Source organism: Flagellimonas lutimaris (assembly GCF_051494225.1).
Lineage (GTDB): Bacteria > Bacteroidota > Bacteroidia > Flavobacteriales > Flavobacteriaceae > Flagellimonas > Flagellimonas lutimaris_A.
In genome coordinates this window covers 57,672-115,342 of record NZ_JBNPYE010000006.1, presented here as the reverse complement: position 1 = coordinate 115,342, position 57,671 = coordinate 57,672, and the positions used below count along the sequence as shown (strand labels likewise).

The 57,671-nt window shown below is 41.2% G+C and carries 51 protein-coding genes (2 of these 51 cut by a window edge); 31 read left to right on the top strand and 20 right to left on the bottom strand.

All coding sequences use genetic code 11. The features are described from left to right. Nucleotides 1-786, bottom strand: the 5' portion of a protein-coding gene (locus ACQQ5U_RS12625) for a helicase HerA-like domain-containing protein (protein WP_437398031.1). It extends 723 nt beyond the left edge of the window; only the first 786 of its 1,509 coding nucleotides appear in the window; its start codon is at nt 784-786; its stop codon lies off the left edge, out of view. Between the two features lie 56 nt (nt 787-842). Here ACQQ5U_RS12625 and ACQQ5U_RS12620 point away from each other — a divergent pair, with 56 nt between their 5' ends. Both ACQQ5U_RS12620 and ACQQ5U_RS12615 read left to right on the top strand, forming a co-directional pair. Beyond that, nucleotides 843-1,295 (top strand): RidA family protein, encoded by a 453-nt coding sequence (locus tag ACQQ5U_RS12620; RefSeq protein ID WP_437398029.1) that lies wholly within the window; start codon nt 843-845, stop codon nt 1,293-1,295. Between the two features lie 32 nt (nt 1,296-1,327). Further along, nucleotides 1,328-1,960 (top strand): 7-carboxy-7-deazaguanine synthase QueE, encoded by a 633-nt coding sequence (locus tag ACQQ5U_RS12615; RefSeq protein ID WP_437398027.1) that lies wholly within the window; start codon nt 1,328-1,330, stop codon nt 1,958-1,960. A 9-nt stretch (nt 1,961-1,969) separates the two neighbouring features. On the opposite strand, the gene ACQQ5U_RS12610 is transcribed toward ACQQ5U_RS12615, so the two are convergent. After that, nucleotides 1,970-2,764, bottom strand: a complete 795-nt coding sequence (locus tag ACQQ5U_RS12610) for a hypothetical protein (RefSeq protein ID WP_437398025.1) — start codon at nt 2,762-2,764, stop codon at nt 1,970-1,972. Nucleotides 2,765-2,805: 41 nt separating this feature from the next. Further along, entirely contained in the window at nt 2,806-3,516 is a 711-nt protein-coding gene (locus tag ACQQ5U_RS12605; protein ID WP_437398023.1) for a class I SAM-dependent methyltransferase, read from the bottom strand. Nucleotides 3,517-3,589: 73 nt separating this feature from the next. Here ACQQ5U_RS12605 and ACQQ5U_RS12600 point away from each other — a divergent pair, with 73 nt between their 5' ends. After that, nucleotides 3,590-4,084 carry a YkgJ family cysteine cluster protein gene (locus ACQQ5U_RS12600; RefSeq protein WP_437398021.1) on the top strand — a complete coding sequence of 165 codons (495 nt, stop codon included), beginning with the start codon at nt 3,590-3,592 and terminating at the stop codon, nt 4,082-4,084. Between the two features lie 21 nt (nt 4,085-4,105). Further along, a complete protein-coding gene (locus tag ACQQ5U_RS12595) occupies nt 4,106-4,936 on the top strand; it encodes a sterol desaturase family protein (RefSeq protein ID WP_437398020.1) in 831 nt (276 codons plus the stop codon). A 146-nt stretch (nt 4,937-5,082) separates the two neighbouring features. On the opposite strand, the gene ACQQ5U_RS12590 is transcribed toward ACQQ5U_RS12595, so the two are convergent. Continuing rightward, nucleotides 5,083-6,306: an exo-beta-N-acetylmuramidase NamZ family protein gene (locus tag ACQQ5U_RS12590; RefSeq protein ID WP_437398019.1), complete on the bottom strand. Its 1,224-nt coding sequence runs from the start codon at nt 6,304-6,306 to the stop codon at nt 5,083-5,085. Between the two features lie 3 nt (nt 6,307-6,309). Here ACQQ5U_RS12590 and ACQQ5U_RS12585 point away from each other — a divergent pair, with 3 nt between their 5' ends. The 3 genes from ACQQ5U_RS12585 to ACQQ5U_RS12575 all read left to right on the top strand — a co-directional run bounded on the left by ACQQ5U_RS12585 (nt 6,310) and on the right by ACQQ5U_RS12575 (nt 9,692). Beyond that, nucleotides 6,310-7,551, top strand: a complete 1,242-nt coding sequence (locus tag ACQQ5U_RS12585) for an ABC transporter permease (protein WP_437398017.1) — start codon at nt 6,310-6,312, stop codon at nt 7,549-7,551. A gap of 66 nt (nt 7,552-7,617) precedes the next feature. Then, nucleotides 7,618-8,916 carry a M20/M25/M40 family metallo-hydrolase gene (locus tag ACQQ5U_RS12580; protein WP_437398015.1) on the top strand — a complete coding sequence of 433 codons (1,299 nt, stop codon included), beginning with the start codon at nt 7,618-7,620 and terminating at the stop codon, nt 8,914-8,916. After that, the gene (locus tag ACQQ5U_RS12575) at nt 8,916-9,692 is read left to right on the top strand and encodes an aldose 1-epimerase (RefSeq protein ID WP_437398013.1); all 777 of its coding nucleotides are present in this window, start codon (nt 8,916-8,918) and stop codon (nt 9,690-9,692) included. The genes ACQQ5U_RS12580 and ACQQ5U_RS12575 overlap by 1 nt, the downstream gene beginning before the upstream one ends. A 1-nt stretch (nt 9,693) precedes the next feature. On the opposite strand, the gene ACQQ5U_RS12570 is transcribed toward ACQQ5U_RS12575, so the two are convergent. After that, nucleotides 9,694-11,169 (bottom strand): helix-turn-helix domain-containing protein, encoded by a 1,476-nt coding sequence (locus tag ACQQ5U_RS12570; protein WP_437398011.1) that lies wholly within the window; start codon nt 11,167-11,169, stop codon nt 9,694-9,696. 127 nt (nt 11,170-11,296) lie between these two features. On the opposite strand from ACQQ5U_RS12570, the gene aceB reads away from it, so the two are divergent. Then, nucleotides 11,297-12,895, top strand: a complete 1,599-nt coding sequence (gene aceB / locus ACQQ5U_RS12565) for a malate synthase A (RefSeq protein ID WP_437398009.1) — start codon at nt 11,297-11,299, stop codon at nt 12,893-12,895. An 82-nt stretch (nt 12,896-12,977) separates the two neighbouring features. Continuing rightward, complete coding sequence (gene aceA, locus ACQQ5U_RS12560; protein WP_437398007.1) at nt 12,978-14,258, top strand: isocitrate lyase; 1,281 nt, start codon at nt 12,978-12,980, stop codon at nt 14,256-14,258. A gap of 60 nt (nt 14,259-14,318) precedes the next feature. On the opposite strand, the gene ACQQ5U_RS12555 is transcribed toward aceA, so the two are convergent. Continuing rightward, nucleotides 14,319-15,695, bottom strand: coding sequence for an exonuclease domain-containing protein (locus ACQQ5U_RS12555; RefSeq protein WP_437398006.1), 1,377 nt, complete (start codon nt 15,693-15,695; stop codon nt 14,319-14,321). 71 nt (nt 15,696-15,766) lie between these two features. Then, the gene (locus ACQQ5U_RS12550; protein ID WP_437398005.1) at nt 15,767-16,609 is read right to left on the bottom strand and encodes an AraC family transcriptional regulator; all 843 of its coding nucleotides are present in this window, start codon (nt 16,607-16,609) and stop codon (nt 15,767-15,769) included. A 135-nt stretch (nt 16,610-16,744) separates the two neighbouring features. Here ACQQ5U_RS12550 and ACQQ5U_RS12545 point away from each other — a divergent pair, with 135 nt between their 5' ends. From ACQQ5U_RS12545 to ACQQ5U_RS12525, 5 genes are all read left to right on the top strand, one after another. Next, entirely contained in the window at nt 16,745-17,668 is a 924-nt protein-coding gene (locus ACQQ5U_RS12545) for a dihydrodipicolinate synthase family protein (RefSeq protein WP_437398003.1), read from the top strand. Continuing rightward, on the top strand, nt 17,665-19,188 hold the full coding sequence (locus ACQQ5U_RS12540; RefSeq protein WP_437398001.1) for an aldehyde dehydrogenase (NADP(+)): 1,524 nt from the start codon (nt 17,665-17,667) through the stop codon (nt 19,186-19,188). The genes ACQQ5U_RS12545 and ACQQ5U_RS12540 overlap by 4 nt, the downstream gene beginning before the upstream one ends. A gap of 3 nt (nt 19,189-19,191) precedes the next feature. Continuing rightward, the gene (locus ACQQ5U_RS12535; RefSeq protein ID WP_437397999.1) at nt 19,192-20,199 is read left to right on the top strand and encodes a 4-hydroxyproline epimerase; all 1,008 of its coding nucleotides are present in this window, start codon (nt 19,192-19,194) and stop codon (nt 20,197-20,199) included. Between the two features lie 69 nt (nt 20,200-20,268). Next, complete coding sequence (locus ACQQ5U_RS12530) at nt 20,269-22,629, top strand: beta-L-arabinofuranosidase domain-containing protein (RefSeq protein ID WP_437397998.1); 2,361 nt, start codon at nt 20,269-20,271, stop codon at nt 22,627-22,629. A gap of 70 nt (nt 22,630-22,699) precedes the next feature. Further along, complete coding sequence (locus tag ACQQ5U_RS12525; protein ID WP_437397996.1) at nt 22,700-24,406, top strand: DUF885 family protein; 1,707 nt, start codon at nt 22,700-22,702, stop codon at nt 24,404-24,406. Between the two features lie 51 nt (nt 24,407-24,457). Here ACQQ5U_RS12525 and ACQQ5U_RS12520 read toward each other — a convergent pair whose 3' ends face one another. Further along, the gene (locus tag ACQQ5U_RS12520) at nt 24,458-25,189 is read right to left on the bottom strand and encodes an NUDIX hydrolase (protein ID WP_437397994.1); all 732 of its coding nucleotides are present in this window, start codon (nt 25,187-25,189) and stop codon (nt 24,458-24,460) included. A gap of 246 nt (nt 25,190-25,435) precedes the next feature. Here ACQQ5U_RS12520 and ACQQ5U_RS12515 point away from each other — a divergent pair, with 246 nt between their 5' ends. The 10 genes from ACQQ5U_RS12515 to ACQQ5U_RS12470 all read left to right on the top strand — a co-directional run bounded on the left by ACQQ5U_RS12515 (nt 25,436) and on the right by ACQQ5U_RS12470 (nt 39,663). After that, nucleotides 25,436-26,977, top strand: a complete 1,542-nt coding sequence (locus ACQQ5U_RS12515) for an alpha-N-arabinofuranosidase (protein WP_437397992.1) — start codon at nt 25,436-25,438, stop codon at nt 26,975-26,977. A gap of 6 nt (nt 26,978-26,983) precedes the next feature. Next, nucleotides 26,984-28,960, top strand: coding sequence for a glycoside hydrolase family 127 protein (locus ACQQ5U_RS12510; RefSeq protein ID WP_437397990.1), 1,977 nt, complete (start codon nt 26,984-26,986; stop codon nt 28,958-28,960). A gap of 150 nt (nt 28,961-29,110) precedes the next feature. Continuing rightward, a complete protein-coding gene (locus tag ACQQ5U_RS12505) occupies nt 29,111-31,003 on the top strand; it encodes an alpha-L-arabinofuranosidase C-terminal domain-containing protein (RefSeq protein ID WP_437398202.1) in 1,893 nt (630 codons plus the stop codon). A gap of 58 nt (nt 31,004-31,061) precedes the next feature. Then, nucleotides 31,062-32,738: a ribulokinase gene (locus ACQQ5U_RS12500; RefSeq protein ID WP_437397988.1), complete on the top strand. Its 1,677-nt coding sequence runs from the start codon at nt 31,062-31,064 to the stop codon at nt 32,736-32,738. 3 nt (nt 32,739-32,741) lie between these two features. Continuing rightward, nucleotides 32,742-33,443, top strand: a complete 702-nt coding sequence (locus ACQQ5U_RS12495; RefSeq protein ID WP_437397986.1) for an L-ribulose-5-phosphate 4-epimerase — start codon at nt 32,742-32,744, stop codon at nt 33,441-33,443. A 14-nt stretch (nt 33,444-33,457) separates the two neighbouring features. After that, a complete protein-coding gene (araA, locus tag ACQQ5U_RS12490; protein WP_437397984.1) occupies nt 33,458-34,963 on the top strand; it encodes an L-arabinose isomerase in 1,506 nt (501 codons plus the stop codon). 18 nt (nt 34,964-34,981) lie between these two features. Next, nucleotides 34,982-36,166, top strand: a complete 1,185-nt coding sequence (locus ACQQ5U_RS12485) for an aldose epimerase family protein (RefSeq protein WP_437397983.1) — start codon at nt 34,982-34,984, stop codon at nt 36,164-36,166. 11 nt (nt 36,167-36,177) lie between these two features. Then, entirely contained in the window at nt 36,178-37,797 is a 1,620-nt protein-coding gene (locus ACQQ5U_RS12480; RefSeq protein WP_437397981.1) for a sodium:solute symporter, read from the top strand. A gap of 156 nt (nt 37,798-37,953) precedes the next feature. Next, entirely contained in the window at nt 37,954-38,799 is an 846-nt protein-coding gene (locus ACQQ5U_RS12475; RefSeq protein ID WP_437397979.1) for a universal stress protein, read from the top strand. A 3-nt stretch (nt 38,800-38,802) separates the two neighbouring features. Next, on the top strand, nt 38,803-39,663 hold the full coding sequence (locus ACQQ5U_RS12470) for a universal stress protein (RefSeq protein WP_437397977.1): 861 nt from the start codon (nt 38,803-38,805) through the stop codon (nt 39,661-39,663). 14 nt (nt 39,664-39,677) lie between these two features. Here ACQQ5U_RS12470 and trxA read toward each other — a convergent pair whose 3' ends face one another. Next, nucleotides 39,678-39,977, bottom strand: coding sequence for a thioredoxin (gene trxA, locus ACQQ5U_RS12465; protein ID WP_100816133.1), 300 nt, complete (start codon nt 39,975-39,977; stop codon nt 39,678-39,680). A gap of 148 nt (nt 39,978-40,125) precedes the next feature. Between trxA and ACQQ5U_RS12460 the strand changes: the two genes are divergently transcribed. Then, on the top strand, nt 40,126-40,890 hold the full coding sequence (locus tag ACQQ5U_RS12460; protein WP_437397974.1) for a 3-keto-disaccharide hydrolase: 765 nt from the start codon (nt 40,126-40,128) through the stop codon (nt 40,888-40,890). Between the two features lie 16 nt (nt 40,891-40,906). On the opposite strand, the gene ACQQ5U_RS12455 is transcribed toward ACQQ5U_RS12460, so the two are convergent. Beyond that, nucleotides 40,907-41,911 carry a DUF6340 family protein gene (locus ACQQ5U_RS12455; protein WP_437397972.1) on the bottom strand — a complete coding sequence of 335 codons (1,005 nt, stop codon included), beginning with the start codon at nt 41,909-41,911 and terminating at the stop codon, nt 40,907-40,909. A 353-nt stretch (nt 41,912-42,264) separates the two neighbouring features. Here ACQQ5U_RS12455 and ACQQ5U_RS12450 point away from each other — a divergent pair, with 353 nt between their 5' ends. Continuing rightward, a complete protein-coding gene (locus ACQQ5U_RS12450) occupies nt 42,265-42,969 on the top strand; it encodes a hypothetical protein (protein ID WP_437397970.1) in 705 nt (234 codons plus the stop codon). Here ACQQ5U_RS12450 and hypE read toward each other — a convergent pair. From hypE to ACQQ5U_RS12415, 7 genes are read right to left on the bottom strand one after another with little or no spacing between them, the layout of a single operon-like run. Further along, entirely contained in the window at nt 42,966-43,991 is a 1,026-nt protein-coding gene (gene hypE, locus ACQQ5U_RS12445) for a hydrogenase expression/formation protein HypE (protein ID WP_437397968.1), read from the bottom strand. The genes ACQQ5U_RS12450 and hypE overlap by 4 nt on opposite strands. A 2-nt stretch (nt 43,992-43,993) precedes the next feature. Continuing rightward, nucleotides 43,994-45,088 (bottom strand): hydrogenase formation protein HypD, encoded by a 1,095-nt coding sequence (gene hypD / locus ACQQ5U_RS12440; protein WP_437397967.1) that lies wholly within the window; start codon nt 45,086-45,088, stop codon nt 43,994-43,996. Further along, a complete protein-coding gene (gene hypF, locus ACQQ5U_RS12435; RefSeq protein WP_437397965.1) occupies nt 45,085-47,346 on the bottom strand; it encodes a carbamoyltransferase HypF in 2,262 nt (753 codons plus the stop codon). The genes hypD and hypF overlap by 4 nt, the downstream gene beginning before the upstream one ends. Before the next feature lies 1 nt (nt 47,347). Continuing rightward, nucleotides 47,348-47,902 carry a hydrogenase maturation protease gene (locus tag ACQQ5U_RS12430; RefSeq protein ID WP_437397963.1) on the bottom strand — a complete coding sequence of 185 codons (555 nt, stop codon included), beginning with the start codon at nt 47,900-47,902 and terminating at the stop codon, nt 47,348-47,350. A 10-nt stretch (nt 47,903-47,912) separates the two neighbouring features. Next, nucleotides 47,913-48,665, bottom strand: a complete 753-nt coding sequence (gene cybH, locus ACQQ5U_RS12425; protein ID WP_437397961.1) for a Ni/Fe-hydrogenase, b-type cytochrome subunit — start codon at nt 48,663-48,665, stop codon at nt 47,913-47,915. Nucleotides 48,666-48,678: 13 nt separating this feature from the next. Continuing rightward, complete coding sequence (locus ACQQ5U_RS12420) at nt 48,679-50,412, bottom strand: nickel-dependent hydrogenase large subunit (RefSeq protein WP_437397959.1); 1,734 nt, start codon at nt 50,410-50,412, stop codon at nt 48,679-48,681. A 10-nt stretch (nt 50,413-50,422) separates the two neighbouring features. Next, nucleotides 50,423-51,547, bottom strand: a complete 1,125-nt coding sequence (locus ACQQ5U_RS12415; RefSeq protein WP_119606859.1) for a hydrogenase small subunit — start codon at nt 51,545-51,547, stop codon at nt 50,423-50,425. A 161-nt stretch (nt 51,548-51,708) separates the two neighbouring features. Here ACQQ5U_RS12415 and hypA point away from each other — a divergent pair, with 161 nt between their 5' ends. Genes hypA through ACQQ5U_RS12390 form a run of 5 tightly spaced genes read left to right on the top strand, consistent with a single transcriptional unit; the run spans nt 51,709 to nt 55,650 of the window. Next, a complete protein-coding gene (gene hypA, locus ACQQ5U_RS12410; protein ID WP_437397956.1) occupies nt 51,709-52,050 on the top strand; it encodes a hydrogenase maturation nickel metallochaperone HypA in 342 nt (113 codons plus the stop codon). 16 nt (nt 52,051-52,066) lie between these two features. After that, nucleotides 52,067-52,918, top strand: a complete 852-nt coding sequence (hypB, locus tag ACQQ5U_RS12405) for a hydrogenase nickel incorporation protein HypB (protein ID WP_437397954.1) — start codon at nt 52,067-52,069, stop codon at nt 52,916-52,918. 11 nt (nt 52,919-52,929) lie between these two features. Further along, the gene (locus tag ACQQ5U_RS12400; RefSeq protein WP_437397952.1) at nt 52,930-53,196 is read left to right on the top strand and encodes a HypC/HybG/HupF family hydrogenase formation chaperone; all 267 of its coding nucleotides are present in this window, start codon (nt 52,930-52,932) and stop codon (nt 53,194-53,196) included. A gap of 10 nt (nt 53,197-53,206) precedes the next feature. Next, entirely contained in the window at nt 53,207-53,890 is a 684-nt protein-coding gene (locus tag ACQQ5U_RS12395) for a leucyl/phenylalanyl-tRNA--protein transferase (RefSeq protein WP_437397950.1), read from the top strand. 17 nt (nt 53,891-53,907) lie between these two features. Then, nucleotides 53,908-55,650: a tetratricopeptide repeat protein gene (locus ACQQ5U_RS12390; protein ID WP_437397948.1), complete on the top strand. Its 1,743-nt coding sequence runs from the start codon at nt 53,908-53,910 to the stop codon at nt 55,648-55,650. Between the two features lie 115 nt (nt 55,651-55,765). Here the strand turns inward: ACQQ5U_RS12390 and ACQQ5U_RS12385 are convergent, their stop codons facing one another. The 3 genes in view from ACQQ5U_RS12385 to sqr are tightly spaced (at most 54 nt apart) and all read right to left on the bottom strand, a layout consistent with a single transcriptional unit that may run on beyond the window. Next, nucleotides 55,766-56,242 (bottom strand): DsrE/DsrF/DrsH-like family protein, encoded by a 477-nt coding sequence (locus ACQQ5U_RS12385; protein ID WP_437397946.1) that lies wholly within the window; start codon nt 56,240-56,242, stop codon nt 55,766-55,768. Nucleotides 56,243-56,296: 54 nt separating this feature from the next. Next, entirely contained in the window at nt 56,297-56,605 is a 309-nt protein-coding gene (locus tag ACQQ5U_RS12380; protein ID WP_437397944.1) for a TusE/DsrC/DsvC family sulfur relay protein, read from the bottom strand. A 25-nt stretch (nt 56,606-56,630) separates the two neighbouring features. Further along, nucleotides 56,631-57,671, bottom strand: partial view of a type III sulfide quinone reductase, selenoprotein subtype gene (sqr, locus tag ACQQ5U_RS12375; RefSeq protein WP_437397943.1) — the 3' portion only. The gene runs 207 nt beyond the window's last position; only the last 1,041 of its 1,248 coding nucleotides appear in the window; its start codon lies off the right edge, out of view; the stop codon is at nt 56,631-56,633.

The following is a 57,671-nucleotide window of genomic DNA, read 5'->3' as shown; positions in this document are numbered from 1 at the left end:
AAATGTGGAGAACAATTTTGGACGGTCTTGGATATCTGTCAAACGGATAATGTTCACGTAACCACGTCCATTTTCATCAATCCGAACCAAATCATCCACATCAAAGGATTTTTCACCAAAGAACAAATCTGCACCTTGCTGTTCCAATTCAATGATTTTCCTTAAAATGGTACCGGTAGAACTTGTGGAAATACGACCGTATTCCTTTCGGAACTCCTCTTTTCCTTCCCCCGTGGCATATTGCAATACCTTTTTAAAATCATTTAGGTCAAGAAGCGGAAGTTTGTTGTCGTCACAATATTTAAAAACCACGGCAACAATACCTTCTTGGGTAACACTAAGGTCCAAGATTCTGGAAAGTAAAACTGGCCCAAACTCGGAAACAGTAGCTCGTAAGCGAACTCCGTCTTGTTCCGAGAGGGACATAATTTCCACTGGAAAACCTTTTGCCTCAAAAGGGAGGCCTATTTTTTCTTGGCGTTCATCAATTTTTGGGTGACCAGGACTGGGTTGGGCAATACCGCTAAGGTCACCTTTTAGGTCCATGAGCAACACAGGAATTCCCTTGTCGGATAGGTTTTCGGCCAATACCTGAAGAGTTTTTGTTTTACCCGTTCCCGTAGCGCCGGCGATAAGCCCATGGCGATTCATTGTTTTTAGAGGGATTTTAATGTAGGCATTGGTCATGGTTTCACCATCCAACATTCCTGCGCCCACGGTAATGAAATCGCCCTTCATGGCGTACCCTTGTTCTATATGCTCAAAGAATTTTTCTTTGTTGCCCATCGCGTTCAATTTGCGATAAAAATAGGGTAATTTTAAGCAAAACTAAAAATGAGATTATGAAACCTTTTCACTATGCACTGTTGTCCATTTTGATGAGTGGGGTGATGGCCACTTCCTATGCACAAGAAAGTACGGATATTATTTTCCATAAATCACACGAGCCAAAAAAGCAAAATGCCCCTTTTAGTGATGTGGTACAGGCGGGCAACATGTACTTTTTGGCCGGGCAAATAGGGATGGACCATACCACTCGAACACTAGTTGAAGGAGGAATTCAAGCTGAAACGGAACAAGCCATAAAAAACATTGAGGAAGTGCTGGCTCAGCATGGAATGACCTTGGATAATGTAGTAAAATGCACAGTAATTCTTAGCGATATTCAATATTTTTCCGCTTTCAATGAAGTTTACACCCAATATTTTACTAAAAAACCGGCCAGAACCACTTTTGCGGCCAAAGGCATTGCAGCCAACGGTAATATCGAAATAGATGTTATTGCTGTAAAGTAGGTGAAACCATTGAAGTGGATTATCTTTGCATCATGGTAGAAGAAAATGTAATGGATTTGGTGGGAAAGGGCTTGATGCTGCCCCTCATGGAAGAATTTTATACCATTCAAGGGGAAGGCTACCACAAAGGTACAGCCGCTTATTTTATAAGAGTAGGTGGATGTGATGTGGGTTGCCATTGGTGCGATGTAAAAGAAAGTTGGAATGCGGAAACGCATCCTCCAACATCCATTGACAGCATTGTGGAAAATGCCGAAAAATATTCCGATACCATCGTGATTACCGGAGGTGAACCCCTTACTTGGGAAATGGGACCATTGACTCAAGGTCTCAAGGCCAAAAACATGACGATTCATATTGAAACTTCCGGGGCCTATCCTTTGACAGGAACCTGGGATTGGATTTGTCTATCGCCCAAAAAGAATAAACTTCCTGAAGGGGATATTTATAAAAAGGCCAATGAGCTGAAGGTTATCGTTTATAATAAGCACGATTTTATTTTTGCTGAAGAACAGGCCGCTCAAGTGGGTGAGGATTGTATCCTTTATCTGCAACCGGAATGGAGTGTACGAGATAAAATGGTTCCACAAATTGTAGATTACGTAATGAAACATCCGAAATGGAAGGTTTCCCTACAGACCCATAAGTACTTGAATATCCCTTAAGCAATAGGATTATCGCCCCCCATATTTCTGAAGGTCCAAAATACATTCGGCGTCAAAATCAGGAATAGAAGCTAGGCCCTTGGAGACATTTTTTTCCATCTGCTTTAAAAGAGACCCTCCAAATTGAAGTTCGGCACGCATTAAACAACCATCAACATTGCAATGGTTTTCCGCTTCTACATCTTCGTGCTCGTTCACGGATTCGGTTGCCAAGTTTACCAATCCAAACAAATGACCAAATTCATGTAATAAAGTAGCTGTTTCAATTTCTTCGGTAGTAATGGTACTCCTATTGGCCATATCTTGTATAGTAGACTCGTAAATAACCATCGAAGTATTACGATAAACAGCCCCTAAGGTAACGAGACCTTCGCTTTCATCGTCGGTATCAGCCGGTGCATCGGCAAAATAAATATGAACAGCCAAAGTGGAGCCATCGTTGTACTCGTCTCTGTTCTCGCTTTCTAAATCGACAACCTCTTCCAAGGTCAAGGTTTCCTCATTAGGGGAGGTTAGAGCTGAATATTTAAACTCAATGGTTTCTTTGAAAGTTCTTGTTAATAAAAAGTCTTCAAAATTGGCAATAGCTCCAGCAGTTGGGGCAAAACCTGTTACGTAGTCAATCTCAATCAAAATCTTGTCGTAATTGTCATTGGATAATAAGTCCCTGGCCGACGAACCAGTGGTCAATAGATTTCCAGCTTTGAGATTTGTATTGGAACCTGAAGAGGTAACATCAGAATCTTTGGAGCAACTTAACAGTAGTCCAAAACTAAACAGGGTATAAAGCGCAATTTTTTTCATAACATTATTGTCTATAATAGAACGTTCCATATTGGAATCTATTATTCTTTTAACGTAAGCTTGACTAAATAGTCGTAATGCTCACCGGATATTACACGTTCGCAATTAAGACCATTGGATTCACAGGCGTTTTGCAAAGTGTTGAAATCTACATAAATCCAATCAAAAGGTTTGCTTTTTTTGCCTTTGTACTCCATGGTAAAAGCTACTTCGCCGTAATAAGTTCCATCGTTTGGAATCCAGTATCCGCCATCTTCGTCTTGTTCAAACATATAGATGATATCGCTGGAATCCAATAAAATTTGACCATTTAACCGCAATAATGAGGCCAAATGTTGTAAAAAACGACTTAAATTGTTCAGTTTTCCTGCCAGTCCAATACCATTCATCAGTAAAAGCAAGGTGTCATATTTTTCTCCTGAATAGCCCAAAATTTCACTTAAAATGGTAGATTGGACTCCTCTTTTCTCACAAACGGCAATGCATCCTTCAGAATTATCCAAGGCTGTGACCTCAATCCCTTTATTTTGAAGGTACAACGCATGGCTTCCTGCCCCGGCACCAATGTCCAATACTTTTCCATGTGCCAATTGGAGCGCTTTTTGTTCGATTTTTGGCATTTCATCATACCTGCGAAATAAATAGGGAATAGGGATAACATCTTCTTCATCTAAAGATGAATAGGTTTTTATATCCTCTGTATAGTGCCCTTTTTCGTAGTCCAGTAGGGCCATTCCAAAAACATCTGCCATCGTTTAGAATTGTTTTTGCAAAGGTCGGACTTTAATTGCATTGAAAGGTTTAAAATGGATAAGTTTGTACCCTATGGATGAAATACTCAGGGATTTACCGCAAAAGGCCAGGGAGAAACATTCCGAGAATAAAAAATTCTTTTCCAAGTTAAAAAAGCGTCCTCCCAAAGACCTTGACTACACCATGCAAGAATTGCACGAGGCCGAGTTTGAAAGAACCGACTGCCTAACCTGTGCCAATTGTTGTAAAACTACAGGTCCGTTGTTCACCAATGCAGATATTGAAAGGATTGCCAAATTTTTTAGAATGAAACCCTCCCAATTCATTGATGAATATTTACGGGTGGATGAAGAAAAAGATTATGTGCTAAAATCAGTTCCTTGCACCTTTTTAGGGGATGATAATTATTGTTCCATTTATGATGTCCGGCCAAAAGCCTGTCGTGAGTTTCCCCATACGGACCGAAAAAAATTCCAACAGATTACCAACCTTACCTTGAAGAATGTAGCTATTTGTCCTGCGGCATTTAATATTGTGGAAGAAATGAAAAAAGCTATCAAATTTTAATGATTTGCTATATTTGAGGGAATGGAACAACTAATTTCATATTTCGAGACCATTCCTTCGTGGCACCGTAGTCTAATTTTGGTGGGAGGAATCACTTTTTTTTGGATTTTGGAAGGTATGGTGCCCTTATTCAACGTACCATACAAAAAATGGAGACATTCAGTTCCCAATTTCTTTTTAACATTGACAACGATCATTATCAATTTTCCATTAGCGTTTCTATTGCTGAAATCTTCCGATTGGGCAATCGAGAGCCGATTTGGAATTATTAACTGGCTGCCCGAGATGCCTTTATGGCTCTACGTGATTTTGGGTGTAATGTTGTTGGATTTGATTGGAGCCTATGCGGCGCATTGGGTAGAGCACAAAGTAAAACCGTTATGGATGGTTCATTTGGTTCACCATTCCGATCATAATGTGGACACGACAACGGCCAATAGACATCACCCTTTAGAAAGTTTGATTAGATATGCGTTCACTTTGGCCGGTGTTGTCATTGTTGGAGCGCCCATAGGTATTATTATGTTGTACCAAAGTTTGTCCGTGGTGTTTTCACAGTTCAATCATGCCAATATTCGATTGCCCAAGAAAGTCGACAATGCCATTAGTTGGTTCATAGTAAGTCCGGATATGCACAAAGTGCACCACCATTATCAATTACCCTATACCGATTCCAATTATGGAAATATTTTCTCAATTTGGGATAGGCTGTTCGGCACCTTTATGTCAATGGATCCCAAAGATATTGTGTATGGGGTCGATACCTTTCCCGACGAAAAGGAGAACAGTAGTATCAAAGGTTTGTTGAAACAACCTTTTCATAAATATCGTAGACCCACTACAGAGGGTTAAGTGGTCATTTCGAACGAACATGAAAAATCTGAATCTACGAATCTGCTTAGATTTTTCGCTTTTTCCTTGACTCCACTCAGGATAAACGCTCCAAATGAGATATTTATGCTCCGTAAAAATCCGATTAATTTGTGTCAGCCAATAAATCAATCATAGATTAAATACTTCGCCCTAATTTTTTTGAAGCGTTTCAAGTCATCATCCCAAGTGGCCTTGATTTCATCATTGGTCATCCCATCCTCAATCTGCTGTTGAAGCAGGGGAGTGCCTGCGTGTTTGGTGAATCCATCGGTTAAAAAGAATTTGGACTTGTCCAAGGTGTTATTGTAGGCGTCAATGATCCATTGCATGGTCACCTCGTTCATTCTTGGAGTTTTGGACAGGTCGCGGCCATAGCAGGTTTTGCCCTCTTCTTTTGGATATTTGGAGCCAAAATTGGGTTTGGACACATAGCTAAAATCATATTGGGTGCTATCCATGAACGATGCCCCGTAGCGTTGAAACTGAAACTCAGTGCCGCGTCCAGCATTTACATTAGTGCCTTCAAATAATCCTAGGCTTGGATAAAGTGTGATTGAAGTGTCGTTGGGCAGGTTTGGTGAGGGGCGTATAGGTAAATGATATTCAGAATCGTGGGTATAGTTTTCTAACTCTATTACGGTTAAATCAGCATGGTTGCCATTTTCCAACCATCCTTCGCCATTCAATAGTTGCGCATATTCACCCATGGTCATGCCATAAACAAGTGGAATTGTGTTCATACCCAAATAGCTGGTGTGTTCTTGCATCATCGTAGGGCCATCCACATAATGCCCGTTAGGATTGGGTCTGTCCAAGACAATTATCGGGGTATTGTTTTCAGCACAAGTTTCCATTACCAGTTGCAATGTGGCAATAAACGTATAGAATCGAACCCCCACATCTTGAATGTCAAAAACAACGACATCCAATCCACTCAGCTGTTCTTTGGAAGGTTTTCTATTCTTGCCATAAAGTGAAATGATTGGCAGACCTGTTTGAGTGTCCACTCCATCTTTTACATGTTCCCCAGCATCTGCGGTACCCCGAAACCCGTGTTCTGGAGCAAATACTTGCTTTACATCTATGCCTTCAGAAAGTAAGGAGTCTACCAAATGAGTAGTGCCATTTTCACTAAAAATAACACTTGTGGGGTTGGCCACTACGCCTACTTTTTTACCTTGTAAAATCGGGAGATAAACCTCGGTTCGGTTAGCCGCCACTTTTATGGGGGCAGGTGCCTCAGCTTTGGTATCAGAAGCTGAAATCGTTTCTTTTTGCTGTCCCTTGCATGAGGAAAACACCAAAAACAACAATAAAACTGTACTTTTGAATCTAGATAAAATGGGCATTCGTTGAATTTAGAATTATTTATTGCCAAACGCCTTGTTACAGGGAAGGAACATAAAATTAGTATTTCCGCCCCGATAATAAAAATTGCCATTGCCGCGATTGCAATCGGTGTGGTGATGATGCTTATTGCCATTGCCACCGGCGTGGGTCTTAAAAATAAGATACGCGAAAAAGTAGCTGCATTTAACGGCCATATCCAAATTTCCAATTTCGATAACAATAACTCCGAGGTTTCCTTGATGCCGGTTTCCATAAAGCAGGATTTTTACCCCGATTTTAAAGATGTGGAAGGGGTGAAGCATGTGCAGGCTGTGGCTACCAAAGGAGGGATTATCCGTACAGCCGATACTTTTGAGGGAATGCTGGCCAAAGGAGTGGGCACCGATTACGACTGGAGTACTTTTGAAGAATATTTGGTCGAGGGTAGGTTACCCGATTACAGCGGAAAACTCAACGAAGAGGTGCTTGTCTCCAGTTTAATGGCCAATAGGTTGCAGTTAAAGGTGGGCGATACCTTCTTTTCCTTTTTTCTTCGGGATGGGGATGCTTCCAAACCACCCAATAATCGTAGGTTCGAAATTGTAGGTGTATATGATAGCGGTTTTGAAGAGTTTGATGAAACCTACGTCTTTGTAGATATTCGCCATATCCAACGTATGAACAAATGGGAGGAAAACCAAATTGGGAACTTCGAGGTCTTTTTGGATGACTTTGACCAGATTGATGAAAAGAGCAATGAGATCTATAATAAGACGCTGTCGAATTTGGATACCCAAAACATCAAAAGTAAATACTTCCGAATTTTTGAATGGATAGGTCTTTTTGATTTTAATATTGCCTTGATCATTGGTATTATGGTCATCGTGGGAGGTATCAATATGATTACCGCGTTGTTGGTTTTGATTTTGGAACGTACCCAAATGATAGGCATCTTAAAAGCATTGGGATCTGCCAATTGGAGCATCCGAAAGGTGTTTTTGTACAATGCGGCCTATTTGATCGCTATTGGGCTTTTTTGGGGCAACTTAATAGGACTTGGTGTCATATTTCTTCAGGATAAATATCGAATGTTCAAGTTTCCGAATCCAGAGGAATATTATATAGACTATATTCCGGTACACATGGATTTGACGACAATCTTACTTTTAAATTTAGGGGTTATGTTTCTTTGTTTGCTGATGCTTTTGGTACCGTCCTATATCATAACCAAAATCACTCCGGTAAAGGCTATCCAATTCGAGTAGAAATTGTGGGTTGTTACTGGGTTTATCAATCTATAATTGATAACTTGGCGCACAAAATAACCCACCATGAATTTTAAACAATACTCAACCTTAGTTGCTTTAATCCTTACTGCATCTGTATCCGCGCAGAAACTATCGAGAACCGAAAAAAAGATTGTTTCCACCATTGAAAAAAACAATGCCGAAGCCATCGGTTTTTTAGAAAAGGTGGTGAACATTAATAGTGGGACTTTAAATGCCGAAGGCGTTGAAAAAGTGGGCATGGTTTTTAAAGATGCCTTTGATGATATCGGTTTTGAGACCACATGGATAGAAATGCCCAAGGAAATGAACCGTTCCGGTCATTTGTTTGCCGAGACTTCAGGAACAAAAGGAAAAAAGCTATTGCTCATTGGTCATTTGGATACTGTTTTTGAAGAGCACAGCCCTTTTCAAACTTTTGAAATGGTAAACGACAGCATCGCCCATGCACCGGGAGGTAACGATATGAAAGGTGGTGATGTAATTGTGCTTTATGCCCTTAAAGCTTTATCGGATAATGGTTTGTTGGATGATGCACAGATTATAGTGGCATTTACAGGTGATGAAGAGAGTACAGGTAAACCTTTGTCCATAAGTAGAAAGGATTTGATAGATGCTGCCAAACGAAGTGACATTGCCCTAGGTTTTGAAACTTCCACAGGTTTTAACTATGCGACTGTTGCCAGAAGGGGTGCTTCAGGATGGGCAGTAGAAGTTGAGGGAAAACGTGCCCATTCCTCTGGAATTTTTAGTGAAGGAACAGGTGCCGGTGCTATTTTTGAGATGTCCCGAATTCTTCATGAGTTTTATACAGATGTTAAAGGAGAAGATTTATTGACCTTCAACCCTGGTGTTTTGCTTGGAGGCACTTTTGTAAATTATGATGAACTTACCAGCAAAGGAGACGCTTTCGGAAAGACCAATGTTGTTGCCCAAAAAGCGGTGGTTAAAGGTGGGCTTCGATTTATATCCGAGGAACAAAAAGAACGTGCTAGAACCAAAATGAGGGAAATAGTTGCCAATAATCTTCCTAAAACTTCAGCTACGGTCAGTTTTACGGATAGCTACCCGGCCATGCAGCCTACAGAAGGTAACCTTAAATTGTTGAGTACTTTGAACGAAGTAAGCTTGGATTTGAAACAGGGCGAAGTTCTGGCATACGACCCGGGAAGAAGAGGGGCTGCCGATGTTTCCTTTGTTGCCCAATATGTAGATGGATTGGACGGATTGGGCACCATGGGGTCCAATGCCCATACGCCACAAGAAACTGTCAACCTGAATACCATCGAAGAATTGACCAAACGTACTGCAATTCTGATTTACCGATTGATAAACACAAAATAATGGTTGTACTTAAAAGTGATAATGTCACTGTAAAGATTGAAGAAGGTGAGTTGGTCAGCTATGTGGCCAATGCACATGAATATATACACCAAAAGGGAAGTCCTGGTTGGGGAAGTGCCGACACGGAAATGTTTCCCATTATTGGTCCGGTAAAAGAGGCAGGATTCCGGGTAAAAACACCAAAAGGAGATGCTGTTCAAGACCAGCACGGGCATTTGCGTCAAATGGAATATCGGTTGGAGTCTCAAACAGATACTTCGGCGACCTTTGCAAAGCAATACCAATCAGGAACTGAAATTAGCAATTCAAAATTCCCAGAAAAATCTACGGAAGAGGCACTGACATGGCCATATGATTTTAGGTTTGAAAAATCGTTTTTGCTTACGGATGATGCTTTGGAGATCAATTTTAGGATTACCGGTGAGCAGGGAATGCCCTTTATGTTGGGATACCACCCCGCTTTTAAGCTGTACTCAAAGTCCCCTGTAATTCTGGCCAAGGGGAAAGAGCTTTCCTTGGATGAGGTTTTGGCGGTGGGCAGTCGAGCGCTTCAAATTGCGGATTGTAGTTCAATCACATTAAAAGGTGAGAAAGAAATCACCATAGAGACCGAAGGATTTGGAAATTTTATGTGCTGGACCGAGGTGAGGAACATGGTATGCATAGAGCCAATATCGTTTTATCCTTATGCTGTTGATCAGGCCGATCTGTACAAAGGATTTCAGCAATTGGAAGGTGAGGCCAATTTTCAAGTTACCCTAAAACCCAAAGCATAGATTAACTGAATTTTTTTTGTAATTCATCTACAACAGCTTCTGTTTTCAGGTATTGTTGTTGCCTTTTCAATACGGTAGGGGCGGATTGCCTTACTTCACAATCACTAATGGCGCATCGTTCACAGGTAACGCCAACATCGTAGGTTTTGATACTGGGGTCGTCCAAAAACTTTACTTTCTTTTTTAGTTCAGTATTGATCAATAGGCCAAGGCTCACACTTCGGTATTCATCTTTTTTAAAAGGGTCCGCGGTGGCACTGGAAAAAATAAGATAAGAAAGGCCATCATTGGGGTAGTGGGAAATTTGCACATCCATCAGGTGCTCATCCGAACTCTTTGCTATGTCTTGCAGCACCCGAATGGCCACCCAGCGGCGACAATATTTTTCATTGGTTTCATTCCCATGTGGAGAATGTTGGTGGGTAAGGTGCAGTTCTTTGGTGATTTCAAAATGGTTACTACCTCCTTTATGGCTCAATCTAAGGAAGAAGAGATTCTCCAACTGATAATCATTGGGCAGAATATTGGTCAAACGTTGGTACAGCGATTCGGGTGAAGCATTGTAGTTGTTCTTGATGCCTGCCAAAAAGGTCTTGTCAAATTTAGGCTTGGACAAAAATGAATCTATGTTTTTTTTGATCGATTCTCGCGGTATTACCAAGGCACCCGCAAAATAAGAGGCGTAAAAATTGTTCAGTACTTGATCAAAGTTGTTGAATTTGATCCAAGTAAAAGTGTATAGCCGTTCTTCTATGTTCAGATAATTATAACCTATCTCTTTGGCATAGATAAATGCTCGTTGAGCTTCATCAATATGGTGGGCCACCAAGAGCGTTTTTGTTTTTGGAACAAATATGGAGCGAAGCTTATCGAGTTCCTTGTATTTGGTAAGTACATCATTGTTAATGGTATACCCGTATTCCTCTACCAAAATCTCTTCCAGTTCTATCGAGCTTACCGTTTTTTTTAATTTAATCTGATATGCCTTGGAAAAATTCAGGACCGCTTCCTCCAACTCTGGAAAGAAATTATTGCTGGCCTCCTGAAAGGAACGCAAAGAAGCCAAATAAAAATTCTCCTTGCCAAAATTGTAATGCTTGGCAATCTCGATTATGGTACCGATAAATGCATTGACTTTGGTCGGGGCATTTGCAACAATATCGATAAGGTCACTTTCCTTAATGCCGAACAAATCCAAAGGCAATTCTTTCAATACTTTAGATTTTAACAGCTCACCGACAGGAGCAAGGTTCTTGTCCAGTTTTAGGGAGACCATGCTGTCATAGGGCACTTCCAGTTTTTCTGCCAAGAGGGCAATCTTGTCCGTTTTGGGATATTTCTTTCCTTTTTCAATCTCATTTAAATATGATTTTGAAAGTCCGGATAGCTTGGATAAGCCAAAAAGGGAAAGCTTTCTTTTGGTCCGAATCTGCTTGAGCTTGAGCCCAAATATTAATTTGATGTATTCTTCTTCCATTTTTCTCGATCAAAGATAGCCTTTTTTGCGAATCTGTTAAAAATAGCGAACTAAATAAAAAAAGCGAACGTTCGCTTGATTTTCTCAAACGTTTGCGTTAAACTTGTTGAACAAATTAAAATGTACTATGGAAGAAGCATTATTGACCAATACAAAATTGCAGTTTGCAAAAGAGGTAGAGAACTATTATCCAGAACTGTTGACGGACCGTGCTTTGGAATTTTTGATTGCCCTGCATCAAAAGTTCAACAGGTCCAGATTACAGCTGCTGGAAGAAAGGACTAAGAGACAAGTTCAATTTGATCTGGGTGTTTTTCCTGACTTTCCTCAAGAAACGGAGCAGACCCGTACTGCCAATTGGAAAGTAAAGGGCATCCCTGAGGACTTGCAGGACAGAAGGGTCGAGATTACAGGCCCCGTTGATCGGAAAATGGTGATCAATGCATTGAATTCCGGGGCCAAGACTTTTATGGCAGATTTTGAGGACAGCAATGCGCCATCTTGGTACAACTGTATGCAAGGGCAACAGAATCTGATTGATGCCAACAAAAGGACGATTACCTATCACGATTCCAGAAAAGGTAAAGATTACAAACTAAATGATGAGGTGGCTGTTTTGTTGGTGAGACCCAGGGGGCTGCATTTGAATGAAAGACACCTTTTGATCAATGGCGAGGAGGCGTCGGGCAGTTTGGTGGATTTTGGTTTATATGTGTTCCACAATACCGAAACCTTGAGGAGTAGAAAATCTGCACCTTATTTTTATTTGCCCAAGTTGGAGCACTACTTGGAAGCCAGATGGTGGAACGAGGTGATGACTTTTGCGGAAGAGTATGTTGGAATTCCAGTGGGTACATACAAAGCGACCGTTTTAATTGAAACCATTACGGCCAGTTTTCAATTGGATGAGATTATCTACGAATTAAAGAACCATATTGTTGGTTTGAACTGTGGAAGATGGGATTATATATTTTCCTATATCAAAAAATTTAAGAACCATTCCGAGTACATCTTGCCGGATAGGGACCAAGTGACCATGACGGTACCCTTTATGGATGCCTATTCAAAATTGGTGATACAGCGATGTCATAAAAGAGGTATTCATGCCATGGGCGGAATGGCAGCCCAGATTCCCATAAACAACAATCCCGTCGCCAATGAAAAAGCATTGGAAAAAGTGCGGTTGGATAAAGAACGGGAAGTAAAAAATGGTCATGATGGAACATGGGTGGCACACCCTGGTCTGGTAAAAATTGCCAAGGATATTTTTGACAAGTATATGCCACAGCCGAATCAGCTGGATAAGCTAAGGGAAGATGATAGGATAACCGCTGCTGATTTGATAACCGTTCCCTCGGGGACTGTTACGGAAAATGGTATCCGTAAAAACATTTCCGTTGGAATCATGTATTTGGAGTCTTGGTTGAGGGGCAATGGTTGTGTGGCCATCAATAATTTAATGGAAGATGCGGCTACGGCCGAGATTTCGAGAACACAGATTTGGCAATGGCTCAAGTTCAATGTCAGACTGGACGATGGCAGAAAACTCTCGGACGAGCTTTATCGTTCGTTGTTGGATGAAGAAATCGCCAAAATAAGGCACTTGGTGGGCGAGGGCAATATACACAACACCAAATTTGATGAAGCCACAGCTTTGTTCGATAAGCTCGTTAGGACCAACGAATTTGAAGAGTTCCTGACCACGAAAGCGTACCGGGAAATCTAATCCAAAAGTAGAATCAATAAAAAAATCCCAAGAATGCGCGAACATTACATGGGATTCAAGTCAAATTTCGAATTATAAAATTATGGAAAAAAAGGAGAAAATTCAAGCATTGGTAACAGATTGGACCGTTAACCCACGTTGGAAAAGTGTGGAGCGTCCATATACTGCCGAAGAAGTGATCAAACTTCGTGGATCTTATGAGATAGACCATTCCATTGCAAGAATGGGAGCGGAAAAGCTTTGGAGCAAGCTTAATGCCCAGGATTTTGTGGCCGGTTTGGGAGCTTTAACGGGCAACCAGGCCATACAGGAAGTTGAGGCCGGTTTAGATGCCATTTACCTTAGTGGATGGCAAGTGGCCGCAGATGCCAATTTATCCGCTGAAATGTACCCTGATCAGTCCCTTTATCCGGCCAATAGTGTACCTATGGTGGTAAAGCGAATCAACAATGCCCTTTTGCGTGCCGATCAAATACAAACCGTGAACGGCATCAAAGAAAAAAAGGATTATTTGGTTCCCATTGTGGCCGATGCCGAAGCAGGTTTTGGAGGTAATCTAAATGCCTATGAGTTGATGAAATCCATGATTGAAAACGGCGCATCCGGAGTTCACTTTGAAGACCAGTTGAGTTCGGCCAAGAAATGTGGCCATCTTGGGGGAAAGGTATTGGTACCTACCCAAGAAGCTATCAATAAATTGATTGCTGCGCGATTGGCAGCCGATGTAATGGGTGTTCCGACGATTATTATTGCTCGTACGGATGCCGATGCGGCCAATTTATTGACCAGCGATATTGATCCCCGTGATCATAAATTTTTAACAGGGGAACGCTCTCACGAAGGATTCTTTTATGTAAAAAATGGTTTGGAACAAGGAATTGATCGCGGACTTAGCTATGCGCCATTTGCCGACCTTATATGGTTGGAAACCTCCAACCCGGATTTGGAGCAGGCAAGGAAATTCGCAGAGGGTATCCATAGTAAATATCCAAATAAAATGTTGGCCTATAACTGCTCACCATCGTTCAATTGGGCGGCCAAATTGAGTGTAAAGGAAATGGAAAGTTTTCGGGAAGAACTGGCAGCCATGGGCTATAAGTTCCAGTTTATTACTCTTGCGGGTTTCCATGCTTTGAACACAAGTATGTTCGAGCTTTCAAAATCATATAAAGAAAGAGGAATGGCCGGTTACTCCGAATTGCAAGAGCGAGAGTTTGCTTTACAAAAAGATGGTTTCAAAGCCGTAAAACACCAAGGTTTTGTGGGTACAACCTATTTTGATATGGTTCAGAATGTAGTTACCGCAGGTAAAGCAAGTACCATGGCTATGAAAGATAGTACCGAAACTGCTCAGTTCAAATAGCATATTTTTTCAACCTGTAGTTATTTGTTCATAGGAAGTGCCCCCTTATGGGGGCATTTTTTATACGGAGACGTCCAAAACCATGGTTTCAGAATGCTTCAAAAGATACTGAGTTAAAATACTTTCGGTTTCAACCGTATGTTTTTGAGGCGTGATAAAAGCTTCCACATCTTCTAGGGTGGATATTTCAATATCGGTATCAATAAAACCAAAACCTTTGTAAATACCATCGGCTATTAATACCACCGCACTTTCATTCGCATCTCTACCTTTTTCCTTGATAATGCGAATTTCTGATGCCAGTATTTTCATATGGTCAATGGCCTTGTCAACTTTTTGATTGTAATCCTCCACGGCTTCTTTTCCTCTACAAATCCCTTCACAGGTATTTATTTCATGATGGGAGCAGGCTGCATTGGTTTGTTGCAAATGACAGTATCGTGGACAGAGCGAAAAACTTTTGCAGATTTCTTCGAGATAGCTTCTACATGCTGTTTGATTATGGAAAATCTTTAAGGGGGTGGGAACACCTTTAATGGTATTGTAAGCAAGGTGCATAACTCCATTTCGGTCTTCGTAAGCAAAAATGGCATATTGCCGTCCTGTTCTTTTTTGTGCCCTGTTATAGGGAGGGAACAGTCTTTTTATTTCAGCGGATTCCATTAATAGGGCCACCAGTTCACTGCCGGCCAACTTAAAATCAATATTGGCCGTTTCGCTGCACATTTGTATTTCTTTGCGGCTTTTATCGTAAAAATGTCCAAGCACCCTTTTTTTAAGGTTGATGGCTTTCCCCACATAAATAATCTCCCCTTTTTGGTCCATAAAATAATAGATGCCCGGTTTTTGGGGAATGCTATCAAATACAGATTTTGGCAAGTGGGGCGGAAGAGTGGCTTCTTGGCTTCGGGCATTCAAAAACTTTTTGAATACGTCTTCTGATTCAGGTTTATTCAAAAGCTGTTCAAATAAAAGCACGGTGGCGTGTGCATCTCCTCTAGCACGGTGACGGTCCACCAATGGAATTTGAACTGCAGAACACAATTTTCCCAAACTGTAAGAACGTAACCCGGGTATTAGTTGACGTGATAAGCGCACCGTACAGAGTTTTTTTCGCGTAAAATCAATTCCAATTTGTCGAAATTCTTCTTTAATGACACCATAATCGAAATTGACGGAATGGGCCACAAAAATGCAGCCTTCCGTAATACTTTGTATGGTATCGGCTATCTCGTGAAATACAGGTGCATTTTGTACCATTTGGTCATCAATCCCAGTGAGTCCGGTAATAAAGTAGGGAATGGGGCTTTGTGGATTCACCAAGGAAGTGAATTCGTCCACAATTTGACCACCATCATATTTAAAAATGGAAATCTCGGTAATCTTGTTTCCTTTGATTCCGTTACCTGTGGTTTCTATGTCAATTATGGTGTACAAACTATGATTTACGAATAGAGATTGAAATTATGGATAAAGTTTTCAGCATCCAAAAGCAAACTGCCCTTACACTAAAATTGATTTCGGTATTGCGTTGGCGTGCAATGTTTGAACGCCTTAAACTTGCGGTTGAAATTGGCAATGTTGTTAAAACCACATTGCTCAGCAATAACGGCAATGGCCAATTCCGGGTTTTTAATAATAAGTTTGCAGGCGTTTTCGATGCGTATTTCGATTAAAAACTGAAAAAAGGTCTTGTTTGTTCGTTTTTTAAAGTATCTACAAAAAGCATTTTTGCTCATATTGGCCTTTTCTGCTATTTCATCCAAAGTAATGGGGTCTTGATAGCGTTCCATTACATAATCATAAACCTTGCTCATTCGTTTTCCCTCATCATCCGTAAAGTTTTTACGATAAACAAAAGAAGAGAGCGGGGTGGTTTTGGATTTGTTGATTTGATTGATGATCATCAACAGCGATGCAATTTGCTCTACTTTGTTTTGATGGGACAGTGCATGGAACAAGGGGATTATATTTCTTTTCCTAGAATGAATCAACATCCCGAATTCTGATTTATCAAAGAAATTTTGAATAGATGATAGGTCCGTGAGCTGGAAAAAACCTTTTCCAAAGGAATCTTGGTCAAAAAAAAGGGTGTGCATCAAAGATTCTTCTTTGATTCGAGTGTCGTTTCGGAACACGTGGGGAATAAAACTTCCAATCACCAGAATATCTCCTGCTTTATACTCATTAATACTGTCTCCAACAATAAGAGAGCCAGCCCCTTTTTCCACATAGCTTATTTGGATCTCTCCATGTTGGTGCAGTTGGTCATAAAATACCTGTTCCCGATCTATTTGATATACGAGAGCCTCATTTTTGGGTTTGGGTATTTTAAAGGGGAGTACCTTCATATATGAGCCTAAATTATTTAAAAAAATGAATGCATGGCTAAATTAAGGTAATATAGTATTATAATAGGCTAATAATTGTATAAAAGATAGTGTGGTGCTCTTCGTAATTTTAGGTAGAAATAATTTAACAAGATTATGATAAAATGGGAGGGCGTAATGCCTGCTGTAACAACTAAGTTTACAAGTGATGATACATTGGACCTTGCAATGTTCGAAAAGAACATCAAGGCACAAATTGATGCCGGGGTACACGGTATAATCCTTGGAGGTACTTTGGGAGAGGCAAGTACCTTGGAGCAAGATGAGAAAGAGGCTTTGATCAGGAAGTCCTTGGAATTAACAGATGGTAAGATTCCGGTTATTATGAATGTGGCCGAACAGAGCACAAAGGGCGCTATTGAAGCGGCTCAACAGGCCGAAAAGGTTGGTGCAAATGGGTTAATGTTGCTACCACCCATGCGTTACAAATCAACAGATTACGAAACCGTTGCTTATTTTAAAGCTGTAGCAAACAGCACTTCATTGCCCATTATGCTGTACAACAATCCTGTAGATTACAAGATTGAGGTCACCTTGGACATGATGGAAGAATTACTTGAGTGTGACAACATTCAAGCCATAAAGGAATCTACTCGAGATATAACCAATGTGATTAGAATTCAAAACAAATTCGGTGACAGAATAAAAGTTTTTACGGGAGTGGATACGCTCGGATTGGAAAGCTTGGTCATTGGAGCAGTTGGTTGGGTAGCTGGGTTAGTTTGTGCTTATCCAGCAGAGACCGTTGCTATTTACGAGCTGGTAAAAGCAGGAAGAATAGAAGAAGCCCTCAAGATTTATAGATGGTTTATGCCACTATTGGAGTTGGACATTAGCCCACAATTGGTTCAAAATATAAAATTGGCTGAGGTTGCCACTGGAATCGGAACCGAAAATGTACGCGCTCCTCGATTGCCTTTGCAGGGTGCAGAACGGGAGAGAGTTTTAAAGGTGATTGAGACTGCAATGAAGAATAGACCGCAACTTCCGGAGTATAAAAACATAAATAGCGTAGTATGATTACAGGTAAAAACTGTATTGGTGGACAATTTAAGGCTAATGGATCTGTAGAGTTCAGAACGATAAATCCAAAGGAGAATGTAGAGAACCCAACGGTGTTCCTTGAGGCCACAAAAGATGAAATTGACACAGCTGCTGAACTTGCTTGGACAGCATTTAAAACATTCAGAAATATCCCGGGCAAACAAAGAGCAGATTTTTTGAATTCCATTGCTGATGAAATATTGGCTTTGGACAGGGAGCTCGTGGATATGTACATGTTGGAATCCGGATTGCCGGAAGGGCGAGCCATCGGAGAACGGGGTAGAACCGTTTTTCAGTTGCGCTCCTTTGCCGAACTGGTGGTCAACGATGATTGGCGCGAAAACACTTTTGATGCCGCCCAACCCGATAGAAAACCAATGCCAAAGGATGATTTGAGAAAAACAATGATTCCATTGGGCCCCGTGGCCGTTTTTGGTGCAAGTAATTTTCCATTGGCCTATTCTACGGCTGGGGGAGATACCGCAAGTGCCTTGGCTGCGGGCTGTCCGGTGATTGTAAAGGGTCATCCAATGCACGCGGGAACTAATGAGTTAGTGGCTTTGGCCATTGTAAAGGCGGCCGAAAAAACAGGAATGCCAAAAGGCGTTTTTTCCAGTATTAACGGGAATGTACAGGCAGGAGTGGATTTGGTGAACCATCCAAAAGTTAAGGCTGTTGGTTTTACCGGTAGTATTGGCGGAGGAAGAGCCCTTTTTGACCTTGCTGCCAAACGGGATGAACCTATACCTGTTTTTGCAGAAATGGGAAGTATAAACCCGGTGATTATGACAGCAAATGCCATTTCTAAACGAGGAAGTGAACTGGCAAAAACCTATGCAGGTTCCATTACTTTGGGTACAGGTCAATTTTGTACAAATCCAGGACTCTTGTTAACAGTGAAAACTGATGATACAGAGGGTTTTATTCAAGAATTGGCCAAAGAAACCATTGCCATTGCCCCGCAGACTATGCTCCACCCGAACATAAAGAAAGGATATCAGAAAAAAGGCGAGGATGTCATCTCGCAAGATGGCGTAGAGGTAGTTGGCGAATACAAAGGTGATTTGGAACCTAATGATGCAGCTTCAATTATTGCCAGCGTATCAGGCGAAGCATTTTTGAAAAACCCGAAAATGCACCAAGAAGTTTTTGGACCCTTTTCAATGGTGGTTCAATGTAAGGATGAAACGGAGCTCATTCAGATTATTGATGGATTGGAAGGTCAATTGACAGGAACACTGATTGCGGAAAAGGATGATGATTTAAATCTGGCAGAGATCGTGGAATCTCTTCAGAATAGAGTAGGAAGGATTATCTATAATGGAGTGCCGACGGGTGTGGAGGTATGCCCTTCCATGCAACATGGAGGACCTTACCCGGCATCTACGGATTCTAGATTTACAGCAGTAGGGACTCATTCCATAAAACGATGGGTAAGACCTATTAGTTATCAATCCTTTCCAATGGAATTATTGCCGGATCATTTAAAAAAATAGCGAGTGGCCAGAAAAACTTTTTTTTGTGTAGATGCACATACCTGCGGAAATCCTGTTAGGGTGGTAGCGGGAGGAGGTCCCAACTTGGTTGGTGAGAACATGAGCGAAAAACGTCAGCACTTTTTAAAAGAATATGATTGGATCAGACGTGGATTGATGTTCGAGCCTCGCGGTCATGATATGATGAGTGGAAGCATTTTACTGGCACCACATGATCCAGAAAATGATTTTGCCATTCTTTTTATTGAGACCTCAGGTTGTTTGCCCATGTGTGGTCATGGAACCATAGGTACTATCACAGTGGCCATTGAAGAAGGACTTATTGTACCGAAAACCCCAGGAAAGATTAGAATGGAAGCTCCAGCAGGACTAGTTGAAATTGAATACCAATTAACCGGTAAAAAGGTAGAATGGGTAAAACTTATCAATGTGAAATCTTATTTGGCGGCAGAAAACTTATCGGTGGAATGTCCGGAATTGGGAGAAATTACTTTTGATGTGGCCTATGGTGGAAATTATTATGCCATTGTAGACCCCCAAAAGAATTTTACTGGACTTCAAGATTATTCAGCGAGTCAAATTATTCAATATTCACAAGTGGTTCGAAAATTGATCAATGATAAATATCCAGAAATGTTCATCCATCCCGAAAACCCGACCATAAGAGATGTAAGCCATATGATGTGGACAGGTGAACCTCTGGATGGTTCTTCGTCCGGGAGAAATGCCGTTTTTTATGGGAAGAAGGCCATAGACCGTTCCCCCTGCGGTACGGGTACCTCTGCGCGGATGGCCCAATTGTACGCAAAAGGAAGATTAAAGACAAACGAACCTTATGTACACGAAAGTATTATCGGTAGCAAGTTCGTAGGTAAAGTGGAGGCAGAGACCACATTGGATGGAAAACAAGCCATTGTCCCCAGTATTCAAGGTTGGGCGCAGGTGACTGGCTATAACAATATAATAATTGATGATGATGATCCCTATGCCCACGGTTTTCAGGTGTTGTAGCAATCAACAAAAAATTAAGTATGGGATTATAATTGATGCTGTACTCTTGAGATAATTAGTATGAAACCAATGAAAGTAATCATTGCGGCACTATTTTTACTCCTTTGCTCCACAAACTTGGTTCAGGCACAAAGCGGGGAGGAAGAGGTAGTAAAAAAGGAAAAAACAGAAGAGAATCTTCCCATATTTGACCCTCATATTCCTCAGCTGTACAACAAGTACCTGATCAATGTTGCCGATATTGAAGTCGAAACTGCATTGGGGTCTTTACCACGATTGCCACGCTATGTAGAAGGAAAGTATAGCAATGGGGTGAAAGGCCCCAAAGTTAGGGTGTTGTGGCCGGCCCCAAAGGACAATAACGAAGTTTTGCAAGCAGGTACTTATGTGGTTACCGGCAAGGTGGTCGGTACCGATTTGCAACCGAAGGCCAAAGTGATGGTTAAAGCAAACAAGGAGTTAAGTACGCCCGATCGGAAATTGGAAGTCTTCGAGCTGAATCAAGTAGTGTTGGAGGCGGATACCGATGGCCAGCCAACAAAGTTTATGGAAAATCGTGATAAATTCATAAACACATTGGCTCAAACAAACCCCGATTCATTTCTGTATATGTTCCGAAATGCCTTCGGACAGGAACAGCCCGAGGGAGCAAAACCATTGGGTGTGTGGGACAGTCAAGAAACCAAGCTACGGGGGCATGCAACAGGGCATTACCTTACCGCGATAGCCCAAGCGTATGCCGGTACGGGTTATGATAAAGAGCTGCAGACCAACTTTGCCGATAAAATGGATTATATGGTTGAAGTACTGTATGGGCTTTCACAAATGTCTGGACGTCCGGCAAACACCGGCGGTGAGTATGAAGCTGACCCGGCAGCAGTTCCTCTTGGTCCGGGCAAATCAACCTATGATTCCGATTTGAGCGAGAACGGTATCCGTACCGATTATTGGAACTGGGGCGAAGGTTTTATAAGTGCCTACCCCCCAGACCAGTTTATTATGTTGGAAAAAGGAGCAACCTATGGTACGCAACCAACTCAGATATGGGCTCCTTATTATACTTTGCACAAGATTTTGGCCGGTTTAATGGATGTTTATGAGGTTAGTGGTAATGAAAAAGCCCTTAATATTGCCAAAGGCATGGGGGACTGGGTGTATGCTAGATTGAGCCAATTGCCCACAGATACACTGATCAGTATGTGGAATACCTATATCGCAGGAGAATTTGGTGGTATGAATGAAGCCATGGCCCGTTTGGACAGAATTACAAACGAACCAAGATACCTTAAAGTGGCGCAATTGTTCGATAACATCAAAATGTTTTTTGGTGATGCCGAACATTCCCATGGATTGGCCAAGAATGTAGATACTTTTCGAGGGTTGCATGCCAATCAGCATATTCCTCAAGTTATGGGTGCACTTGAAATATATCGTGATTCGAAATTGCCAGAATATTACCAAGTGGCCAATAATTTCTGGTACAAAGCAAAAAATGATTATGCATACAGCATTGGTGGTGTAGCAGGGGCAAGAAGTCCCACAAATGCAGAATGTTTTATTGGTCAACCCGCCACCTTGTACAAAAATGGATTTTCATCAGGAGGACAAAATGAGACCTGCGCCACATACAACATGCTAAAACTCACCAAAAACTTGTTTCTTTTTGATCAACGCACCGAATTGATGGATTATTACGAGCGTGGCTTGTATAACCATATTCTGGCATCGGTGGCCGAGGAGAGTCCTGCCAATACCTATCATGTGCCATTGAGACCAGGTGCTGTTAAACAATTTGAAAACGCGGATATGAGTGGTTTTACCTGTTGCAATGGTACTGCTATGGAGAGTAGTACCAAACTTCAAAACTCAATATATTTTAAAAGTCAAGATAATAGTGCACTCTATGTAAATCTTTTTGTTCCCTCGACATTGAAGTGGACTGAGAAAAGTATAATCGTTAAACAAAACACAGCTTTTCCTAAAGTAGATAACACCCAATTGACTATACAGGGCAAGGGAAAATTTGATTTGCATATTCGAGTGCCCCAATGGGCAACCAAAGGTTGTTTTATTAAAATAAACGGCAAGGAGGAAAAAGTTAATGCCATACCAGGCACCTACCTTACCCTAAACCGTAAATGGAAAGATGGTGATGTCATTGACATTGAAATGCCTTTTGAATTCCATTTGAATCCAGTAATGGACCAACAAAATATTGCGAGTCTTTTTTATGGCCCCATATTGTTAGCGGCCCAGGAATCTGAGCCACGAAACGATTGGCGTAAAGTAATCTTGGATGTTGAGGATATTGGGAAATCCATCCAGGGAGACCCCGAAAAATTACAATTTACTATTGATGGTGTGCTGTTTAAGCCGTTCTATGAAATCTATGGTCGTCATTCAGTGTACCTGGATGTAAGTCTTGAGTAAAATGATAACTATCAAACTAGAAAACACAAAACCATTCACTGCCTTTAGGTAGTTTCAAAAACAACTAAATATGAGCAAAATAGCGTTGAAAAGAATAGGGATTATTATAATAATCTTAGTAGGTGCCATGGCTACTGCGCAGAACAGCAAAATGGCCGATGTAATAGATGAATTTAGAGCCGATAATCGGGGGCTGCGACATATTTACATTATGGAGGAGTCGGAAGAATACTATCAACGCTTTTCCAAATTCTATAATAGTTGGATGGATAGACTTAAGGCTATGGATTTCAATTCTCTTTCCCAGCAAGAGAAAGTGGATTATATCCTACTAAATAATTCAGTTGCAAAGGGAGATTACTTTTTAAATCAGGATTTTGAAGAGTTTAAGGAGGTTTCGGATGTTGCAAATTTTACAAAAACAATGTTGCCGTTTATCCAGCAAAGGAGAAGAGGTAAAAAACCTGATGCTAAAATGTTGGCCCAAAAGATGCAGAATGCTTCTAAACTTCTAGATGAGCAAATGGCAATACGAAAGGAAAAGCCATTTAAGGATTGGCAAATGGCCGATAAAGCTTCATCCATTGTACTTTCATTTCAAAAGGGATTAAAAAACGCATATGAGTTTTACTATGGTTATGACCCTGGATTTACTTGGTGGGTAGAGCAACCGTACAAGGCTTTTGACAAAAAGATGACCGAATATGCCGGGTTTTTAAAGGAGAATTATTCACAAAATAGCATTAAGGACGACGGTAGTGGTATTATTGGGAAACCCATAGGTAAGGAAGCTTTATTGGAAAGTTTGGCCATGGAATTTATTCCATATACCCCTGAGGACCTTATCAAAGTAGCTGAAGAGCAATTTGCATGGTGCAAAAGTGAAATGATCAAAGCTTCTCGTGAGTTGGGTTATGGTGATGATTGGAAAGCTGCACTGGAACATGTAAAGAATACTTATGTGCCTGCAGGTGAGCAGCCGGAGGCCATTATGGATCTTTACACCCAATCGGTCGATTTTATTGAGGAACGTGATTTGATTACCCTTCCCGAGCTGGCCAAGGAAACTTGGGGCATGGAAATGATGAGCGCCGAGCGCCAAAAGGTCAGTCCTTTCTTTTTGGGAGGTAGGGACATCATTATATCTTATCCTACCCAAGAAATGGACCACGATGATAAAATGATGAGTATGCGCGGAAATAATCCTAATTTCTCTAGGGCGACTGTTCATCACGAGCTTTTACCAGGTCACAATTTGCAATATTTTATGACTAGCAGGCACAAACCTTATAGAAATGCTTTTTATACTCCTTTTTGGACAGAGGGTTGGTCACTTTATTGGGAAATTATTCTTTGGAACAAGGAGTTTCCTCAAACCCCGGAGCAAAAATTAGGAATGTTGTTTTGGAGAATACATCGATGCGCCCGAATTATTTTCTCATTAAAGTTTCATTTGGGCGAAATGACACCACAAGAATGTATCGATTTATTGGTTGATGAAGTAGGGCATGAGTATGCAAATGCCGAAGCCGAAGTGAGGAGGTCTTTTACTACGAATTACCCACCCCTGTACCAATTGGCCTATATGATGGGTGGCCTACAGTTTTACGCACTTAGGCATGAGATGTTAGACAAGGGATGGACAGAAAAACAGTTCCACAACAGAGTGATGCATGAGGGACGAATGCCCATTGAAATGTTGCGTGCCCTGTTACAAGACCTTCCTTTAAACAAAAACTATAAGACCAAGTGGAAGTTTTCCACAGAGTTTAATTAAAGTAGTTTCCCCCAAAACCTAAACCAAAGTAGAGGAAATTGAACGGCGGGTTTATAGTTTAAAGATAAACCCGTCTTCCTCAACTTTTTTCTCGTACTTATCCTTGTCAAAAATATAGAGATAGGCTCCTTTGCGAGAAACGCTCATATCTTTTTCATCAAGTTTTACCAGAATATCCAGTGAATTTATTTTATTGATGAAATTCCGTTTGTCCAGTTTTTTGTCTAAAATGGATTCATATAAATTTTGAAGCTGTCGCATGGTAAACTTATCCGGAAGAAGTTCAAAACCAATTGGTTTGGTCAGCGCTCTTCTTTTTAATCGGGCCTTTGCCTTTTGTACCATTTCATTATGGTCAAAAATCAAGTCTGGGGCTTTTTTTATGTCAAACCAGTGAGCAGAGTCTATTTGTATCCCATCAAAACGGTGGCTATCCACATTGATCAGGGCATAATAGGCAACGGAAATGGTACGTTGTCCCGGATCTCTGTCAATTTTACTGTAAGTATGTATTTGTTCGAGGTAAATGTCGTTTAGCCCGGTCAATGTCTCCAAAACCCTTACGGCCGCTTCATCAAGATCTTCGTTCTTTTTAAGGAACCCCCCTATCAATGACCACTTTCCTTTTTCAGGCTCAAAATTTCTTTTGACCAATAATATCTTGAGGTTTTTTTTATCGAATCCAAAGATGATACAGTCGACCGCCAGTAGTACCTGATCTTCTTTCTGATAAAAATTGAGATGCATATTAAGATCTTCCGATACACTTATGTCTTCCTCCATGTTGGTAGGGGTATAATGGTTTGGAACAAAGGTAAAAACAATTCCCAATAGTATCCATATCGGATAATGTTCAATGGATGATGACTTTTTTTTGCTTTAACGGAAAAACTTTCGTTATTTTATAAATGTATAAAAAACACTTTTAAGATTTTACGTAGCGTAATCAATATCTTACTAGGGTTAATTCAAGTTTAGTAATTTTTGAAGACCACGATCAGAATCGTGGTCTTTTTTAACCAAATGCACATGAAAAACATCAACTATTCATCGTTTGTATTGGCCCTATTGTGTTCGGTCACAATTTTGGCGCAAGAAACGATTCAGGTAACTGTAACGGCAGATGCTGACGCACCTGTAGTCAGCAAACATATTTATGGACATTTTGCAGAGCATCTAGGGCGTTGTATTTATGAAGGACTATATGTGGGGGAAGAAAACAAGATCATTCCCAATACCGAAGGGGTTCGAAATGATATCATAGCAGCCTTAAAGGAGCTTGATATACCCAATTTAAGATGGCCGGGAGGCTGTTTTGCGGATACCTATCATTGGAAAGATGGTGTAGGCCCCAAAGAAGACCGGCCTACCATTGTAAATCGCTGGTGGGGCGGTACCACAGAGGATAATAGTTTTGGGACCCATAATTTTTTAAATCTTTGTGAAGTGCTGGGTGCGGAGCCTTATCTGTCAGCAAACGTGGGCAGCGGTACCGTGCAGGAGTTAATCGACTGGGTACAGTATACCAATCATGATGGAATCAGTCCCATGGCCGATTGGCGCCGTGAAAATGGAAGGGAAGAACCCTGGAAGGTAAAGTATTGGGGCGTTGGCAATGAAACTTGGGGCTGTGGCGGAAACATGACCGCAGAGTACTATGCGGACATCTATCGTCAATATGCCACCTTTATGCCGGGTTGGTCCGGTGAGACCAAAGTGTACAGGATTGCATCAGGGGCATCGGAAGACGATTACCATTGGACCGAAACCTTGATGAAAAATGTGCCTCACGAATTAATGGAGGCCGTGGCTCTGCATGATTACGCTGTGTTTGATTGGAACGATAAAGGCCCGTCTGTCAACTTTGATGAAGAGATCTATTTTAAATCAATGGAACAGGCGCTGAACATGGAGGAGTATGTGACCAAGCATATCGAAATTATGGATAAGTACGACCCTGAGGGCAATGTGGATCTTTTTGTTGACGAATGGGGAGGGTGGTACGATGCCGAACCGGAGGTAAAGAATGGAGTGCTTTTCCAACAGAATACGATTAGAGATGTAATGATTGCCGGGACCGTGCTCAATACCTTTAACAATCATGCAAAAAGGGTGAAAATGGCAAATTTGGCACAAATGGTCAATGTGTTACAGGCAGTGATACTTACCGATGAGGAAAAAATGATCAAAACGCCTACTTATCATGTCATGCACATGTACAAAGTACACCATGATGCAAAATTGTTGCCGTCCACGATTGAAGAAAATGTAGCGTTCAGGGGGCTTCCGGTTTTATCTGTGTCAGCATCTAAGGATAAAAAAGAAAAGGTTCATATCTCTGTAGTAAACATTGATCCAGAAAAGGATATTGAGGTGGAGGTGGACGTATCCACATTGAACATCAAAAATGTTCAGGGGAGTATTTTGACATCGGATAAGCTACAAGACCATAATTCCTTCGACAATCCAGAAAAGGTAACACCAAAGGAATTCAAAGGAGCCAAATTGAAAAAAGGGAAAATTTCACTTACCATCCCTGCGCATTCACTTATAGTTTTACAAGGAAGTTAGGAGAAAATGAAAAAAGTCTTATTGACACTTGGAGGTCTATTGATGTTGACCATATCGTGTAAGGAACAGTCCAAAAATAAAGAGGCCGATCCAAGTATGGTAGCTGAGGCACTTGATTATCCCATAGAGTCCGTAAACATCCGGAACGTAAAGCTCAAAGATGAGTTTTGGTTACCGATCATACAACGGGTTCAAGAAAAAACTATCGAATATGCACTTGCAAAATGTGAGGAAGAAGGTAGATTCGACAATTTCTTGATTGCCGGGGGCGAGATGGAGGGTGAGGTAAAAGGCGCCATGCCTTTTGATGATACTGATGTCTACAAAATTATTGAAGGAGCCTCCAATTCCTTGATCAGTGCTCCTAACCCAAAATTGGAGACCTTGGTAGACTCTTTAGTAGCAATCATCAAGGTAGGGCAAGAAGCAGATGGATATTTGACCACATGGAGAACCATAAACCCTGCAAAACCACCAGCACCTTGGGTAGAAGTAAAAGAAGGAGTAAGGTGGGATGGACTTTTTATGAGCCACGAATTGTATAATGCCGGTCACCTTTATGAAGCTGCAGCGGTGCATTACAAAGCCACAGGAAAAAGAAACTTTCTGGATATTGCTATCAAGAATGCCGATTTAATGGTTGAAACTTTTGGCGAAGGGGAAAATAAGATTGGTGCGGTGCCAGGACATCAAATAATAGAGACAGGCCTAATCAAACTATATCAAATAACGGGTAAAGAAGATTATCTAAAACTATCCAGGTACTTTTTGGACAATAGGGGAAATCCTGAAAATCACGAGCTGTTCGGACCCTATTCCCAAGACCACCTTCCGGTAGTGGAGCAGGACGAAGTAGTGGGGCACGCAGTACGGGCGGTTTATATGTATGCGGCCATGACGGACATTGCCGCCATTCAACAAGACACTGCTTATTTAAAAGCGGTAAATGCTCTTTGGGAGAATATGGTAAGCAAAAAAATATACGTTACGGGAGGTATTGGTGCAAGTCGTGATGGTGAAGCCTTTGGTAATAATTATGAGCTTCCCAACTTAACGGCATATAACGAAACTTGTGCGTCTATTGGGGATGTGTATTGGAACCACAGGTTGCACAACCTCACGGGTGATGTAAAATATTTTGATGTCATAGAACGCACCTTGTACAACGGGTTGATTTCTGGATTGTCGCTGGATGGAAAACAATTCTTTTATCCAAATGCTTTGGAATCAGACGGTGTATACAAGTTCAATCAAGGGGCATGTACCAGAAAAGATTGGTTCGATTGCTCTTGTTGCCCAACCAATGTGATCCGCTTTATTCCAGCAATGCCCGGATTGATTTATTCCAAAGAAGGAAATACACTGTATGTAAACCTGTATGCCAGTAATGAGGCTAAGGTGGAATTGAAAGATCAAGATGTGTTGGTGTCCCAAGAAACCGCCTATCCATGGAATGGGAAAGTGAAATTTACCGTAGCACCCGAAAAAGAAGGCGAGTTTACTATCAAATTTAGAGTTCCTGGATGGGCCAGAAACCAGGTCCTTCCTGGTGATTTGTACCAGTATTCATCTAAAGATGAAGCGAGCAATAAGCTAATTTTAAACGGCGAAAGACTTGATGTGATTGCCGATAATGGCTACTTCAAGGTGGCCAGAACTTGGAAAGCGGGGGATGAGGTATCACTTGAATTCCCAATGTCCGTAAGAAAAGTGATTGCCAATCCAAAGGTAGAAGAAGATAAAGGCAAAATGTCCCTCGAATACGGCCCCATAGTTTATGCCGTGGAGGAAATCGACAATAAAGATGCTTTTGATGAAATCGATGTGAAACCCAAGGACAGTTTTAAGGTTGAGATGCAACCCGAACTCTTGGGAGGCGTCAATACCATATCCAACGAAAAATTAACCGCAATTCCTTATTACGCGTGGTCCAATAGAGGTATTGGTAAAATGAAGGTATGGTTGTCAATGGCGAAAAAATAAAAAATGCACAAACCGAACAACATAAAAAAAGCAATTAGGGCATTCATTTTAGCTCTGGTATTGATTTTTGGTTTTTCTAGCTGTAGAAATCAAGAAGAAGCCAAAACAGAGAATACTATATCCGGAACCGAAAGGGAACTGGTGGTTAACATGGAGGATACGGGTATAAAGATTCAACCTACCATGTACGGAATCTTTTTTGAGGACATTAACTTTGCCGCAGACGGTGGCTTGTATGCCGAAATGATCAAGAACCGTTCTTTTGAGTTCACTTTGCCCAAAACGGGTTGGCTGGAACCCAATAGTGACAGACACTCTTATAACAAGGAATCTGGGATTCTGTCCATTATCAAATATTCCGAAGAAGGGGCCAATCACAACTTTGCCCGTGTCGAAGTAAATAATGACGAAGGCTATGTTCTCATCAATGAGGGATTCCGTGGAATGGGAGTGAAAGAAGGGGCGCAATACGATTTCTCAGTGAAAGCCGCTAAACGCTCTGGTGATATCCAAAAGATTAAACTTCAGGTGATTGATTCCTTGGACAATGTTTTGGGAGCAACTTCAATTACACCTGATAGCGATTCATGGAAGACCTACGAATCCAGCTTTGGCGTGACCAAAACGGAAATGAAAGCAAAGGTCAAAATAACTTTCGAGGGTGAAGGGGAGATTGGCTTGGATATGATTTCCCTCTTCCCGCAGGATACCTGGAAAGGGAGAAAAAAAGGACTTCGAAAGGATTTGGTACAGTTACTCGACGATATGAACCCAGGATTTCTTCGTTTTCCAGGAGGATGTATTGTGGAGGGGAGAACCTTGGCTGGAAGGTACCAATGGAAAAAAACTGTTGGTGATATTGAAAATAGGGAAAGTTTGATAAATCGATGGAATACCGAATTTGCCCACCGGCCAACGCCCGATTACTACCAAAGTTTTGGAATTGGTTTTTTCGAATATTTCCAGCTTTCCGAAGATATGGGCGCAGAGCCCCTTCCAATTTTGGGATGTGGAATTGCTTGCCAATTTAACACAGGAGAATTGGTTCCAATGGATGAATTGGACCCATATGTGCAAGATGCCTTGGATTTAATTGAATTTGCCAATGGCGATACCAGCACTGCTTGGGGGCAGGTTCGTGCAGCCATGGGACATCCAGAGTCCTTTAATATGAAATACATTGGAATAGGAAACGAGCAATGGGGACCTGCTTACATAGAAAGATATAAGGTCTTCGAAAAGGCCATTAAAGCAAAATATCCAGAAATCATTATCGTATCGGGAAGTGGGCCATTTCCGGAAGGAGATTATTTTGAATACGGTTGGGAACAATTAAAACAAATGAATGCAGAAATTGTGGATGAGCACTACTATAAACCACCAGTATGGTTCCGGGAACATGCAGACCGTTACGACAGCTACGATAGAAATGGCCCCAAGGTCTTTGCAGGGGAGTATGCTGCTCAAACCATGGCCATAGCAAGTCCAAAAAACAAGAACAATTGGAATGCAGCACTCTCCGAAGCAGCCTTTATGACCGGATTGGAAAGAAACGCCGATGTGGTGTACCTATCATCTTATGCGCCCTTAATGGCACATGCAGAGGGTTGGCAATGGACGCCCGATATGATATGGTTCAATAACTTGGAATCGTTCGGAACACCCAATTACCAAGTACAAAAAATGTATGCCACCAATTCTGGTACCGACCTGTTGAAAATTACCGAGGATGGAGAAAAAATTATTGGAAAAGACGGTCTTTATGCTAGTGCAGTAAAAGACGTAAACACCAATGAATTGATTATTAAGGTGGTCAATACATTGGAAATTGCCCAAAAACTTTCCATTTCCACGGAAGGAAGCAATTCACAACAAGGCAATGTTGGGGTACTGACGATGGCTATGGATAATCTGGAAGCTGAAAACTCCTTTGAGCAGCCCATGAAAATCAGCCCAAAAGAAGGTTCAGCAACAATTAATGAAGGTCGATTGGAAGTTGAGATTCCAGCTCAAGCATTCAGTATTTATAAAATTAAAGGATAAAGTGGACTAAAGAAGAGGTCTAAGATTTGGATAGTAAATAGAAGTCAGCAAAGAAGGAATGAAAAAGTATGTAATTGGTCTCGACTATGGTTCCGACTCGGTAAGAGCGGTAATGATTGATGCCCAAAACGGAGCAGAATTGGCATCAGAGGTATTCTGGTACCCCAGATGGAAAGCACAAAAATATTGTAAGCCAACAATCAACCAGTTTCGTCAGCATCCCTTAGATCATATTGAGGGATTGCAGCATACCGTAACTTCCGTAATGAAACAGAGTGGGGTATCCCCAGAAACCGTAAAGGGGATTTGTATAGATACCACGGGTTCTTCCCCAATGCCAGTGACCAAAGATGGTATTGCATTGGCCTGTGTGGAAGGTTTTGAGGTAAACCCGAATGCTATGATGGTGCTTTGGAAAGACCATACTGCGGTGAAAGAAGCCAATGAAATCAATGAATTGGCCAGAAGTTGGGGCGGCGAGGATTATACCAAGTTTGAGGGTGGAATTTATTCTTCCGAATGGTTTTGGGCCAAAATACTTCATGTGGCCAGAGAAGATAAAACCGTAATCGATGCCACCTACACCTGGATGGAGCATTGCGATTTCATTACCTATCTCTTGGCAGATGAAAAGGATTTAAAAACATTTAAAAGAAGTAGATGTGCAGCAGGGCATAAAGCCATGTGGCACGAAAGCTGGGGTGGACTTCCCGATGCAGCGTTTTTATCAAAATTAGATCCGTATTTAGCTTCACTTCGTGAGAACCTGTATGAAGAAACCTTTACCTCCAACGAAATTGCAGGCTATTTAAATGAAGAATGGGCAGACAAGTTGGGGTTAACAACAGACACGGTGATTGCTGTAGGAACTTTTGATGCCCATGCAGGTGCTGTTGGCGCGAAAGTGGACCATCATGCCTTGGTAAGGGTAATGGGAACCTCCACTTGCGACATCATGGTATCATCAAACGAAGCGGTAGGAGATAAAACCGTTAAGGGAATTTGCGGACAGGTTGATGGTTCCGTAATTCCGGGCATGGTTGGATTGGAAGCCGGACAATCGGCTTTTGGTGATGTACTCGCATGGTTTAAAAGTGTATTGCAATGGCCAATGGACAACCTTGTTTTAAACTCCAATGTCCTATCCGAGGAACAAAAAGTCGAGCTTAAAGCTGAGGTCGAATCCAAGTTTATTCGCTCTTTGACAGAACAAGCCGAAAATATACCCCTAGCCGAATCCGTACCAGTCGCTTTGGATTGGGTGAATGGACGTAGAACTCCCGATGCAAATCAAGAATTAAAGAGTGCCATCACAGGAATATCCTTGGGGACCAAGGCACCTCATATTTTTAAATCCTTGGTTAACGCGATTTGCTTCGGAGCCAAAATGATCGTAGATCGTTTTGAGGAAGAAGGTGTAAAAATTGAAACTGTAATCGGTATCGGAGGAGTGGCCAGAAAGTCACCTTTCATTATGCAGACCTTGGCCAATGTACTGAACATGCCCATTAAAGTTGCAGAATCGGACCAAGCACCAGCTTTAGGTGCAGCAATTTATGCTGCCGTGGCATCAGGAATTCACGAAAATGTGATTGAGGCCAGTAAAGTTATGGGAAGTGGCTTTGAAGCAGAATATTTCCCACAATCTTCCCAAGTTGAAGTATATGCCAAATTACTGGAAGAATACAAGCAACTTGGTGGCTTTGTGGAAGAACAAACCAACAAAAATAAATAAGCCATGAGCTCAAAATATAAATCGCTCAAAGAAGAATGTTACGAAGCTAACATGGAACTCAATGCCCTGGGACTGGTAATATACACCTTTGGTAATGTAAGTGCGGTGGACAGGGATAATGCCGTTTTTGCCATAAAGCCCAGCGGGGTACCCTACGAGACCCTAAAGCCCGAGGATATTGTGATCATGGATTACGATAATAATGTGGTCGAGGGCAGCTTAAGGCCGTCATCCGATACCAAAACACATAGTTACCTCTATAAAAACTGGGAAAATATCGGGGGAGTGGCCCACACCCATGCGATGTATTCCGTTTCTTGGGCTCAGGCGCAAATGGATATTCCAATTTTTGGAACAACACATGCTGATCATTTAACTCAAGATATTCCTTGTGCCCCGCCAATGGCAGATGAACTTATCGAAGGAAACTATGAGCATAATACGGGAATACAAATCTTGGATTGCTTTAAGGAAAGAAATTTGGATTACAATGAGGTGGAAATGGTTCTGATCGGAAACCATGGTCCATTTGCATGGGGCAAAAATGCTGCAAAGTCGGTTTACAATACCAAAGTATTGGAAACAGTGGCCCAAATGGCCTACCTAACCTTGCAGATTAATCCACAAGCATCAAGATTAAAAGAGTCACTAATAAAAAAACATTACGAGCGTAAACACGGTAAAAACGCCTATTACGGTCAATAAATAAATTACGGTAAATGAAAATATCAAAAAAAGAGATCTGGTTTGTAACAGGAAGTCAACATTTGTATGGACCAGAGACTTTAAAACAAGTGGCCAGCAATTCCAAAGGAATTGTGGATGGATTGAATGAAGCTGGAAAGCTACCTGTTTCTTTGGTTTTTAAACCTATTGTTACTAAGCCGGATGAAATAACTGCCCTTTGTCTCGAGGCAAGCAACGCCCCTACCTGTATTGGGGTCGTAACGTGGATGCATACTTTTTCTCCTGCAAAAATGTGGATAGCAGGGCTTAAGATATTAAGCAAGCCATTATGTCATTTACATACGCAATTTAATGCTGAAATTCCATGGGAAAACATTGATATGGACTTTATGAACCTGAACCAATCCGCTCACGGAGATCGTGAGTTTGGTTTTATGGTGTCCAGAATGCGTAAAAATCGCAAAGTTGTGGTTGGTCATTGGAAAGATCAGCGCGTTCAAAATAAACTATCGGTTTGGGCAAGAACAGCTTTGGGTGCCGATGAATTGAAGCATATGAAAGTAGCCCGTATTGGTGATAATATGCGTGAAGTTGCGGTTACCGAAGGCGACAAGGTTGCTGCTCAAATGCGTTTTGGTGTGGCTGTAAACGGATATGATTCTTCCGACATTACCAATATTATTGATGGTTTGGACCAAAAAACTGTAAATCAATTAATCGAGGAATACGAAGCCAGCTACCATTTGTCGGAATCGCTTCAAAAAAATGGAGCCCAACGTCAATCTTTGATAGATTCAGCTAAAATAGAATTGGGACTAAGGACCTTTTTGGATGAAGGTGGATTCAAGGCCTTTACTGATACTTTCGAGAATCTTGGTGCCTTAAAACAATTACCTGGTCTTGCAGTTCAACGTTTAATGGCCGATGGCTATGGTTTTGGAGGGGAAGGAGATTGGAAAACCGCCGCATTGACCAGAACAATGAAGGTAATGGCTGAAGGATTGGAAGGTGGAACTTCGTTTATGGAGGACTATACCTATCACTTCACTCCTGAAAAGGATTATGTTCTGGGATCCCACATGTTGGAGATTTGTTCGTCCATTGCAAGTGCAAAACCTTCTTGTGAAGTACACCCTTTGGGCATTGGCGGTAAAGAAGATCCTGTTAGGTTGGTTTTTGATTCCCCGGCAGGGGATGCATTGAACGCTTCATTGGTAGATATGGGCAACAGGTTCCGTTTGATCGTAAACGAAGTGGAAGCTGTGGAACCAATGGCCGATTTGCCAAAATTACCGGTGGCTCGTGTACTTTGGGATCCCAAACCAAATCTGGATATTGCCGCAACTGCTTGGATTCATGCGGGAGGAGCACACCATACCGTATATACCCAAGCATTGACCACCGAATATATGGAAGATTTCGCCGATATTTTCGGAATAGAACTTTTGGTAATAGATTCGGATACGAAACTGAGAGCATTTAAAGATCAACTCCATGCCAACGAAGCATATTATCACCTGTTTCAACATGGGATGTAATTAACCAACAAAACTATAATGATGAGAATAGCCAAACCTTTTATATTGTACCCGGTTTTGCTTTTGGTCTTTATGATAGGCTGTAAGCAAAACAAAAAAGAAAACCAGTCAGAAATAGAGATGGAAAAGACAGAGAATAGACCGAACCCAATCGAGGAAACCAGCTTTGGTATAATGCCCGATGGCACAGAAGTGAAGAAATTCACCTTGAAGAATGAGGGAGGAACAGAAGTGGACGTCATTACCTATGGAGGTATCATAACCCGATGGACAGCTCCTGATAGAAATGGATTTTATGATGATGTTGTATTGGGTTTTGACAATCTGAATCAATATCTGGAAGGAAGCCCATACTTCGGGGCGCTCATTGGAAGATATGGAAACCGCATTGCAAAAGGGAAATTCTCCTTGGATGGGGAAACCTATACCTTGGCAACCAACGATGGGGACAACCACCTACACGGAGGGGAAAAAGGTTTCGATAAAGTCGTATGGGAAGCCACACCGAAAAACGACGAAGAAGGCGCTGTTTTGGTATTGACCTACACCAGTGAAGATGGGGAAGAGGGTTACCCTGGAAAATTGGATGTAAAAGTAACCTACACCCTTACCAATGATAATGCCCTTGACATTCAATATGAAGCGGTTACCGATAAGCCTACCGTTGTAAACTTAACACAGCACAGTTATTTTAATCTGTCAGGGCTACTTTCCAAGCCAGTGTTAGATCACGAGATCTATTTAAATGCCGATACCTATCTACCTGTCGATGGAGGTTTGATACCAACTGGAGAATATAGACCAGTCGCTGGAACACCTTTCGATTTTACAGAGCCAAAATTAATTGGTAAAGAAATAGAAGTGGATAACGAACAATTGAAACTCGGTAAAGGATATGATCACTGCTGGGTTCTCAATAAAGGGGAAGAAGATTTAAGGATGGTTGCCTCGGCGTATCACAAAAAAACCGGACGTTTTATGGAGGTGTACACCAATGAGCCGGGCATCCAGTTTTACAGCGGAAACTTTTTGGATGGCACCTTGCCCGCAAAAGGAGGAGGTACCTATGTAAAACGTTCAGGGTTCTGTTTGGAAACCCAACATTATCCCGATAGTCCCAACCAGTCGGACTTTCCTTCAGTAAGGCTAAATCCTGGAGAAAAGTATACTTCGAGGACCATGTATAAATTATCAACCAAATAAAATTAACTGCTATGCAGACACTGGATACTTTTGATTGGGTAGCAATATCCCTATACTTTTTGGTCCTTTTCGGAATTGCATTATGGGTAATTCGGAAGAAAGAGAACAATACCGAAGACTATTTTTTGGCCGGTAGAAATGTAGGATGGTTCGTTGTCGGAGCGTCTATTTTTGCTTCGAATATAGGATCGGAACACGTTGTGGGACTGGCTGGAGCTGGAGCTGGGGACCGTTTGCCCATGCTGATCTACGAAATACAGGCTTGGGTAGTTTTAATTTTGGGATGGGTATTTCTTCCCTTTTATGCACGGGCGGGAGTTTTTACCATGCCCGAGTTCTTGGAAAAACGTTTTGATGCCAGGGCAAGATGGATTCTTTCCGTATTCTCCATTGTTGCCTATGTGCTCACTAAAATTTCCGTGACCATTTATGCAGGAGGTATTGTGGTTTCCGCACTCTTGGGCATTGATTTTTGGACAGGGGCCATTGCAACCGTGGTACTGACCGGAATTTATACGGTACTTGGAGGAATGCGTGCCGTGGTTTATACCGAAACCTTACAGGCCATTATTTTGGTGATTGGAGCTGCGGTCCTGACCTTTATTGGCCTAGATCATGTAGGTGGATGGGAAAGTATGAAACAAACGGTAACCCCAGAGTACCTGAACATGTGGAGATCTGCGTCGGATCCGGACTTTCCGTGGCCGCCCCTATTGATTACCAGTACTATTACGGGTATTTGGTATTGGTGTACCGACCAATATATTGTTCAGCGTGCATTGACGGCTAAAAATATAAAAGAAGGTAGAAGAGGTACCATTTTTGGAGCTTTGTTGAAATTGTTGCCCGTATTTTTATTCTTGATTCCAGGTGTGATTGCACTTACATTAAAAATGAGGGGGGAATTAGACTGGGATAGTCCAGATCAGGCATTCCCTGTTTTGATGAGCAATTTATTGCCATCAGGACTTAGAGGGTTGGTTGCGGCAGGTCTATTGGCAGCCCTGATGAGCTCATTGGCATCTGTATTTAATTCTTGTTCTACTTTGTTCACAGTAGATATCTACAAAAAATTGAGGCCCAATACACCAGAGAAAAAATTGGTAAGAACAGGTCAAATAGCAACGGTGATCGTTGTAATTATTGGTATTGTTTGGATTCCTATAATGGCCAATATTTCTGGTGTACTTTATGAATACCTACAAAGTGTCCAATCTTATATTGCACCTCCGATTACCGCAGTGTTCCTATTGGGCATTTTCCATAAACGCATTAATTCACAAGGTGCGTTTGTGACCATGGTCGTTGGATTTATTGTTGGCGCTTTAAGAATAATTCTTGAATTGGTTAAAGATTCATTAGATTCGGAAAGTTTCTGGTTCCTTTTGGGCGATATGAACTTTTTGTCCTTTGCGGCATGGTTCTTCCTTTTCTGTATTATCCTGATATTGGTCGTGAGCTATGCTACCGCACCACCTTCGGACGAAAAACTGAAGAATCTTACGTATGCTACTATTTCTGACGAAGAAAGAAAGAAGAACAAAAGCAGTTACAATTGGAAGGATATTGCGATTTCCGTAATCATTGTTGCAATTGTAGCTTATGTGATGATATGGTTCAACGGTAAATGATACGATTAAAAAAATATGATAAAAGTAATGCTCCTTTTTAAGGGGCATTTTTTTATGGATAAACTGACCTCAAGGTTTTTATTTAAAAAGATGGATTGACCAATATCATTTTTTGCCAGCTTGTAGGGATATATCTTTGAGAAAAGCGAGACGGCCATGAAAACCATATTGATTCCTACCGATTTTTCTAAGAATTCCTTGCATGCCCTGCAATATGCTAAAGAATTGTTTAAATGTGAGCGAGCTTGTTTTTTTGTCTTGCATGCTTATGGAGAGGAAGTTTATGGTGAATTTAAAACAGCAGCATCGGAGGAAATTGAGAAACTCAAAAAGGAAAAAAAGGAGCAAACCGAAAAAAAGTTGGATGAATTGGTCAATGCTGTAATTGGAGAGCCACCAAACCCATTGCATAATTTTGAGACGGTAGCGAGTTTTGATAATCTTGTTGATGGTGTCAACGACTTTGTTGATGAAATGAACATTGACTTGGTTGTTATGGGAACCAAAGGGGAGACCAGTAACCACAAAACCACATTTGGGAGCTATACCATCGAAATTTTTAAGTATGTCAAATGTCCGGTACTTGCCATACCTAAAGATTTTGAATATAGACAACCCAAATCCATACTTTTCCCCACAGATTATTTACTTCCCTACAAGCGAAGGGAACTAAAACTTTTGGGTGACTTGGCCGGGAAATTTAAATCCAAGGTTCACTGTTTGTACATTACCGATTTTGATGAGCTCAGTCCAAGACAAGAGGATAACAGATTGTTTCTGGAGGAGACCCTTACCAAACCCTATCTATATTTTGAGACAACTCCTATTAAAAACAAGGCAGAGGTTATTATGGAGCAGATAGAGAAGAAAGAATCCGGAATGCTCGTAATGATGAACTCTAGACACTCCTTTTTTGAGGATATGCTCTATCGATCAACCGTAGACTTACTTGGCCTAAAAATCAAAATACCATTTATGGTAATGCAAAACTTAAATAGGTGAACAATGAAAAAGAAACGCATCATATTGCCAACGGATTTTTCCAATAATTCTTGGAATGCCATTGAATACGCTTTGATCGTTTTTAAAGATGTACCCTGTGATTTCTTTATCCTGAATTCTTATCAGGTCGGTGCCTCGGGATTGTCAACCAAAATGGCCGGTGCCAACGATACCCGCTTATATAATTTAATCAAGGAACAATCCGAGCGGGATTTAAAAAGGGATTTGGAAAAAATCAAAAAACTGGATAAGAATCCCGAGCATAAATTTATTGCTAGGTCTGTTGCCGATACCCTTGTCAACGCCATAGGAAAAACGGTATATAATGAAGAAATAGATTACATCATAATGGGTACCAAGGGGTCGTCTGGATTAAAAGAAGTTTTTATAGGAAGCAATACCTATAATGTAATTAAGGATATTGATTTCTGCCCAATCATAGCCGTACCTGATGATTATCGTCCAGATGGAAAAATTGACGCCATATTACTGGCAACGGGTTATGAACACCTTTTTGAAAACTACGAATTAAAGCCAGTGTTGAGCTTAGCCGAACATTTTAATGCTAAACTGTGGATTACACATATAGGAACTTTGGACGAGCTTACTTCGAAGCAAAAGGCCTCCAAGCTTGCATTGGAAAAGCGCCTTAAGTCGGTAAACTATGAGTTTGTGGAGATAGAAAAAGATACCTCGGTTAACCAGACCATTCAAAAAGTTGTAGACATGGACAGGACGATTGATATGGTAGTAATGATCAATCAAGACCATTCATTCTTCGAAAGATTGACACGTGAACCTGTTATCAAAAAAGTGACCTTTAATACAAAAGTGCCATTTTTGGTCATTCACTTATTTATGTAAAAAGCTGCGCAAGCTTATAAGAATGACTTTGCCAATTGTACAATTTCCCCTTTTTGTAATACTCCGGATTTTCTCCAGAGTTGTTCCCCATTCTTAAAGAATATCATAGTGGGCACACCTCTAACCTGATATGTGTTGGCTAGGTTTTGGTTCTTATCGACATCTATCTTTACAATTTTTAAAGAATCGCCCATTTCGTCTTTTACCTGTTTTAAAATAGGAGCCAACATCTTACATGGACCGCACCACTCAGCTGAAAAATCGATAAGTGTTAATTGGTCTTTATTGATCAAAGCTGAAAAATTTCCTTTCATCGTTCTAAAATTAAATACTGCAATTTAAAAAAATGTGTCTTTTTCTAAAGTGACTTATGTCACCTTAAGCTTGAGAAGCTTTGATAGGTTTTGATGGAATACTTTTTCTATCTTTAACCACTGCACAACTAAACAAACTACTTTTAACATGCATACAAAAATCACTGGATTTATTATCGCGCTATTGGTAATGGTGTCCTGCAAGAATGAGAAGAAAAAAGAGGAAACCGATACTTGGCGAACAAAAAAGGCCGCAGTGGAAAACGCTACCCATAATCAATTGTTGGATGTGGAAAAGGAGCAGGGCTGGGAATTGTTGTTTGATGGTGAAACTATGGACGGATGGCACTTGTACAATGATCCAAATGCTAATTCGGTTTGGGAGGTAGTTGATGGTGAACTGCATAGTAATACCAATGATGAATCCTTGACAGCTGGTGATTTGGTTTCAGATAAGTCCTTTTCCAACTACGAACTTTCGCTGGAATGGAAGATATCCGCAAATGGAAATAGTGGGATTTTTATTAATGTACAGGAATTGGCAGAGGTGCCTACGGCTTGGCAAAGTGGTCCCGAATATCAGATTTTGGGAGCGGATCATATGGATTACGATGTTTCGGAAAAACGACCCGGCTGCCTTTATGCTTTCTTGCCACAACAAAACAAGGTGGAGGTAAAGCAAGGGGAGTGGAATAAGACTCGGATAAAACAAGTGGACGGTAAAATAGAATTCTACTTAAATGGAGTTCTTACTGCAGAACAAAATTTAGGTTCTCCCGAATGGAAAGAAATGATTGCCGAGACCCACTTCTCCAAATATCCTGAGTTTGGTAAAACCACAGAAGGCAAAATAGCATTGCAATACTGGTATTTTGAAACATGGTTCCGAAACATAAAGATTAGGGAGTTGTAAGGAATTTAAAATAGGACTATGGGTCCCATCTTTTTCTTCTTAATAGAACTTTGGCATAGTCCCTTCCCAATTTGTCACCATAATCTTCGTAGGAGCGTTGAGCCCATTTAAGGGCAAGGTCGGTATTTCCCAGCACCTCGTGGGCAACGGCTATGTTATACGCTGCCCTGCCAGCAGATTTGCTAGATCGGTCATCGGCAATTTCAGTCCAAATTTCTATGGCTTCTTTCCAATTGGCTACCTCCGTTCTTCTCCATGCGGCATCAAAAATGCGTTTATCTCTTCCTTTCCCTTTTTTGTACATATCTCTTCTAACCCTGTAAAAACTTGGAAAGAATCTACTAGTATAGTCCATCCCTGAGGCATAGGCCGTTTCGGGCAATGCATTAACTGGAATGGCGCCGTTTGCCAAATTAAAATCCATTAAATGTGTTTGTTGAAATTGATCGATTATAGTTTTGCTGGCTGGATCATAAAGTCTCCAATAGCTTTTAATGTTCACACGGGCACGACTTGGAATTTGGCCACTCGCTTTACCAGTTTGTAAAACCGAGGTGACTTGTTCTATGGCAGTGTTTATCACAAAGTCTGAATTGGAGTCAAAGGTTTCCAAAACCAATAGGGCATCAGCTTCTGATTCATCACAGATTTCATTGACCTTGTCCCAACTAAGGACTTCTGGGGTTTGTCTGGTTCCGGTACCGTACAATCGTGTTTTTGAAGGTATCACCAACCTAATCGGGCTTCTGTTTTGAAAACCGTCAAAAACCCCTTTGATGGCTTCATCCGAGGCTAGTTTGTCGGAACCTATTATTTCTCCAGTCGCTATAGACTCCAGTGTTCTGTTCGAGTTATCTTCTTCTTTGGTCAAAGAGCGGTTTACTATTGCGATATCATCAATATCCTTGGATAAAACCATCTCTGGTTCTTGGGGGTAATCAAGATAAACATATCCTGAACTGGCACAGGAAACCATACTAAAGGTGATTATGGAAAGCAGTAAAAGGTTGAAATTTTTCATAATTGTAAGGTTTTGGGAAATGATTAAATACAACAAACGTGCCATTGCAAAATATGGATAGTTTTTCCACACTTTACAACGTAGTAGTATCTGTTTTATTTTCAAGGCGTTAGATTGTTTGAAAAAGAAAAAAGTGAGCGCGTTTGGGATGCTCTTTTTACATGGTGAAGTTTATTTCATATATAAATAATCCCACTATGTTCTTTAGGTAATTTTTGCCCATTGTACATTCTCATTCTATGGACCATCATTGGGACTCAATTTAGTTATGATGGAAGTAATATAGTTGTGTTGATAACGCAATAGTAACCTGCAAAATTTGTAGCTTTACTACAGCTATTCCAAGAATAATTATGGATACAACCTTTCCGTTAACAGCTGGACTTATTGCTTCCATTCTTCATGTTATTGCGGGTCCGGATCATTTGGCGGCAGTGGCGCCCTTTGCCATAGAATCAAAACGAAAGGCTTGGAAAATTGGACTGTTCTGGGGTATTGGACATTTGGTGGGTATGATTGCCATCGGTTTGCTGTTCGCCGTATTCAGGGAAATTATTCCAGTTGATGAGATTTCTAACTACAGTGAGCAATTGGTAGGCTTTGTATTGGTAGGAATTGGTTTTTGGGCTTTGTACAGAATTTTCAAAAAGAGAAAAAATCACAAGCATTTGCATGTCCATGCAGAAAATGCACCTGTAATCCATTCCCATGAACACCAACATGACCATAACAGTTCCCATCACCATGTACATAATGAGAAATTGAGACAGAACAATTTAGCATCTTTTTCTGTGGGTATATTACATGGTTTGGCCGGTATTTCCCATTTTTTGTTATTCCTTCCCGTGTTGGGTTTTGAAACACAATCTGACTCGATAGCTTATGTCATTGGTTTTGGAGCAGGAATCCTTGTTGCGATGGTAACATTTGCCTTCGTCATTGGTAAGGTGTCGTCCATTGTCAAAAATGGACATAGCGATATGTTTTTCAATGGTATCCGAATGGCAGGTGGACTCTTTGCCATTGTCATCGGGATTTATTGGATTTTTAGCACTTAACAGATTCGTGGCAATTGCTCCCCAATCATTGGAGTGACCATTCGCTTTCCCCCAATAACACTGTGCATTACTACTTTTTTGGGATGTTGCTGGGTGAATTCACCGATACAGGAGGCTCTTGCCCCTTTTTCATCTTTTTTCATCAATTCGAGAACAGCATCAGCCACTTCTGCATCGACAATAGTCACAAAAATACCTTCATTGGCAACAAATAAAGGGTCCAGACCCAAAATTTCACAAGCTGCTGCCACTTGATCATCCAAAGGTATTTCGGTTTCTTTGATGGAAACTCCCAATTCGGTATCGCTGGCTATTTCTGAAAGTACACTGGCCAACCCGCCTCGAGTTGGATCTCGGAACAAATGGATTTTATCTCCAAAGCCATCCAAAAGATCATTTACTAAAAAGTTGAGGTTGGTAGTATCGCTTTCAATGGTCGATTCAAATTCAAGACCATCCCGTTGCGACATAATGGCCATTCCGTGCTGTGCAATTGGACCACTGATGATAATTTTATCTCCTGCCTTTATTTTATATGGAGAAATATGTGCTTCGGGATGCACCTTTCCAAATCCTGTGGTATTGATGAAGATTTTATCACCTTTACCACGCTCTACAACCTTGGTGTCTCCGGTAATGATCTGTACACCGGCCCGATCTGCTGTTTCTTTTATGGATTTCACAATTTTCACAAAATCCTCCATGGGCAAGCCTTCTTCAACAACAAAGGCCAATGAAAGAAATTTGGGATTCGCACCGCACATGGCCACATCGTTCACGGTTCCGTTTACAGCTAGCTCACCAATGTTCCCGCCTTTGAAAAATATGGGAGATACTACAAAGCTATCTGTGGAAATGGCCATTTCACCATCTACTTTGATAATAGAACCATCATGTTTTTGGTCCAGATAGGGATTGCTGAAAGTTTCAAAAATGATATGGTCCAACAAATCACGGGTCATTAATCCCCCGCTTCCGTGTCCCAAGTTGATGGTATCGTATCCAATATCTTTATTGCCCATGGTTAGGATGTGATTAAGTCGTTTGAAAAATGATAATAGGCGGCACAGGCACCTTCAGATGACACCATGGGTGCTCCCAAGGGGTTGGAGGGAGTGCAAGCCTTTCCAAATTGTTCACATTGGTGCGGTTTTTTGATACCTTTCAGAATCTGACCAGCAATGCACGCTGAATTTTCCGGAGTTGTTATGGAACTGATTTTAAATTTGGTCTCGGCATCAAAATCAAGGAATTCTTTTTTAAGGCGGTAGCCGCTATTGGGTATCGAACCGATGCCTCGCCATTCCCGATCGGCTATTTCAAAAACAGCTTCCATCATTTTTTTTGCTTCAACATTTCCTTCTTCCTTTACCACTCGGGAATATTGGTTTTCCAATTTGTACTCACCTTTTTCCAGTTGTAACAAGGCCATATAGATTCCTTGAACTAAATCCAAAGGCTCAAATCCAGTTATCACTATAGGGATTTTGTATTTTTCAACCAACGGATAATATTCTTTCATTCCCATTATGGCACAAACATGACCTGCGCCAAGAAATGCATCAATGGTACATAGTTCGTCATCCAAAATTCCTTCCATGGCCGGGGGAACAAGTACATGCGAGACCAAAATGGAATAATTGGTGACGTTTTCCTTTTTGGCGTGCAAAACTGAAAGTGCATTGGCTGGTGCCGTTGTTTCAAAACCAACAGCAAAAAACACAACTTCTTTATCGGGATGCTGTTTGGCAATATTTACAGCTTCCAAAGGTGAATATAAAATACGCAGGTCTCCACCACCTGCTTTGGCTTCCAAAAGACTTTTTTTGCTGCCCGGCACACGTACCATATCGCCGAATGAACATACGATTACTCCATTTTCCAACAATTCAATGGCCTTGTCTATTAAGTTGAGGGGCGTAACACAAACCGGACAGCCTGGACCATGTATCATTCGAACATTTTCTGGCAGCAGGTTAATGATGCCATTTTTCACCAGTCCATGCGTCTGCCCACCACAGATTTCCATGATGTTCCATGTTTGGGTGGCGGTTTTCTCGATAAGGTCCAAATATTGTTTGGTCGCCTCCAGATTTCTATATTCGCTCAAATACTTCATCTTTCAATTTTTATGTGTTGATGGTACATAAGTTGCCCGAAAGAAATGTTTTCATCGTTAGGACTTAAGTTACGATTAAAATATAGTTTGTAATTGTCCTCTGATATTTCTTTTATCATATCGGCCAAAACGGTGTTTTGAAATACACCACCGCTCATGGCAATCTCCTTGATGTCCAATTGTTCTGCCATTTTGATGATGATGTTTGCTAGGGTATACAGAAAATTACTGATTATTTCTTCTTTCCCTTTACGGTTTTTAAAATCGATATAAAGATTATTGAACAGTTTTTTGGTAGGGACCATTCCATTTACGATTTCTGATACGTAGGTTTTGCAATTTTCAAGTTCATAATCCCCAATTTGATTTTCCAAAAGAATGGCGGCCTCGCCTTCATAGGTATTAAAATCGCAAAGGTTGAGGAGCGATGCGACAGCGTCAAAAAGTCGGCCCACCGATGAGGTTTTTAGGGGTTCTTTTTTCTTTAAATGGTGATAAATCGCCATTTCTTCTTCTGAAAATTTTTGACTGATTTCACTCTGCATTGTATCATTTGCCAAAGAAAAAAATGATAATCTAGGTTCTGTGGCCATTTTGTCCCCGGCCAACCAATCGTAATAGTCAAAATGCCCTACCCGTGTCATTTCCCTATTTTGATAGTTGAAAAACTCGCCGCCCCAAATTTGCGAATCATCTCCAAAACCGGTTCCATCCCAAACTACGCCCATAATGGCCGATTTTTTATCAAAAAGCGCATGCTCTCCCAAGACTGAAGCAAAATGGGCTTTGTGATGCTGAACTTGGTAAAAATCCACCTTTGATTTGTTGGCAAGCTCAATACCATGTCGGGTGCTGTTGTACCCAGGATGTTTGTCCACCAGAACGACTTCGGGTGATTCTTCAAACAGTTCCATAAACCTTTCTGTGGTTTTTATATAGCGTTCAAAGACATCAAAATGGTCCAGGTTTCCCAAATATTGACTGATGTAGAGATAATCGTTGGGCAAAAAAGCAATGGTACTTTTCAGGTGACCGCCCATGGCCATAATTTTTTTATCGGTACTGATATCGGCATCAAAATTGGGGCTGAGCCCTCTTGATCGTCTAAAGATGATTTTTTCATCGTACCGAGCACTAAACTTGACCACGGAATCATCTTGTGGATTAGTGATTTTTAAATCATGGTCCAAGAAATAATCGGCAACTTCACATAACTCCTCATGTGCCATTTTCTCCTCACTGATAATTGGGGATGCATGTATGTTGCCACTTGTCGCTACGATTGGAATCTCCAGTTCAGTAGCCAACAAGTGCAAGATGCCAGAGTAGGGGAGCATAATACCCAGTTGATTAAGATTGGGAGCAAGTTCATCCAAAGCCAAATTACCTTTGAAATCGGTTTTGGGAATAATCACGATGGGACTTTCAGGAGAGGTCAGTATTTTCTCTTGAATCTGGTTAATTTTCAAATGCTGTTTTAGCAAAGAAACCGATGGATATAGAATGGCGAACGGTTTCGTGGGCCGGTTTTTTCTATCTCGCAGTTTTTTGATTACTTCTGGATTGTTCGCATCGCAACACAGCAAATAACCGCTCGTATTTTTAATGGCCAGGATGTTGCCTGCTTTGATCAGTTCTGCAGTTTTTTCTAAAATGTTGTTTGTTGAAATCGGCATCCCATCTGCGGAGGAGAGCTTAAGTTCGATCCCACAATCGGAACAGGTGTTGTTTTGCGAATGGAATCGCCTGTCCGATGGATTTGTGTATTCGTCTGCGCAGGTATTGCACATTTCAAACGATTCTAGATTGGTGTGATTTCTTTCAAACGGGAATGAATTTGTTATGGCCCATCTAGGACCACAATTCACACAAGTTGTAAAAGGGTAGTGGTAGCGTCTATTGTTTTTATCAGTTACTTCTTTTTTACAATCATCACAAATAGCAAAATCGGGCGTTAGTTGTAAGTTTAATTTTCCTGATTTTATGGAAGGAACAATTGAAAATCCATCAAAACTTTGATAGTCTGTTTCATGGAGATGATGTTCCTTTATTTTCGACACTTTTGGAGGATTGCTCATCAATGATTCATAAAAGGACCGAACCACATCAGGTTCACCGGTAAGATTAATAATGACGCCTTCCTCATTATTGGACACAGTGCCCTGTAATTGGAGTGTATTGGCCAATTTGAAGACATGGGGTCTAAACCCGACCCCTTGCACTCGACCGGTTACTGATATTTTATAAGTTTTGGACACCTTATGAAATTTGATCGTGCAAGGTTTCTGCCAACGACAAAATCTGTTCGATTGCTTCTGGAATGGCCTTTTCAACCTTTGGCGCCAATTCGGTGGTCATAGGGACTACTTGTTCAATGGATATGGTAAAGAGATAGAGGTCCGGTTGGTTTTCCATAAGGTAAACCGCTTCTATCATATCTTTTAAACCAACATCATGAACGCTTAAAGCAGATGGAAAGTCACTTGCGAATTTTGGACGAATAAGAGAAACGGTCCCTTCTTCTTTACCATCCATGGTAGCATCAACAAAGATTATCTTGTTATAACTTTCAAAACAATTGAGCAGTAAAAAACCTCCTGTGCCACCATCGAGGATGTCAACATGGGGAGGCAACTCCAATTTGTCCATTTCTTGAATCAAATGCACCCCAACACCTTCGTCTCCCATTAAGAAGTTGCCCACCCCCAAAACTAAAATACTTCTTGATTTGTCTTTTTCAAAGAAAAAAGCATCACTGCTAATAGCAATAGGTTTTTTATCCAAATTAGATTTGGTTTGTGTTGATTGCGCCATTTTTTATGGTTTATTCTATGATTTCCAACTCCTCTTTATCAACAGGCTCCTCTATTTCTTCCTCTTCTTCTAACTTTTTAAGTCGTTCGTCACATACGAACTTATAACCTCCAAACATGGAAGATACTTCGCCTCTTCCTTCCAACCAATCATGATAGAAAACAAGATAGACATGGATTAGGGTGAAAAGGATGAAGAGCCACGTTGTTGTGTGATGGATGGTTCTTACTATAAAATCTCCTCCTAAAAATGGTACGACCCAACTGAACATTTTAGGCAACCACCAACCTGCGGTGGAGGAATAAAGTCCAAATCCCGTAAATACCTGAACCAAGGCCAATAAAAATAGCATCACATAAGAGAAAGCGGCCACACTGTTGTGACCTATACTGATATCTCGGATATCCGGTTTTTTTTCGTTGGCCAGAAATACATCCACTTTGATCACATGCAAAAAGTTGTGCCACATTTTCTTGCTAAAGGGCCAAAAGGCACGCCAACTGGAAAATCTGTTTCCTACAAATGACCAGTAGACTCTAAGGATCATATTGAAAAAGAAAACATAGGCCGTGGCAAAATGAATAAAGCGAACAGTGCCAAACCAGTAAAAATCACTGGCTTCTTTGTTTGATAATATCGCAGGTGGGTCTGCAATGATAAACCCTGTAACGGCTAATATAATAATGGACAGTACATTGATCCAGTGGAAAAACCGAACTGGAAGCTCCCAAACATATACTCGTCTAAATTTTCGTGTTTCCATGGCCTATCATTTTCTAGATTTCGCAGCTTGAAACGTTCTGTACTTGAGAAATATGTTTACCGTGCTCATCATACAAATGAACTGCACAGGCAATGCAGGGGTCAAATGAATGGATGGTGCGTATGATTTCCAATGGCAATTCCGGATCTGCAACTGGAGTACCCAATAAGGTGGATTCATATGCGGAACGTTGTCCTTTTGGATCTCGAGGAGATGCATTCCAAGTTGAGGGAACCACTAATTGGTAATTTTCCGTTTTACCATCCTTGATTTGTATCCAGTGACCAAGGGCTCCTCTAGGAGCTTCGGCAAAACCAACTCCTTTTGATTCACTCGGCCATGATTCAGGCTCCCATTTGTCCATATTGGCCATTCGGGAGTCTCCATTTTTAATGTTTTGTAATAAGGTGTCGTAAAACTCCATGGTCCAATTGGCGACCAATTGTGTTTCAATACCCCTTGCAGCTGTTCTTCCCAAAGTGGAGAACAGTGCCTCCACAGGAACATCCAAATGTCCTAAAGCACCGTTTACAGCTTCTTGGATTTCTTTGTTGCCTCGGGCATAGCCCACCAATAATCTGGACAGTGGTCCGACCTCCATGGGTTTACCTCTCCAGCGTGGTGTTTTAATGAAGCTGTATTTTTGACTTACATCCAATTGGTCATATGGTGGTTTTGGACCTGAATAGTTTATGTTGGTCTCACCGTCCCAAGGGTGTTTTCCATGGTCTTTTCCTTCGGAATATTCGTCATACCAAGAATTGTTTATGAATTCCGCGATATCGTCATTTCTGTGGTCAACGTCGTACACTTTGGACAAATCCCTGTCTAAAATAATACCCTGTGGAAATTTAAAGTTGGAGATGTCACCGTAACCATTGGTTGGGAAATCCCCATAGGACATATAGTTGCCAAATCCTTTGCCAATGGCACCCCAATCTTTATAAAATGAGGCAATGGCCAATAAATCGGGAATGTAGACCTGTTCTATAAATTGCTTTCCTTCTTCCAATAATCTTCCTACATAAGCCAGTCGTTCCGCATTTATGCCACCTGGACTTTCGGTATTGATAGCACAGGCCATACCGCCTACCAAGTAGTTGGGGTGTGGATTTTTACCTCCGAAAATGGTGTGGACCTTGACTATCTCTTTTTGCCATTCCAAGGCTTCTAGATAGTGGGCAACTGCCAAAAGGTTAACTTCTGGGGGCAATTTCATTTGGGGATGGCCCCAATAACCGTTTGCAAATATTCCCAGTTGCCCACTTTCAACAAACTTTGTGATTCTTTTTTTGATATCGGAAAAATACCCTGGCGAACTTTTGGGCCAGTTAGAGATACTTTGGGCCAGTTTGGAGGTTTCGGCGGGGTCTGCTTTTAATGCATTGACCACATCTACCCAATCCAACGCATGAAGATGATAAAAATGTACCGTATGGTCGTGCATATAAAGCGCACCTTCCATAATGTTCCGAACCATTTCGGCGTTGGGAGGGACCTCAATCCCCAAAGAATCTTCAACCGATCGTACAGAGGCCAATGCGTGTATGGTGGTACATACCCCACAGGCACGCTGAACAAATGCCCAAACATCCCTTGGGTCTCTTCCTTTGACAATGTTTTCAAGACCCCGAACCATTGGGCTGGAGCTATAGGCGTCGGTAATCTTACCATCTTTTACCTCTACCTCAATTCTTAAGTGCCCTTCAATCCTGGTAATGGGATCTACTACTATTCTATTTGCCATGATACTTTTATTAAGAATCTAGTTTCTTTTCATTTTGCTTGCCACGGTCAGTGCGGCTACGGAGTTCTTTCCTTTTGGAAATGTTGGCGGCAACGGCATGTACGGCCAATCCACCTGCAACTACACCTGCAGCAACCTTACCAATGGTGTCCGCAGTACTTTCGATGCCAAATCCGGCCAAACCGGTCAATCGTTCATAAAATGGACCATTGTCCCAAAAATCTTCTTCGCTGCAACCAATGCAGCCATGTCCTGATTGAATTGGGTAACTGACCCCATTGTTCCATTTGATGGTACCACAGGAGTTATAGGTCATTGGGCCACGGCAACCTACTTTGTATAAGCAATACCCATCTTTGGCATTTTGGTCGTCGAAGGTTTCTGCAAAAAGCCCGGCATCGTAATAAGGTCTTCTGTAGCAGGAATCATGTACTCTTTTTGAATAGAAAGCCTTGGGTCTGCCCAATCCATCCAATTCCGGTAAACGTCCAAAGGTGATCATGTGTACTATAATACCGGCCATGACCTCACCAATTGGAGGACAACCAGGAACTCGGATAATGGGTTTGTTCTTTATGATTTTGTGTATTGGAGTAGCTTCGGTAGGGTTCGGATATGCGGCTTGAACACATCCGTTGGAAGCGCAGCTTCCCCATGCAATAATCGCTTTGGCTCCTTCTGCAGCCTCGATTAAAAGGTCTTTAGCGGACCTGCCGGCAATACAGCAATAGTTACCATCATCACCTAACGGAACGGAGCCTTCCACACAAAGGATGTATTCTCCTTTGTATTTATCCATAGTAGCCTGTTTGGCGGCTTCGGCCTGATGCCCGGAGGCAGCCATTAAGGTTAGGGTGTAATCCAAAGAAATTTTATCAAGAATTATATCTGAAACAATCGGGTGGTCAGATCTAATAAACGATTCACTGCAGCAAGTGCATTCTTGGTAATGTTCCCAGATAACAGGAATTCGGTACGTGTTCTCCAAGGATTTGGCCACTTGACCGATCATTGAAGTTTCCAAGCCCATATAAGCAGCGATATAGGTGGCAAACTTCATAAAGTCCCTTCTGCTATATCCCTGTTTTATAATGCTTTCGTAATAGGTTTCTTTTACTGATTTTTCTGTTGCCATGGCCCAATTATTTAAACCTAAATTTTCATTTTAAAGGGTTTAGCACTAAAAGTACCTAATAATCAATGCCTTGGAAATGACAATTGTCATGTTATTGAAAATCAATTTTGAATAATATTGTGTCTTATGTTGCTTATAATCAAAAGCTAAAAAAGAACCAGATGCATGAACTCTCTGTAGCAATGGGAATCGTGAAAATCGCCGAGGATGAAACCAAAAAGGCCAAGGCGAAGAAGGTTACTTTGATTGAACTTGAAATAGGAAAACTTGCCGGTATTGAGTTCGAGTCATTGGACTTTGTATGGCCCGCTGCAGTTAAAAATACGGTGCTCGAAGAGGCCGAAAGAAAAATCGATGTGAAGGAAGGTTTGGGCAAATGCGCAGATTGTGATGCAGTTTTTGAGATTCAACATTTTTATGATTCGTGCCCAAAATGTGGCAGTAATTTAAAAGGAATAATACAAGGCAAAGAATTAAGGGTCAAGGCCCTTGAAGTAGTTTAAATTAAAAAATAAAATTATGTGCGGAACATGCGGATGCGGAAGCGAAGAAAACGGGCCAAAAATTTTGTCCCCAACAATTGGCAAGGAAAAACATAGCCATGAGCATGGGGAACATCATTCCCATGGGCATCACCATGATCACGACCATAACGGTCATCATCATCATCATCATGACCATTCCCATGGACATGACCATCATCAGAAAACGGTTTTGGAAGTGGAACGGGACATTTTGCAGCAAAATGAAATCATGGCAGCAAGAAACAGAGGGTATTTTGATGCCAAGGATATTTTTGCCCTCAATCTGGTAAGCTCGCCAGGTTCGGGAAAAACCTCGCTTTTGGAACGTACATTGAAAGATTTAAAAGATAAAATTCCATTCTATGTAATCGAGGGAGATCAACAAACCTTAAACGATGCGAATAGAATAGCGGCATTGGATGTTCCTGTAATTCAGATAAATACGGGTAAAGGATGCCATCTGGAAAGTGACATGATTCATGATGCCGTCAAGAAACTGAATATTGAAAACGATTCGGTCTTGATGATTGAAAATGTAGGAAATCTGGTGTGTCCGTCCATGTTCAACTTAGGTGAGCATAAACGAGTGGTCATCGTGAGCACTACGGAGGGAGACGACAAACCCATCAAATATCCGGATATGTTCCACACTTCAGATATCTGCATTATCAATAAAATTGACCTTGCACCTTATTTGGATACCAATATTGAAGAGTTGAGGAAGAATGCTCTACAGGTGAATCCTAATTTGGTCTTCTTCGAAGTTTCGGCTACCAAGGGAACCGGTATGGAGCAATGGTATGAGTGGCTGGAGAAAAATGTAAATCTGATTCCGGAGAATCAGTAAAACTAAGGATTATGTGTTTGGCCATACCAGGAAAATTATTGGAAATAACTGCTGCACTGGATGAAACCTTCCGGATGGGAAAAGTCTCTTTCGGAGGAGTGAAGAAAGACGTAAGCCTTGCATTGGTTCCACAAGCAAAAGTGGACGATTATGTCATGGTGCATGTGGGTGCAGCCATCAGCGTGGTGGACGAAGAAGAGGCGAAGAAGACATTTGAAGTGCTTTCCCAATTGGGGGAACTGGACGATTTGAATCAACTGCCGGAAAGTTCCGGTTAATTATAATACGGTGCCATACTTTGAACTCAAAAAGGACGATACCACTTTCCCGCCTGCTTATTTTGCAGATATAGAGGGGTTGTTGGCTGTTGGAGGCACTATGTCCGTTGAGCGTTTGCTTTTGGCATACAACAGCGGAGTTTTTTATTGGCATTACCCCCTAAAACATATTAAATGGTGGTCGCCCGACCCTAGAATCGTGGTAAAGCCAGAAAGTTTTGAAATACCCGAATCACGATGGGAATCTTTGAATAAAGAGTTCACAGTAACAGTCGATACCGATTTTGAACAGGTCTTGCGGGGCTGTCAGCAGGTGTACAATATAGATGGACAAATGGACAACAGATGGTTGACGGAGCGGATGGTTCGTATGTTCACCGAATTGCACTCCATAAAAAAAGCCCATTCCGTTGAAGTATGGAAAGATGAAAAATTGGTAGGGGGATTGTTTGGCGTAGCTATTGGAAAACTGTTTTTTGGTGAATATTTGTTTTCTACCGTTGACGGGGCCGATGAGCTTGCCGTATTGTACTTGATCAATAAATTAAAGAATCAAAATTATAGGTTGTTGGACATGCAAAAGCAAACCTTTTTCCTTCCTGATATCGATTATGACGAGATGGGCCGATTGGAATATGTGGACATCTGTAAGGAGAATGCTTTGCAATACAAGGATGTTCCCACTGAATTTTAACTAAAAATCGAACAGCTATGAGACTTTCCTTTGCAGAACAGATCCAAAACGCCAATGTGCTTTTACACGAAAACGAGGTGGAGAAGTCCATTGAAAATTACCAAGAGGCATTGCGATTGGCCACAACTCCCGAGCAACAACTTCACTTGAACAGTATCCTGGGGAGGTTGTATCAAAGAACAAAAAATCCGAACAAAGCCATTGAGGCTTTTGAAAATGCGTTGACTTTACTGGAAGGGAACACCAATCTCGGAACCTCAATGGATATGGCATCCATCTTAAACAATATTGCGGCTATACAATCGGAAACAGATAAGGCAAGGGCCATAGACCATTACAAAAATGCCCTTGCCATTTATACTGAAATGGTTGAAGACGGGGAATCGGATTATAGTCCACATTTGGCAAATACGCAATTTGCCCTGGCAGAGGTATATGCCAAAATGAAAGATTATTACTTCGCCAAAAAATATTATAAGGAGGCAATCAAGATTTATGAAAGTCTGAAGGGGCCTGATTATTTGAGATTACGGGCCAGTGCCCACTATCAACTGGGCAATATTTATACGGATGAGTTTAACTTGTTCGATGCCAAGGTTCATTATATGAAGGCACAGAACCTTTTTGAAAACTTGATAGTAGAAGGCGATGATGCATTGAAACCTTATTTGGCAGCTGTCCTTAATAATTTAGCGGTGACGTTCAATTCGATGGAGGAGCCTGAAAAATCTTTGCAATATTATGGTTTGGCGTTAAAAGCTTATCAGGAATTGTCAGATCTCAACTTTGATATCTTTCAGCCTTATGTTGCTTCTACCTTTAACAGTTTGGGCATTGTGCATTCAGAAATGGAGAATTTTGCTCAAGCCATTCTTAACATTAGTCAAGCTGTGGATCGGTACAACGAACTGGCAGATGCAAAACCTCAGGAGTTCACACATTATTTGGCTACGGGTTTACATAATTTGGGCTTGTTCCATTTTGAATTGAGAAAGTATGATGGTGCCATGGATTATTTTGGTCAGGCATTGGAAATCAGAAGGAAATTGGCAACCGAAGAACCCGAAGATTTTGATGCTGATTTTTGTGCTACAGGATTGAATTTGGTGGAGCTTTATCAAACCCAGTTGGAAGATACGCTTGATTTTACTTTCAAAACTCAAGCTTTGGAGCTATTATCTGATGTGGAAGCACGATTGCAAAAATATGGGGACAACTTGCCGGTCATCAAAAATATGAAAAACGATAGCCAGCATTATTTAGACTATTTTACAACAATCAATGAGGAGCATTTGTCCTTGCACCATGTTTTAAGAAAGGTCAATAATCTAAAAGAACAAATAGATGAAACCATTTATCCCGAAGAAAAAATGGTCTTTCAACAAGAAATCATGAACCTTCTTAAAGACAATTTCAACACATTCTCTCACAACGATCGCGTTAAGTACGAACTTGCCCTTGCCCATGTAAATATGAGCTGGCTTCAATTAAGGCTAAAAGAATATGATAAAGCGGAACAAACAATAGTTGATGCACCGATTCTTGAAAGTCCGCTACTATCTTTGAGTTGTAATTTGGCACATAGCTATCTGTTGAAAAATGACATGGATAAAGCCATGGAACTTTATGAAGAACTTTCTAAAAAAGTCAATGATCAGAATGAAAGCTACAAGGCAATAATTTTAAAAGATTTTGAAACCCTGAGGAAGGACGGAATTAATCACGAAGGTTTTAAAACGGTAGCAGAGCGTTTTAAATAATCCAATAGACTTATAAAAAGAACTGGCCAAAAAGTGTTCCTGTTTGTTTAGAACAGTGTTGCACCTTTTGGCCAGTTCCCGTTAAATATAAAAAAGGTATTGTTTTTCTATATTCTTATATGAACAGCAGTTGAGTTCCCTCTTGGTCTGCCCTGCTGTAGAAATCTCCAATGGTAAGGACGCCATCCAAATCATCGATAAGGTCTTTTTCTTCCAAATGGAACATATCCACTGCCAATTTACAAGCCCAGAGTTTACATCCGGAATCGGATAGGATTTCCAAGAATTCACCTACTGGTGGCATATCCAATTTGTCCATTTCTTTTTTCATCATGTTGGAGGCCAATGCTTCAACACCTGGCAAACCACCTAACATGGTTGGCATATGCATTGCAGGGTTACCAACGGTGGCAACGTGCAAGTGCTCCAGTTTCTTCTTTTGAATGGCTTCCAACCCAAAGAACGTAAAGAATATTTCAGATTCTATGCCTTCCATCCGGGCTCCATTGGCCATCACAAATGCTGCATACACATTTTCGAGTGTGGCCTTGGAGAGTATAAATAGCATTTTTTTAACTTTTGTATCGCTCATAATCTTAAGTTTGATTTTGTTCTTAAATCAGATTAATTGAACCTATATCTGTAATTAAATACAGCTTTTTGGTTTTGGAATTCCTGCAATCATAGTCGCTTTTTTCAATGGTCCACCAGGGAACAGTGCGTAGAATTCCTTAATGTTGATGACACCACTTTTTTTGATTCCTCTAATGGATAGCGGTTCCTCATTTTTATATTTCTTCTGGATGTAATCTATGATTTCCCAGTGCTTATCGGTCATTTCTATACCTTGTTCTTTTGCTATCTCTGTGGCAATTTCTTTGTTCCATTGAGAAAGATCGGTTAAATACCCTTCTTGGTCCACTGAAATTGTTGCTTGTCCTATTGTCTTGTCCATTTTATTTAGTATTTAGGTTTACAAATTATGCTTCTGTTTCTTCAAAATGTTTTCCTTTTTCACTCATGGTGGCGGAGACGAAAGGAATATGGATTCCTTTGATCAACATGTTCCAATAAACCCACCTGAATGCCATTTTCCCCATGTGGTTTGTTCTACTTTCTTTAAGAAGGTTCAAGGGTCCGACTCCAGGGAATGGGAACGTACCTTCAACAGGTTCATGAGTGTAGTTAAAGTCGATTAAAAGAGCTTTGCCACCGCCAGTTTCAATAAAGCAGTTGGCGTGTCCGTCGAACTCTTCTTTCAAAGGTTCCCCGTTGATGTACCTCAAAATGTTCTCGGTCAATATTTCGGCCTCAAAGTGCGCTACGGAACCAGCTTTGGAAGCGGGTAAGTTGGTGGCATCACCAAGTGCAAAAATGTTTTCGTGATCTTCGGTTTGCAAAGTAGCTTTATTGGTGGGTACGAAGTTGAGGTCGTCACCCATTCCCGATCTCTCGATCAAAGCATCTCCCATGTTGGTGGGTACAGTGACCAGTATGTCGTAAGGTACTTCGGTTTCCGCATAGTCAATGATTTTGTTGTTTTCATAATCAACACGCTCAATATTGAAATCGGTAACTTCTTTGATTCCTTTATCAGTTAATAAGTGATGCAGTGCTTCAGTAGCTTTTGGTTTGGTGAAAGCACCGCCCAAAGGAGTTACAAAAGTAATGTCCACTTTGTCACGCATGCCTTTGTTCTTAAAGTAAGAATCGGCCAAGAAAGCAAACTCTAATGGAGCAACGGGGCATTTGATGGGCATTTCGGTAATGTGTACCACCAATTTACCACCTTTCCATTCACGGAATTTATCACGAAGAGCTTTTGAACCTTCGTAGGTATAAAAATCAAAGACACTCTTGTGCCATTCAGGACCTTTCATGCCTTCTATTTCTTCAGGTGCAATCTTGGTTCCGGTAGCAATTATCAAAATGTCATAGGGGAGTTCTTTTCCGTTTTCCAACTGAACTTTATTTTGTTCAGGTTGGATAAGTTCAATTTTTTCGTTGATGTAATTGACTCC

Coding starts and splice junctions, on each gene's coding strand:
- ACQQ5U_RS12620 (WP_437398029.1), top strand. CDS start 843: ATGAAACCTTTTCACTATGCACTGTTGTCCATTTTGATGAGTGGGGTG.
- ACQQ5U_RS12615 (WP_437398027.1), top strand. CDS start 1,328: ATGGTAGAAGAAAATGTAATGGATTTGGTGGGAAAGGGCTTGATGCTG.
- ACQQ5U_RS12610 (WP_437398025.1), bottom strand. CDS start 2,764: ATGAAAAAAATTGCGCTTTATACCCTGTTTAGTTTTGGACTACTGTTA.
- ACQQ5U_RS12605 (WP_437398023.1), bottom strand. CDS start 3,516: ATGGCAGATGTTTTTGGAATGGCCCTACTGGACTACGAAAAAGGGCAC.
- ACQQ5U_RS12600 (WP_437398021.1), top strand. CDS start 3,590: ATGGATGAAATACTCAGGGATTTACCGCAAAAGGCCAGGGAGAAACAT.
- ACQQ5U_RS12595 (WP_437398020.1), top strand. CDS start 4,106: ATGGAACAACTAATTTCATATTTCGAGACCATTCCTTCGTGGCACCGT.
- ACQQ5U_RS12590 (WP_437398019.1), bottom strand. CDS start 6,306: ATGCCCATTTTATCTAGATTCAAAAGTACAGTTTTATTGTTGTTTTTG.
- ACQQ5U_RS12580 (WP_437398015.1), top strand. CDS start 7,618: ATGAATTTTAAACAATACTCAACCTTAGTTGCTTTAATCCTTACTGCA.
- ACQQ5U_RS12575 (WP_437398013.1), top strand. CDS start 8,916: ATGGTTGTACTTAAAAGTGATAATGTCACTGTAAAGATTGAAGAAGGT.
- ACQQ5U_RS12570 (WP_437398011.1), bottom strand. CDS start 11,169: ATGGAAGAAGAATACATCAAATTAATATTTGGGCTCAAGCTCAAGCAG.
- aceB (WP_437398009.1), top strand. CDS start 11,297: ATGGAAGAAGCATTATTGACCAATACAAAATTGCAGTTTGCAAAAGAG.
- aceA (WP_437398007.1), top strand. CDS start 12,978: ATGGAAAAAAAGGAGAAAATTCAAGCATTGGTAACAGATTGGACCGTT.
- ACQQ5U_RS12550 (WP_437398005.1), bottom strand. CDS start 16,609: ATGAAGGTACTCCCCTTTAAAATACCCAAACCCAAAAATGAGGCTCTC.
- ACQQ5U_RS12545 (WP_437398003.1), top strand. CDS start 16,745: ATGATAAAATGGGAGGGCGTAATGCCTGCTGTAACAACTAAGTTTACA.
- ACQQ5U_RS12540 (WP_437398001.1), top strand. CDS start 17,665: ATGATTACAGGTAAAAACTGTATTGGTGGACAATTTAAGGCTAATGGA.
- ACQQ5U_RS12530 (WP_437397998.1), top strand. CDS start 20,269: ATGAAAGTAATCATTGCGGCACTATTTTTACTCCTTTGCTCCACAAAC.
- ACQQ5U_RS12525 (WP_437397996.1), top strand. CDS start 22,700: ATGAGCAAAATAGCGTTGAAAAGAATAGGGATTATTATAATAATCTTA.
- ACQQ5U_RS12520 (WP_437397994.1), bottom strand. CDS start 25,189: ATGGAGGAAGACATAAGTGTATCGGAAGATCTTAATATGCATCTCAAT.
- ACQQ5U_RS12515 (WP_437397992.1), top strand. CDS start 25,436: ATGAAAAACATCAACTATTCATCGTTTGTATTGGCCCTATTGTGTTCG.
- ACQQ5U_RS12510 (WP_437397990.1), top strand. CDS start 26,984: ATGAAAAAAGTCTTATTGACACTTGGAGGTCTATTGATGTTGACCATA.
- ACQQ5U_RS12505 (WP_437398202.1), top strand. CDS start 29,111: ATGGAGGATACGGGTATAAAGATTCAACCTACCATGTACGGAATCTTT.
- ACQQ5U_RS12500 (WP_437397988.1), top strand. CDS start 31,062: ATGAAAAAGTATGTAATTGGTCTCGACTATGGTTCCGACTCGGTAAGA.
- ACQQ5U_RS12495 (WP_437397986.1), top strand. CDS start 32,742: ATGAGCTCAAAATATAAATCGCTCAAAGAAGAATGTTACGAAGCTAAC.
- araA (WP_437397984.1), top strand. CDS start 33,458: ATGAAAATATCAAAAAAAGAGATCTGGTTTGTAACAGGAAGTCAACAT.
- ACQQ5U_RS12485 (WP_437397983.1), top strand. CDS start 34,982: ATGATGAGAATAGCCAAACCTTTTATATTGTACCCGGTTTTGCTTTTG.
- ACQQ5U_RS12480 (WP_437397981.1), top strand. CDS start 36,178: ATGCAGACACTGGATACTTTTGATTGGGTAGCAATATCCCTATACTTT.
- ACQQ5U_RS12475 (WP_437397979.1), top strand. CDS start 37,954: ATGAAAACCATATTGATTCCTACCGATTTTTCTAAGAATTCCTTGCAT.
- ACQQ5U_RS12470 (WP_437397977.1), top strand. CDS start 38,803: ATGAAAAAGAAACGCATCATATTGCCAACGGATTTTTCCAATAATTCT.
- trxA (WP_100816133.1), bottom strand. CDS start 39,977: ATGAAAGGAAATTTTTCAGCTTTGATCAATAAAGACCAATTAACACTT.
- ACQQ5U_RS12460 (WP_437397974.1), top strand. CDS start 40,126: ATGCATACAAAAATCACTGGATTTATTATCGCGCTATTGGTAATGGTG.
- ACQQ5U_RS12455 (WP_437397972.1), bottom strand. CDS start 41,911: ATGAAAAATTTCAACCTTTTACTGCTTTCCATAATCACCTTTAGTATG.
- ACQQ5U_RS12450 (WP_437397970.1), top strand. CDS start 42,265: ATGGATACAACCTTTCCGTTAACAGCTGGACTTATTGCTTCCATTCTT.
- hypE (WP_437397968.1), bottom strand. CDS start 43,991: ATGGGCAATAAAGATATTGGATACGATACCATCAACTTGGGACACGGA.
- hypD (WP_437397967.1), bottom strand. CDS start 45,088: ATGAAGTATTTGAGCGAATATAGAAATCTGGAGGCGACCAAACAATAT.
- ACQQ5U_RS12430 (WP_437397963.1), bottom strand. CDS start 47,902: ATGGCGCAATCAACACAAACCAAATCTAATTTGGATAAAAAACCTATT.
- cybH (WP_437397961.1), bottom strand. CDS start 48,665: ATGGAAACACGAAAATTTAGACGAGTATATGTTTGGGAGCTTCCAGTT.
- ACQQ5U_RS12420 (WP_437397959.1), bottom strand. CDS start 50,412: ATGGCAAATAGAATAGTAGTAGATCCCATTACCAGGATTGAAGGGCAC.
- ACQQ5U_RS12415 (WP_119606859.1), bottom strand. CDS start 51,547: ATGGCAACAGAAAAATCAGTAAAAGAAACCTATTACGAAAGCATTATA.
- hypA (WP_437397956.1), top strand. CDS start 51,709: ATGCATGAACTCTCTGTAGCAATGGGAATCGTGAAAATCGCCGAGGAT.
- hypB (WP_437397954.1), top strand. CDS start 52,067: ATGTGCGGAACATGCGGATGCGGAAGCGAAGAAAACGGGCCAAAAATT.
- ACQQ5U_RS12400 (WP_437397952.1), top strand. CDS start 52,930: ATGTGTTTGGCCATACCAGGAAAATTATTGGAAATAACTGCTGCACTG.
- ACQQ5U_RS12390 (WP_437397948.1), top strand. CDS start 53,908: ATGAGACTTTCCTTTGCAGAACAGATCCAAAACGCCAATGTGCTTTTA.
- ACQQ5U_RS12385 (WP_437397946.1), bottom strand. CDS start 56,242: ATGAGCGATACAAAAGTTAAAAAAATGCTATTTATACTCTCCAAGGCC.
- ACQQ5U_RS12380 (WP_437397944.1), bottom strand. CDS start 56,605: ATGGACAAGACAATAGGACAAGCAACAATTTCAGTGGACCAAGAAGGG.